This window comes from Rhodopseudomonas pentothenatexigens, from assembly GCF_900218015.1.
GTDB lineage: Bacteria > Pseudomonadota > Alphaproteobacteria > Rhizobiales > Xanthobacteraceae > Rhodopseudomonas > Rhodopseudomonas pentothenatexigens.
Genome location: NZ_UFQQ01000005.1, coordinates 169,248 through 226,918 on the forward strand (window position 1 = coordinate 169,248; position 57,671 = coordinate 226,918).

The 57,671-nt window shown below is 66.5% G+C and carries 45 protein-coding genes (2 of these 45 cut by a window edge); 31 read left to right on the forward strand and 14 right to left on the reverse strand.

The features are described 5' to 3' along the window. The 4 genes in view from DWA33_RS06135 to DWA33_RS06150 are tightly spaced (at most 54 nt apart) and all read left to right on the forward strand, a layout consistent with a single transcriptional unit that may run on beyond the window. Nucleotides 1-37, forward strand: partial view of a class I SAM-dependent methyltransferase gene (locus tag DWA33_RS06135; RefSeq protein ID WP_114357208.1) — the end only. 620 nt of this gene lie to the left of the window's left edge; only the last 37 of its 657 coding nucleotides appear in the window; the start codon falls outside the window, past its left edge; its stop codon occupies nt 35-37. 54 nt (nt 38-91) lie between these two features. Next, complete coding sequence (locus DWA33_RS06140) at nt 92-889, forward strand: UDP-2,3-diacylglucosamine diphosphatase (RefSeq protein WP_114357209.1); 798 nt, start codon at nt 92-94, stop codon at nt 887-889. Next, nucleotides 889-1,944, forward strand: a complete 1,056-nt coding sequence (locus DWA33_RS06145; protein WP_114357210.1) for a glycosyltransferase family 4 protein — start codon at nt 889-891, stop codon at nt 1,942-1,944. The genes DWA33_RS06140 and DWA33_RS06145 overlap by 1 nt, the downstream gene beginning before the upstream one ends. Before the next feature lie 47 nt (nt 1,945-1,991). Then, complete coding sequence (locus tag DWA33_RS06150; RefSeq protein WP_114357211.1) at nt 1,992-2,987, forward strand: threonine ammonia-lyase; 996 nt, start codon at nt 1,992-1,994, stop codon at nt 2,985-2,987. Between the two features lie 35 nt (nt 2,988-3,022). Here the strand turns inward: DWA33_RS06150 and DWA33_RS06155 are convergent, their stop codons facing one another. Further along, a complete protein-coding gene (locus tag DWA33_RS06155; RefSeq protein ID WP_114357287.1) occupies nt 3,023-4,543 on the reverse strand; it encodes a hypothetical protein in 1,521 nt (506 codons plus the stop codon). Nucleotides 4,544-4,618: 75 nt separating this feature from the next. On the opposite strand from DWA33_RS06155, the gene DWA33_RS06160 reads away from it, so the two are divergent. Beyond that, entirely contained in the window at nt 4,619-5,827 is a 1,209-nt protein-coding gene (locus tag DWA33_RS06160) for an MFS transporter (RefSeq protein WP_114357212.1), read from the forward strand. Here the strand turns inward: DWA33_RS06160 and dgcA are convergent. Next, nucleotides 5,797-6,792 carry an N-acetyl-D-Glu racemase DgcA gene (gene dgcA, locus DWA33_RS06165; protein WP_114357213.1) on the reverse strand — a complete coding sequence of 332 codons (996 nt, stop codon included), beginning with the start codon at nt 6,790-6,792 and terminating at the stop codon, nt 5,797-5,799. The genes DWA33_RS06160 and dgcA overlap by 31 nt on opposite strands. A 104-nt stretch (nt 6,793-6,896) precedes the next feature. Between dgcA and DWA33_RS06170 the strand changes: the two genes are divergently transcribed. The 4 genes from DWA33_RS06170 to DWA33_RS06185 all read left to right on the forward strand — a co-directional run bounded on the left by DWA33_RS06170 (nt 6,897) and on the right by DWA33_RS06185 (nt 11,788). After that, entirely contained in the window at nt 6,897-8,048 is a 1,152-nt protein-coding gene (locus DWA33_RS06170; RefSeq protein ID WP_114357214.1) for an ABC transporter permease, read from the forward strand. A gap of 2 nt (nt 8,049-8,050) precedes the next feature. Beyond that, nucleotides 8,051-8,824 (forward strand): ABC transporter ATP-binding protein, encoded by a 774-nt coding sequence (locus tag DWA33_RS06175; RefSeq protein WP_114357215.1) that lies wholly within the window; start codon nt 8,051-8,053, stop codon nt 8,822-8,824. 137 nt (nt 8,825-8,961) lie between these two features. Then, entirely contained in the window at nt 8,962-9,840 is an 879-nt protein-coding gene (locus DWA33_RS06180; protein ID WP_114357216.1) for an MlaD family protein, read from the forward strand. A 256-nt stretch (nt 9,841-10,096) separates the two neighbouring features. Further along, nucleotides 10,097-11,788: an ABC transporter ATP-binding protein gene (locus DWA33_RS06185; protein WP_114357217.1), complete on the forward strand. Its 1,692-nt coding sequence runs from the start codon at nt 10,097-10,099 to the stop codon at nt 11,786-11,788. Nucleotides 11,789-11,887: 99 nt separating this feature from the next. Here DWA33_RS06185 and DWA33_RS06190 read toward each other — a convergent pair whose 3' ends face one another. Together DWA33_RS06190 and DWA33_RS06195 are read right to left on the reverse strand one after the other, a co-directional pair. Further along, nucleotides 11,888-12,688, reverse strand: a complete 801-nt coding sequence (locus DWA33_RS06190; RefSeq protein WP_114357218.1) for an NYN domain-containing protein — start codon at nt 12,686-12,688, stop codon at nt 11,888-11,890. Between the two features lie 161 nt (nt 12,689-12,849). Next, nucleotides 12,850-18,915: an apolipoprotein A-IV repeat region-like domain-containing protein gene (locus DWA33_RS06195; protein ID WP_114357219.1), complete on the reverse strand. Its 6,066-nt coding sequence runs from the start codon at nt 18,913-18,915 to the stop codon at nt 12,850-12,852. A gap of 440 nt (nt 18,916-19,355) precedes the next feature. Here DWA33_RS06195 and DWA33_RS06200 point away from each other — a divergent pair, with 440 nt between their 5' ends. Next, on the forward strand, nt 19,356-19,715 hold the full coding sequence (locus DWA33_RS06200) for an Hpt domain-containing protein (protein WP_114357288.1): 360 nt from the start codon (nt 19,356-19,358) through the stop codon (nt 19,713-19,715). A gap of 96 nt (nt 19,716-19,811) precedes the next feature. Further along, nucleotides 19,812-20,132, forward strand: a complete 321-nt coding sequence (locus DWA33_RS06205) for a 2Fe-2S iron-sulfur cluster-binding protein (protein ID WP_114357220.1) — start codon at nt 19,812-19,814, stop codon at nt 20,130-20,132. A 127-nt stretch (nt 20,133-20,259) separates the two neighbouring features. Here the strand turns inward: DWA33_RS06205 and DWA33_RS06210 are convergent, their stop codons facing one another. Then, nucleotides 20,260-20,715, reverse strand: coding sequence for an acyl-CoA thioesterase (locus DWA33_RS06210; RefSeq protein ID WP_114357221.1), 456 nt, complete (start codon nt 20,713-20,715; stop codon nt 20,260-20,262). A gap of 160 nt (nt 20,716-20,875) precedes the next feature. Here DWA33_RS06210 and DWA33_RS06215 point away from each other — a divergent pair, with 160 nt between their 5' ends. Further along, nucleotides 20,876-21,904, forward strand: coding sequence for an NAD(P)/FAD-dependent oxidoreductase (locus DWA33_RS06215; RefSeq protein ID WP_114357222.1), 1,029 nt, complete (start codon nt 20,876-20,878; stop codon nt 21,902-21,904). A gap of 78 nt (nt 21,905-21,982) precedes the next feature. Here the strand turns inward: DWA33_RS06215 and DWA33_RS06220 are convergent, their stop codons facing one another. Next, a complete protein-coding gene (locus tag DWA33_RS06220) occupies nt 21,983-22,993 on the reverse strand; it encodes an NAD-dependent epimerase/dehydratase family protein (protein WP_114357223.1) in 1,011 nt (336 codons plus the stop codon). Nucleotides 22,994-23,078: 85 nt separating this feature from the next. Beyond that, on the reverse strand, nt 23,079-24,128 hold the full coding sequence (locus DWA33_RS06225) for a glycosyltransferase family 2 protein (RefSeq protein WP_244601206.1): 1,050 nt from the start codon (nt 24,126-24,128) through the stop codon (nt 23,079-23,081). 209 nt (nt 24,129-24,337) lie between these two features. On the opposite strand from DWA33_RS06225, the gene DWA33_RS06230 reads away from it, so the two are divergent. The 3 genes from DWA33_RS06230 to DWA33_RS06240 all read left to right on the forward strand — a co-directional run bounded on the left by DWA33_RS06230 (nt 24,338) and on the right by DWA33_RS06240 (nt 27,675). Then, nucleotides 24,338-25,624, forward strand: a complete 1,287-nt coding sequence (locus tag DWA33_RS06230; protein WP_244601207.1) for a glycosyltransferase family 4 protein — start codon at nt 24,338-24,340, stop codon at nt 25,622-25,624. A gap of 7 nt (nt 25,625-25,631) precedes the next feature. Then, on the forward strand, nt 25,632-26,873 hold the full coding sequence (locus DWA33_RS06235; protein WP_114357226.1) for an O-antigen ligase family protein: 1,242 nt from the start codon (nt 25,632-25,634) through the stop codon (nt 26,871-26,873). A 118-nt stretch (nt 26,874-26,991) separates the two neighbouring features. Next, nucleotides 26,992-27,675, forward strand: a complete 684-nt coding sequence (locus DWA33_RS06240; protein ID WP_114357227.1) for a DUF2147 domain-containing protein — start codon at nt 26,992-26,994, stop codon at nt 27,673-27,675. Between the two features lie 161 nt (nt 27,676-27,836). Here the strand turns inward: DWA33_RS06240 and DWA33_RS06245 are convergent, their stop codons facing one another. Next, the gene (locus DWA33_RS06245) at nt 27,837-29,909 is read right to left on the reverse strand and encodes an SGNH/GDSL hydrolase family protein (protein WP_114357228.1); all 2,073 of its coding nucleotides are present in this window, start codon (nt 29,907-29,909) and stop codon (nt 27,837-27,839) included. Nucleotides 29,910-30,000: 91 nt separating this feature from the next. Continuing rightward, complete coding sequence (locus DWA33_RS06250; RefSeq protein WP_114357229.1) at nt 30,001-31,083, reverse strand: putative bifunctional lysylphosphatidylglycerol flippase/synthetase; 1,083 nt, start codon at nt 31,081-31,083, stop codon at nt 30,001-30,003. Between the two features lie 409 nt (nt 31,084-31,492). Here DWA33_RS06250 and DWA33_RS06255 point away from each other — a divergent pair, with 409 nt between their 5' ends. Next, the gene (locus DWA33_RS06255) at nt 31,493-31,999 is read left to right on the forward strand and encodes a YciE/YciF ferroxidase family protein (RefSeq protein ID WP_114357230.1); all 507 of its coding nucleotides are present in this window, start codon (nt 31,493-31,495) and stop codon (nt 31,997-31,999) included. Between the two features lie 101 nt (nt 32,000-32,100). On the opposite strand, the gene DWA33_RS06260 is transcribed toward DWA33_RS06255, so the two are convergent. Next, nucleotides 32,101-32,541 carry a hypothetical protein gene (locus DWA33_RS06260; protein WP_114357231.1) on the reverse strand — a complete coding sequence of 147 codons (441 nt, stop codon included), beginning with the start codon at nt 32,539-32,541 and terminating at the stop codon, nt 32,101-32,103. A gap of 144 nt (nt 32,542-32,685) precedes the next feature. Here DWA33_RS06260 and DWA33_RS06265 point away from each other — a divergent pair, with 144 nt between their 5' ends. Next, the gene (locus DWA33_RS06265; protein WP_114357232.1) at nt 32,686-33,282 is read left to right on the forward strand and encodes a hypothetical protein; all 597 of its coding nucleotides are present in this window, start codon (nt 32,686-32,688) and stop codon (nt 33,280-33,282) included. A 29-nt stretch (nt 33,283-33,311) separates the two neighbouring features. On the opposite strand, the gene DWA33_RS06270 is transcribed toward DWA33_RS06265, so the two are convergent. Continuing rightward, nucleotides 33,312-33,743, reverse strand: a complete 432-nt coding sequence (locus tag DWA33_RS06270) for a universal stress protein (protein WP_114357233.1) — start codon at nt 33,741-33,743, stop codon at nt 33,312-33,314. Nucleotides 33,744-33,789: 46 nt separating this feature from the next. Further along, nucleotides 33,790-34,320 (reverse strand): SixA phosphatase family protein, encoded by a 531-nt coding sequence (locus DWA33_RS06275; protein ID WP_114357234.1) that lies wholly within the window; start codon nt 34,318-34,320, stop codon nt 33,790-33,792. A 143-nt stretch (nt 34,321-34,463) separates the two neighbouring features. Here DWA33_RS06275 and DWA33_RS06280 point away from each other — a divergent pair, with 143 nt between their 5' ends. The 3 genes from DWA33_RS06280 (at nt 34,464) to DWA33_RS06290 (ending at nt 38,159) form a co-directional block, all read left to right on the forward strand. After that, nucleotides 34,464-35,870, forward strand: a complete 1,407-nt coding sequence (locus DWA33_RS06280; RefSeq protein WP_114357235.1) for an NAD(P)/FAD-dependent oxidoreductase — start codon at nt 34,464-34,466, stop codon at nt 35,868-35,870. A gap of 135 nt (nt 35,871-36,005) precedes the next feature. Beyond that, nucleotides 36,006-36,503, forward strand: a complete 498-nt coding sequence (gene msrB / locus DWA33_RS06285; protein ID WP_114357236.1) for a peptide-methionine (R)-S-oxide reductase MsrB — start codon at nt 36,006-36,008, stop codon at nt 36,501-36,503. A 162-nt stretch (nt 36,504-36,665) separates the two neighbouring features. Beyond that, nucleotides 36,666-38,159, forward strand: coding sequence for a glycosyltransferase family 39 protein (locus DWA33_RS06290; RefSeq protein WP_114357237.1), 1,494 nt, complete (start codon nt 36,666-36,668; stop codon nt 38,157-38,159). Between the two features lie 54 nt (nt 38,160-38,213). On the opposite strand, the gene DWA33_RS06295 is transcribed toward DWA33_RS06290, so the two are convergent. Further along, a complete protein-coding gene (locus DWA33_RS06295) occupies nt 38,214-38,486 on the reverse strand; it encodes a hypothetical protein (protein WP_114357289.1) in 273 nt (90 codons plus the stop codon). Between the two features lie 185 nt (nt 38,487-38,671). Beyond that, nucleotides 38,672-42,916: an ATP-binding protein gene (locus tag DWA33_RS06300; protein WP_114357238.1), complete on the reverse strand. Its 4,245-nt coding sequence runs from the start codon at nt 42,914-42,916 to the stop codon at nt 38,672-38,674. Nucleotides 42,917-43,184: 268 nt separating this feature from the next. Between DWA33_RS06300 and DWA33_RS06305 the strand changes: the two genes are divergently transcribed. The 11 genes from DWA33_RS06305 to DWA33_RS06355 all read left to right on the forward strand — a co-directional run. After that, nucleotides 43,185-45,035: a flagellar hook-basal body complex protein gene (locus DWA33_RS06305; RefSeq protein ID WP_114357239.1), complete on the forward strand. Its 1,851-nt coding sequence runs from the start codon at nt 43,185-43,187 to the stop codon at nt 45,033-45,035. A gap of 40 nt (nt 45,036-45,075) precedes the next feature. Continuing rightward, nucleotides 45,076-46,947: a flagellar hook-associated protein FlgK gene (gene flgK, locus DWA33_RS06310; protein ID WP_114357240.1), complete on the forward strand. Its 1,872-nt coding sequence runs from the start codon at nt 45,076-45,078 to the stop codon at nt 46,945-46,947. Nucleotides 46,948-46,955: 8 nt separating this feature from the next. Next, nucleotides 46,956-48,563, forward strand: coding sequence for a flagellin (locus tag DWA33_RS06315; protein ID WP_114357241.1), 1,608 nt, complete (start codon nt 46,956-46,958; stop codon nt 48,561-48,563). Between the two features lie 306 nt (nt 48,564-48,869). Continuing rightward, nucleotides 48,870-51,548, forward strand: coding sequence for a DUF1522 domain-containing protein (locus DWA33_RS06320; protein WP_114357242.1), 2,679 nt, complete (start codon nt 48,870-48,872; stop codon nt 51,546-51,548). A gap of 152 nt (nt 51,549-51,700) precedes the next feature. After that, nucleotides 51,701-52,633: an FkbM family methyltransferase gene (locus tag DWA33_RS06325; RefSeq protein ID WP_114357243.1), complete on the forward strand. Its 933-nt coding sequence runs from the start codon at nt 51,701-51,703 to the stop codon at nt 52,631-52,633. Between the two features lie 126 nt (nt 52,634-52,759). Next, entirely contained in the window at nt 52,760-53,428 is a 669-nt protein-coding gene (locus DWA33_RS06330) for an SIS domain-containing protein (protein WP_114357290.1), read from the forward strand. A 139-nt stretch (nt 53,429-53,567) separates the two neighbouring features. Next, on the forward strand, nt 53,568-54,506 hold the full coding sequence (locus tag DWA33_RS06335; RefSeq protein WP_114357244.1) for an NAD-dependent epimerase/dehydratase family protein: 939 nt from the start codon (nt 53,568-53,570) through the stop codon (nt 54,504-54,506). Beyond that, nucleotides 54,503-55,540 (forward strand): GDP-mannose 4,6-dehydratase, encoded by a 1,038-nt coding sequence (locus DWA33_RS06340; RefSeq protein ID WP_114357245.1) that lies wholly within the window; start codon nt 54,503-54,505, stop codon nt 55,538-55,540. Before DWA33_RS06335 ends, DWA33_RS06340 begins: the two co-directional genes overlap by 4 nt. Nucleotides 55,541-55,548: 8 nt before the next feature. Beyond that, entirely contained in the window at nt 55,549-56,208 is a 660-nt protein-coding gene (locus DWA33_RS06345; protein WP_114357246.1) for a class I SAM-dependent methyltransferase, read from the forward strand. Continuing rightward, the gene (locus DWA33_RS06350; protein ID WP_114357247.1) at nt 56,205-57,182 is read left to right on the forward strand and encodes a thiamine pyrophosphate-dependent dehydrogenase E1 component subunit alpha; all 978 of its coding nucleotides are present in this window, start codon (nt 56,205-56,207) and stop codon (nt 57,180-57,182) included. The genes DWA33_RS06345 and DWA33_RS06350 overlap by 4 nt, the downstream gene beginning before the upstream one ends. Before the next feature lie 10 nt (nt 57,183-57,192). Continuing rightward, nucleotides 57,193-57,671, forward strand: the beginning of a protein-coding gene (locus tag DWA33_RS06355; RefSeq protein WP_114357248.1) for an alpha-ketoacid dehydrogenase subunit beta. 574 nt of this gene lie beyond the right edge of the window; 479 of the gene's 1,053 nt are visible here — the first part of the coding sequence; it begins with the start codon at nt 57,193-57,195; its stop codon lies off the right edge, out of view.

The window sequence follows — 57,671 nt, forward strand, 5'->3', positions numbered from 1 at the left end:
GTGTTTCGAGCGGACTGGCACGCCGATGGCGGCCTGAAGACCGGACTCGAGACGTTGCCGCTCGCGGGCGGCCTTGGATGGGACACGACCGATGAGCGATGACGGTCCGGAACGGCGCTTTCGCACTCTGTTCATTTCCGACGTCCATCTCGGGGCGAGAGGATCGCAGACCAACCTGCTGCTCGACTTCCTTCGCGTTCACGATGCCGATACCATCTACCTGGTCGGCGACATCGTCGACGGTTGGGCGCTGAAATCGAGCTGGTACTGGCCGCAGTCGCACAACGATTTCGTGCAGAAACTGCTGCGCAAGGTCCGCAAGGGCGCGCGGGTGATCTACGTACCGGGTAACCACGACGAGTTCCTGCGGAATTATTACGGCACGCATTTCGGCGGCATCGAGGTCGTCGAGAACGCGATCCATACCGGTGCCGACGGCCGCCGCTACTTGGTGATCCACGGCGACATTTTCGATCTCGTGGTGCAGAACGCCAAGTGGCTCGCCCATGTCGGCGACAAGGCCTACGACCTCGCGATCCGGCTCAACCGCATCGTCAACGCGTTCCGCCGCTGGTTCGGCGTGCCGTATTGGTCGCTGTCGCAATGGGCCAAGCACAAGGTCAAGAACGCGGTGAACTACATCGGCGCGTTCGAAGAGACGCTGGCGCAGGAGGCCCGCCGCCACGGCACCGATGGGGTGATCTGCGGCCACATCCACACCGCCGCGATCCGCGACTTCCACGGCATCAACTACATGAACTGCGGCGACTGGGTCGAAAGCTGCACGGCGCTCGCCGAGCACGAGGACGGCCGGTTCGAGATCATCACCTGGACCGATCTGCTGAAGCGCAATCTGCCGGTCCCGACGGTCGCGGCGCGGGCCGCCTGATGCGGATCCTGATCGCGACCGACGCTTGGCATCCACAGGTCAACGGCGTGGTGCGGACGCTGACGATGATGGCCGAAGCGGCGAAGTCGCTCGGCGTCGATGTCGTGTTTCTCACGCCCGAGACCTTTCCGACCGTGGCGCTGCCGAGCTATCCGGATCTGCGGATCGCGATCCCGAACCCGATCAAGGTCGCGCAGCTGATCGGCGCGGCGCATGCCGATTGCATCCATATCGCCACCGAAGGCCCGATCGGGCTCGCGGCGCGGCGTTATTGCCGCAAGCGCGGGCTGCGTTTCACCACCAGCTTTCACACGCGTTTTCCGGAATACGTATCGGCGCGGGCGCCGATCCCGGAGTCCTGGGTGTGGTCGCTGCTGCGCCGGTTTCACGGCGCCAGCCATGCCGTGATGGCGGCGACGCCGGCGCTGGCCGACGAGCTGCGCGGCCGCGGCTTCCGCAACGTGGTGCTGTGGCCGCGCGGCGTCGACGGCCATCTGTTTCATCCGCGTGAAGGCGCCGATCTCGGGCTGCCGCGGCCGGTGTTTCTGTCGGTCGGCCGGGTCGCGGTCGAGAAGAACCTCGAGGCGTTCCTGTCGCTCGATCTGCCCGGCACCAAGGTGGTGGTCGGCGACGGCCCGGCGCGCGCGACGCTGGAACGCGACTTCCCGAATGCGGTGTTTCTCGGCGCCAAGCAGGGCGAGGCGCTGGCGCAGGTCTATGCCGCCGCCGACGTGTTCGTGTTCCCCAGCAAGACCGACACCTACGGCCTGGTGCTGCTCGAGGCGCTCGCCAGCGGCGTACCGGTCGCCGCCTACCCGGTGACCGGGCCACGCGATGTGATCGGCGACTCGCCGGCCGGCGTGCTCGACGACGATCTGCGCGCGGCGTGCCTCGGCGCCTTGGAAGTCTCACGCGACGCCTGCCTGGCGTTTGCCGCCGATCACACCTGGGAAGCCTCGGCGCAGGCTTTCATCCACAACGTCCGCAGCGTGTCGATGCTGGATGCGACCCGTGCCGATCCGCAAGGCGTCAAACCGCACCGTCTGGTCGCCTGAGCCGAAAGTCGCATCGCACCTTGTCGACGCGCGCCGCGGCGCGTTAGATGGCCGGCATGACCGACTCCCCTGTGTTGCCCGTTTCCGTCGCCGATATCGATGCGGCCGCCGAGGTGCTCGCGCCGGTCGCGGTGCGCACGCCGCTGCTCAGTTCGCCGGCGCTCGACGCCGCCACCGGCGGCCGGATCTTCCTCAAGCCGGAAGTCCTGCAGCGCACCGGCTCGTTCAAGTTTCGCGGCGCCTACAACAAGCTGGCGTCACTTTCGCCGGAGCTCCGGCGCGCCGGCGTGGTCGGGTTCAGCTCCGGCAACCACGCCCAAGGCGTTGCGGCGGCGGCGCAGCTGCTCGGCGTTCGCGCCACCATTGTGATGCCGTCGGACGCACCGGCTTCGAAGCGGGAGCGCACCGCGGGCTACGGCGCCGAGGTGGTGCTGTACGATCGCGACCGCGAAGACCGCGAGGCGATCGCCCGCGATATCGCCGGGCGCAGCGGCGCGACGCTGGTGCGGCCGTTCGACGATCCGATGGTGATCGCCGGGCAGGGGACGGTCGGCCGCGAGATTGCCGAGGATCTTGCCGCGCTGGGCATTGCGCCGGATCTGGTGGTCGCGCCGGCCTCGGGCGGCGGGCTGGTCGCCGGCACCGCGCTGGCCGTCAAGGCACGGTTTCCGCAGGCGCTGGCGATGTCGGCCGAGCCGGAAGGCTTCGACGATCATGCCCGCTCGCTGGTGGCGGGCCGGCGCGAATCGAATCCGGCCGGCGGCCGCACCATCTGCGATGCGCTGATGATGGCGATCCCGGGCGAGGTCACCTTCGCGATCAACCGGCTGCTGCTCGCCGGCGGCGTCGCGGTGTCCGACGCCGAGGTCGGTCGTGCGGTCGGGTTCGCGTTCCGTGAATTGAAGCTGGTGGTGGAGCCGGGCGGCGCGGTGGCGCTGGCGGCGCTGCTGGCCGGCAAGCTCGAGGTGCGCGGCAAGACCGTGGCGATCGTGCTGTCGGGCGGCAATGTCGATGCCGATCTGTTCGCCCGGCTGATCGCCTGATCGTTTCGCGTCCGGGGGCGCTGCGAGAGCGCCTGTTACGAGAAGAACGCGATCTTCTCGGCCTGGCTCATCCGCCGGATCGGCACCAGCGCGTCGCTGCGGATCGGCGGCGGAGCCGCTACCGCGCCGCTGGCGATCGCCGCGGCGCCGAGCGAAGTCGGTGCAATCTCCTCGGCGACGGCCGCAGTGGCGATCGCCACCGGCGCAGCCGCCGCATGGATGGCGATCGGCTCGGCCATCGCCACCGCGGGCGCGGCTTCACCAATCCCGCCGACCGCGTCGAACACCGGTTCAGGCTCCGGCGCAGCGCCGAACGCTTCGGCGGCGGACGCCGGCGCATCGTCGATCGCCATCGGCTCCGGTGAGACCGCGATCTCTTCGCTCAGCGCCTGTTGCAGCGCTGCGATGTCGGATTCGATTTCCTCGGCAGTGCTCGCCGCCGCCGCCGCGTAGGCGTCGTCCTCGGGCCGATACGGCGCCGAGACGTCGGGCGCCGACATCTCACGGGCGACCAGATCGAGCACCGCATCGTCCTGCGAATCTTCGGCGTCCAGCGCCACCACCTCGTCGAGCAGGTTCTCGGCGTCGCTGTGCCCGGCGATCCGGCCGATGGCCGCCGCTGTCTCGACGTCCTGGTCGTCGACCGCCGGAAGAGCTGCCGCTGCGTCCTCGGCCGATTCGACGAATTCGAGTTCGTCCGCCGCAACGCCGGTCACCGTCGTAAACGCGGCTTCGGCCGGGGCCGACGCGACGGGATCGGCAGCCTGTTGTTCGGCGAACGGCGGAGGCGAGGCGGGTGGCTGTGCAAGAGGCGGCTGTGCGGCAGTGGCCTCCGGGGCCGGCTGCTGCTCCTCGGCGGCCGGGGCCATCATGGTGGTTGCGGGGGGAGCAGCCGTTTCGGTGGTTGGCGTTTCGGTGGTTACCGTTTCAGTGGGCGCCCTATCGGTTGTCGCCGTATCGGTGGGCGCCGTATCGCTGGCCGTCGTACCGGTAGCCGCCGCAGCCGTCGCCGGCGCTTCGGCCGTTGCCCCGGAGATTGCCGCGACGTGCTGTAGCATCCGGTCGAACGCCGTCTCGATCGTCGCGCGATCGATCGCGGCGACCAGACGGTGACCTCCGTCGATCGCTGTGACCTGCTGGTCGAGTAGATCACAGATCCGGGGATCGGCGCCGCATTCCCGCAACGTGGCGGCGACCTCGCTGATCGCCCGGCTGCCGCGATGCGCCGCCGCCAGGGTGGCCGTATCGTCCAGCGCCGCGATCGCCCGGGCGACGTTGGCGCGCGCCTCGCCGATCACTGCGCGCAGCGCCGCCAGCGTTTCCACCGCGGAGTCGGCCTGCGCCTGCCTCTGTGCGGCCAGGGTCTGTTCGATCCGCGCCACCGCGTCGAGCACCATGCGGGTGTCGGCGTTGCGGTTGCGCTTGGCGTATTCGGTGAGAAACCAGCGCCCGCGCGAAGTCTCCATGAAGGCTTCGCGGATCGCGTCATAGTCCGCATCACTCGGCATCGCCGGTCGGGCGGAGATCGGCGAAAGGGCGAATGCTTCGTCGGCCATCATGGACTCGTTGCACAAATCACTGCGCGTCAAGATAACGATCACCACGATCCGCGTCGAATCGCAATTGAATTGATGTCTTTCGAATCACAAATCCCCACCCCATCGTCGGTTGCGACGCGATTCGCGTCTCGGCTGGCCGTGTTCTACGCGACGACCTTCGCGGTGACCGGCACATATCTGCCGTTCTTCACGGTGTGGCTGAAAGCCGTTGGAATCGAGGCTTCCTGGATCGGCGTGATCGTCGCCGCGCCGGCGGTGACGCGTTTCACGCTATTGCCGTTCATCACCATGGCGGCCGAGCGGCGCAATGCGATCCGCGCCGCAATGATCACTACCGCACTGATCACCGCACTCGGATTCACCCTCCTCGGGATCTTACGTGGGCCGTTGCTGATCTTCGTGGTGTTCGTGCTGACCGCCTGCGCCTGGACTCCGATTGTCCCGCTGACCGACGGCTACGCGCTGAAGGCGGTGGCGCGCTACGGGCTGAACTACGGGCCGCTGCGGCTGTGGGGCTCCGCCGCCTTCATCGCGGGCGCGCTGATGGGCGGCGTGCTCGCCGATCTGGTGGCAGCGGAGCATCTGATCTGGCTGATCGCCGCTGCCGCCTGGCTCGGCGCGGTGGCGGGTTTCGGCCTGCGGCCGCTCGATGCGCCGGCCAAACCGTCGACGCAGCCGCGCGGCGCGGCGCTGCTGCGCAATCCGACATTTCTGGCGATCATCATTGCGGCGGCGCTGATCCAGGGCAGCCACGCCGCGTACTACACCTTCGCCTCGATCGTCTGGCAGCAGGCCGGTTTCGCCGGCGCGACGATCGCGGTGCTGTGGGTGCTCGGCGTTCTCGCCGAGATCGTGGTGTTCGCGCTGTCGCCGCGGTTCACCTGGTCGCCGATGTGGTTGATGCTGGGCGGGGCGCTGAGCGCGGTGCTGCGTTGGCTGATCACCGCGCAGGATCCGTCACTGGCGCTGCTCACCGTGGTGCAGTTGCTTCACGGCCTGACCTTCGGCCTCACCCAGGTCGGCACCATGGGGCTGCTGGTGCGTCACGTACCCGGCCATGTGATCGCGCGCGGGCAGGGCTACTACACCGCCGCGGCCGGGCTGGCGATGAGTACCGCCTCGATCGCCTCCGGCGCGGTGTTCGCCCGCTACGGCGTCGCGGTCTACGACATGATGGCGGCGATGGGCTTCGCCGGTGCCGTCGTGCTGCTGCTGATGCGCCGCCGGCTGCTGGCGCCGACGGGCGCCGATCAGCCCCACAGCGCCGGTTCGGGCGGATAGACCGTGCTGCCGTCGTAGCGCAGGCCGTCGTCGCGATCGCGCGCCAGCAGCAGCGGGCCGTCGAGATCGACGAAGCGGGCGAACGGCGTCAGCAGCATCGCCGGCGCCATCGCCAGCGAGGTCGCCACCATGCAGCCGACCATGATCTGCAGGCCGAGCGCCTGCGCGTCCTGCGCCATCGCCAGCGCCTCGGTGAGGCCGCCGGTCTTGTCGAGCTTGATGTTGACCGCATCGTAGCGGCCGCGCAGCGCGGCGAGCGAGGCGCGGTCGTGCACGCTCTCGTCGGCGCACACCGCGATCGGGCGCGTGATGGCGGCCAGCGCTTCATCACGGCCGGCCGGCAGCGGCTGCTCGACCAGCGTCACCCCGGCGCCTGCGCAGGCGCTGAGGTTGCGGGCGAGATTGTCCGGCGTCCAGGACTCGTTGGCGTCGACGATCAGTTCGGCATTCGGCGCGGCGCGGCGGACCGCCGCGATCCGGGCCTCGTCGCCGTCGCCGCCGAGCTTGATCTTGAGCAGCGGCCGCGACGCCGCCCTGGCGGTCGCTTCCGCCATCGCCTCAGGCGTGCCGAGCGAGATGGTGTAGGCGGTGAGGGCGGGGCCCGGCGACGAACTGCCGAGCACCTCCCAGGCGCGCCGTCCGCTCGCCTTGGCTTGAAGATCGACGAACGCACAGTCGAGCGCATTGCGGGCGGCGCCGGGCGGCATCGTGGCCTGTAGAGCGGTGCGGTCCAGGCCGGCGGCGAGCGGAGCGCGCATTGCTTCCAGCGCGGCGAGCGCCCCGTCCGGCGTCTCGCCGTAGCGCGCATAGGGCACGCATTCGCCGCGGCCGACATGGACGCCGGAGCGCAGCTCGGCGGTGACGACGATCGCCTCGGTCTTGGCGCCGCGACTGATGGTGAAGGTGCCGGCGATCGGCCACCGTTCGATGCGGGCCGTAAGGTCGGGCGCTGTCGGGGAGGTCATTTGCAGGCCTTGTCAGCTCAATCCGAGGGTTGCCCGGAGCTGACAAGTATGGCTGGTAAAGCAGTTGTCCCGCAAGGCGACGATCGAAACCGGATTGGCTCAAAATGACACAGCAGATGGCGTTGGAGGGCGGCCCGTCGCTCGAACGGATCGCGCGTGGCGAAGGGCTGGCGCTGTGCGCGTCGGGATCGTGGACGGCACGGTTCGCGCCGGCGCTGGAGCGGCTGGTCAACGAGGCCGAGAAGATCGGCGAGACCAAGCCGAACGTCTTCATCGACGTCTCCGGGATTTCGCGGCTCGACACTTTCGGCGCCTGGCTGATCGAGCGGCTGCGGCGCAATCTCGGCCAGGACGGCGCCGAGGCGCGGATCGCCGGGCTGTCGACGGACTATGCCAGCCTGGTCGACGAAGTCCGGCAGGTCGGTGACGACGGCCCGGCGCCGCGACGCCGCGGCTCGCTGCGTGCGCCGATCGAGCGGCTCGGCCGCACCATGTACGCGTTCGTCGACGACATCGTGGCGCTGATCAGCATGATGGGCGCGGTGCTGGCCGGGCTCGGCCGGATCGTGATCCGGCCGACCTCGTTCCGGCTGACCTCGACGGTGCACCACCTCGAGCAGGTGTGCTGGAACGCGGTGCCGATCATCCTGCTGATCACTTTCCTGATCGGCTGCATCGTGGCGCAGCAGGGCATCTTCCATTTCCGCAAATTCGGCGCCGACGTGTTCGTGGTCGACATGCTCGGCGTCTTGGTGCTGCGCGAGCTCGGCGTGCTGCTGGTGGCGATCATGGTGGCCGGCCGGTCGGGGAGCGCCTATACGGCCGAACTCGGCTCGATGAAGATGCGCGAGGAGATCGACGCGCTGCGCACCATGGGGTTCGATCCGATCGACGTGCTGATCGTACCGCGGCTGATCGCGCTGGTGCTCGCAGTGCCGATCCTCACCTTCCTCGGCGCGATGGCGGCGCTGTACGGCGGCGGCCTGGTCGCCTGGCTGTACGGGGGCGTCGATCCGGAAGCGTTCCTGCTGCGGCTGCGCGACGCGATCTCGATCGACCACTTCACGGTCGGGATGATCAAGGCGCCGGTGATGGCGGCGGTGATCGGCATCGTCGCCTGCGTCGAGGGGCTGGCGGTGCAGGGCAGCGCCGAGTCGCTCGGCCGCCACACCACCGCGTCGGTCGTGAAAAGCATCTTCTTCGTGATCGTGATGGACGGCGTGTTCGCGATCTTCTTTGCGGGAATTGGAATCTGACGATGACGGGAGCGGCCGATCCGATCATCCGGGTGCGCGACGTCACGGTGCAGTTCGGCGCCACCAAGGTGCTGAACGGGCTCGACCTCGACGTCCGCCGCGGCGAGATCCTCGGCTTCGTCGGCCCGTCCGGCGCCGGCAAGTCGGTGCTGACCCGGACCATCATCGGCCTGGTGCCGAAGCTGAGCGGCAGCATCGAGGTGTTCGGCATCGATCTCGACAGGGCCGGCAAGGCGGAACGCCGCGGCGTCGAGCGGCGCTGGGGCATCCTGTTCCAGCAGGGCGCGCTGTTCTCGTCGCTGACGGTGCGGCAGAATATTCAGTTCCCGGTGCGGGAATATCTCAAGCTGTCGCAGCGGCTGCTCGACGAGATCACCATCGCCAAGCTGGTGATGGTCGGGCTGAAGCCCGAAGTGATCGACCGCTACCCGTCGGAACTATCCGGCGGCATGATCAAGCGGGTGGCGCTGGCCCGCGCGCTGGCGCTCGACCCCGAACTGGTGTTCCTCGACGAGCCGACCTCCGGCCTCGACCCGATCGGCGCCGGCGATTTCGACGAGCTGGTGCGGACGCTGCAGCGCACTTTGGGCCTGACGGTTTTCATGGTAACCCACGACCTCGACAGCCTGCACACCGCCTGCGACCGCATCGCGGTGCTGGGTGACGGCAAGGTGATCGCGGCCGGAACCATCGCCGACATGCAGGCCTCGCAGCATCCGTGGCTGCGCTCGTATTTTCACGGCAAGCGCGCCCGCGCAGTGGTCGGTTCGCCATGATCGGGATGCGCCTGAAAATTTCGATCGGCGCACCGCAGGTGCGTCGTTTTGCTTCCGCAATCTGCGCTCAAAGCCGGCCGCATGGCGCAGCGGCCTGTGAACCGGCGGCGCCGCAAGTTGGTTTGGAGTAGAGGCGAATGGAAACGCGTGCGAATTACTTCCTGATCGGGACGTTCACCCTCGCGGTGATCGCCGCGGCGCTCGGGTTCGTGCTGTGGTTTCAGAGCCTGCACTCCACCAAGGCGCGCAGCCCGCTGCGGGTGATCTTCGAAGGCGCGGCGTCGGGCCTGCGCAACGGCGGCAGCGTCAATTTCAACGGCGTCCGGGTCGGCGAGGTGGTGTCGGTCAAGCTCGACAATCCGCGCCGCGTGGTGGCGCTGGCGATGGTCGAGAACACCGCCCCGATCCGCAAGGACACCCAGGTCGGCCTGGAATTCCAGGGCCTGACCGGCGTCGCCGCGATCTCGCTGAAGGGCGGCTCGGAGACTGCGCCCCCGGTGCCGCTCGACGACGACGGCACACCGGTGCTGACCGCCGATCCCGAGCTGCTGCAGGACATTTCCGAGTCGATCAAGGCGACGCTGCGCAACGTCAACCGCCTGGTCTCCGAGAACCAGGAGTCGGTGAAGACTTCGCTGGAGAATCTGCAGACCTTCACCTCGAGCCTGGCGCGCAGCTCCGACAAGATCGACAGCATCATGTCGCGGGTCGACGGCGTGATCGCCAAGACCGACAGCGTGATGCAGGGCATCGACGCGCTGGCCGGCGGCAAGGACGGCGGCGAGCTGTTCCAGGCGGTGAAGTCGTTCCGTGAACTCGCCGACAACCTCGACAAGCGCTCGGCCACGCTGATCCTCGACGGCCGCCGCACGCTGGGCGACATCAGCCGCGCGGTGAACAATTTCGACCGCAACCCGACCCGGGTGCTGTTCGGCCCGAGCAACACAGCGCAGCAGGCCCCGCCGGACGCCGCGCGCGCCGAGCAGCCCCGCCCGCCGCGACGGCGGGCGCAGTAGGGCGCGGCTTCGCGTCGAACAGACGGTTCTCAGCGAGGATTATCGTCATCCAGAGGCGCCCGCGCAGCGAGCGTCGAAGGATGGCCGCCGCACGCTTGGTTGATCGTTTCGCTTGCGCCCGGCCAACCAACGCGATCACACCGGTTTCGCGAATCTGCTTTGAATCGTTTCAACCAATCGGCAGACGGTGGAAATCGCAATCTCTGACGTCTAAGACAGCCCCTCCCTGGACAACGCTCCGACGCGCGAGGGCCGCATGACCAACGACAGTTCTGGTCCCAGCCCTGCCGTGGCGATATTGCGCAGCCATGCGCGAGAGGATTGGCGGTCGCTTTCGGTCGTCGTGGTCGTCGTCCTGATCTCCAGCGCAGCGAGCGTCGCGGCGCCGTATCTGTTTTCCCGGGCGATCGACCAACTGCCGAAGGACAACGCGTCCGGCGAACTGCTGTACGCGCTGTTCTCCTATGCGGCGCTGATCGGGATCGCGTCGGTGTTGAGCCGGGTGGTCCAGTATCTCTCGGTTATCATCTCCGAGAACCTCGGATATTTCGTCTCCACCGAGCTGTTCGCGCGAATCTTGCGGAAGCGCTCCGAATTCTTCATCGAGCACAATCCTGCCGAGATCCAGAATGCGGTCGGCCAGGGACGAGGCGCTCTAACGACCATCGCGAACATCGCTCTGATCGTCTGGCTTCCGAGCGCGACGCAAGTCGGGCTGACGCTGGTCACGCTCGGCTATCTGCTCGATCTGCAGATCGTGCTCGCGGTTGCGGTCTACGGCGCGGTCGTCGTTGTCGTCACACTAGGCTCGACGCGAGGGTCACAGCAACTTCTGGACGCCGCGATGGCCGCCAGCCAGGACAACGCCCGGTTCGCCGGCAACGCGATGAACGCGATGGAAACCCTGCGCCAGCTTGGTGGCTCGACCTGGATGAGCCGGCGCTTCGCCGATCGCGCAGCTGCCGTCAGGGACGGGTGGCGAGCCTACATGCTCAGGCGGTCAGGAACTTCGGCTCTGCTCGGCCTGGGTCTCGCAGCCCAATTCGCGATCAATTTCGCGCTTCTGCTACCGAAATATCAGGCTGGGGCAGTGAGCATCGGGGACATCGTGCTGTTCAACGCTCTCCTGCTGCAGCTCAACACCCCGTTCGAGATGATTGCGCAGACCATGGACAGTTTCGCCCGATCGCGCGCGCAACTGGTGCCGCTGACGCGCTTCTGGAATGCTCCGGAAGAACACGACGATCGGTCGTCGGCCTCCTTCAGCATCTCCGATGGCACGATCATGTTCGAAGAGGTCGGCTACGACTACGGGAATGGGCGAGGCGTATCAGGTATCGGTTTTTCCGCCGGGCGCGGCACCATCACGTTCATCGTCGGCGAGACCGGCGCGGGAAAGTCGACCGTCTTCAAGCTCGCCCTGAAGTCCATTGAGCCGCAGCAAGGCCGGATCACGGTGGACGGCACCGACATCCGGCAGATCGCGCGCGCCGATTGGTTCAAGATGATCGCGGTCGTTCCGCAGGAGGTGATCCTGCTCAACGAGAGTCTGGCGGACAACATCTTGCTCGGCCGGGAGCGGGACGAAGCGCGGTTGCGCGACGTGGCCAGCAAGGCCGCGATCCTTGAGCTGATCGAAGCCCTGCCGGAGGGGTTCGATACGGCGGTGGGCGAACGCGGTCTCAAACTGTCCGGCGGGGAGCGCCAGAGGATTGCGGTCGCGCGCGCTCTGTACGGCGCCCCGGCGATCTTGTTTCTCGACGAAGTCAGCTCAGCCCTGGATGAAGACACCGAACGGGACATCATGGACCACATCCGGGCGATTGCTTGCAACGTCACGGTGCTGGCGATCACCCATCGCCGATCGTTGCTGACGCCGGTGGACACCGTGGTTGAACTCAGCGCGAGCCGGGTGGCCGGTGAGGAGCAGACGGTCGGCAGCCGCTGAACGCGGTCGCCGCGTCATCTCGGTGCAGCGGGTGGCACGATCTATCCGATTGCCGGCACAGATGCCCGCGTCGAGCTGGCGCGCGGTCGCGCCGGCCGGTCAGGACTCGGCGCCGCCCGTGGGCGGGTTCGGTCTTGCGGAGCGCCTCCGCTGGGACGTCGCCTTGGCGGCCGGTGCGCCGGTCGGTTTCAGCCGAATCCGCATCGAGTGGCCGTTCTGCTGCTCCAGCTCGAACGCATTGGTCTTGCGCACCAGGTCGCTCAGCTTGCGGAAGCCGAAGGTCCTGGGGTCGAAGTCGGACGCCAGATTGGACAGGTGCTTGCCGACCTCGCCGAGCGATACCCAGCCGTCTTCGTTTTCCATCTGCTTGATCACCCGTTCGATGATCGGCGTGGCGGCGCTCGGCGGCTGCAGCGGTTTCGCAGCCGACGCGGTGCCCTTGCTGTCGGCCGCTCCGGCGATCAGGTTCTCGGTGTAAACGAAGCGTCGGCACGCCTGCCGGAAACTCTCCGGGGTCTTCTGTTCGCCGAAGCCGAACACGTCGACGCCTTGCTCGCGAATCCGGGAGGCGAGGCGGGTGAAGTCGCTGTCGGACGATACCAGGCAGAAGCCCTCGAAACGGCCGCTGTGGAGCAGGTCCATCGCATCGATCACCAGGGTGATGTCGGACGCGTTCTTCCCAGTGGTGTAGGCGAACTGCTGCTGCGGGATGATGGCGTGCTTCGCCAGGATATCGGCCCAGCCCTTCGACCGCGGGGTGGAGAAGTCGCCGTAGATCCGGCGAACGCTGGCTTCGCCGATCTTCGCGATCTCCTCGAACAGTCCGTCCGCGATCTTGGCGGATGCGTTGTCGGCATCGATCAGAACGGCAAGGCGAGGCGAGCGGGGTTCGGAAGGCATCGTGAGTCCTCGGCCTGATGCGGGGCGGAAATCGAAAAGCGTTTCGACGTGAGATAGCGATGCAGCCGGGCTTCGACAACGCCAAACGAAAAGCGGGAGCCGACGGCCCCCGCTTTGGATCGATTACTTGAGCTGCTGCCCGGGCCGGGCAGAGTGCAGTGTTACCCCAGCCGCCCCGCTGCGTGCGCCAGCAGCGTGTAGACCAGCCCGGTTTCCGAGGCGAGGTGGCCGCGCAGCGCCTGCGGGGCGTTGTCGTCGCGGGCGACCTCGTCGAGCAGGCGCTCGAACTCGGCGATGTAGCGGTCGACGGTCTGCTTGAAGCTGCGGTCGCTGCGATACTTGCGGGCGACCTCGTCGAACGCCTTCTGGCCGGCCGGGGTGTACAGCCGCTTGGTGAAGGACTTCGCCTCACCGCGCTGATAGCGCTCCCACATCTCCAGCGCGAGGTTGCGGTCCATCAGCCGGCCGATGTCGAGCGACAGCGATTCCAGCGGATTGCCGCTCATTGCGGTCTGGGCCTGGGCGGCGCGGCCGCGCGGCGGCTCGCGCTCGGCGCTGGTATCGGCGCGGTTGAGCAGCTCCGACAGCCAGCCGTCGCGGCCCTGGTCGGCGGTGCTCGGCGCGACCGGCGGCGCTTCGGTGCGGCGCGGGCCGACCGGCATGCCGAGGTCGGGCGGCGGCAGCGTCGCGGCGCTGGACTCCCGGCTCCGCGGCGCGGGACGGGCGGCGACGGTTTCGGCGCGTCCGCCGCTGGCGGCAGCGAGCACCGGCTCCTCCTCGCGGGTGACCGCGGTGGCGCGTGACGGCGTCACCACGTCCATGCCGCGACCGTGACGGGCGACGATGCGGTTGAGTTCGGCCAGCGCTTCGATCTGGTCGACGATCACCTTGCGCATCTGCGCAGTGCTCTCGGCGGCCTCCTGCGGGATCTCGAGCACGCCGCGGCGCAGTTCCTCGCGGGTGGATTCGAGCTCGTGGTGCATCTCGGCGGCCATCTGCTTGATGCCCTGGACGATCGAAGTGAACCGATCGGCCGATTGCTTGAACAGCGCGTCGGCTTCCTGGGTGCCCTGCTGATACACCTGGTGCATCGCCTCGACGGTGAGGCGGCGCTCCTGTTCGGCGGCGCTACGCACCGCCTCGAACTGCTGGCTGATGCTGGCGGAGCCGGCACCGGCGGTTTCGGCGACGATCCGCGCGATGTCGCGGGCGCGCTCTTCGGCGGCGGCGAGCGATTCGTCCAGCAGGCCGGTGAACCGGCCGAGCCGCTGGTCGAGATCGGCGGTGCGCAGGTCGATGGTGGTGACCAGCGATTCCAGCGCCTCCTTGCGATCGTTCACCGAGGTCGATGCGGCGCGGTTGCTGTGCTCGAGCAGGTCGGCCGCCTCGGCCAGCGCGTGACCGTGGGCTTCGAACTGCGCCGACAGCGCGCCGAGATCTTCCAGCGCCTTGGCGGTCTTGCCGTGGAAGCCGGTGAGCTGATCTTCCAACGTCTGGGTCGCGGCGCCGCTGCGGGCGTTGACCTCGTTCATGGTGGTGACGAAGTCGGCGACGCGGGTGACCAGCGCGCGCTCCAGTGAGTTGAGGTTCTCGTGGGCGCCGGTCAGCACCTCCTGCAACAGGATGTTGCCTTCGCGCAGCCGCTCGAACAGCGCCACCGTGTCGGTGCGCAGGATCTTGCTGGTCTCCTGCATCTCGGTGACGGCGGTGACCGAGACCTGACGCGACTGTTCGATCGCCGACCGCGACGCCAGGTCGAGGTCCTTGAGCGATTTGTTGATCGCGTTGGTGGCCAGATCGCCGGCGCCGGTGATCGAGCGCGCGACCTCGGTGCCGTTGGTCAGGATCGAGTTCGAGAAGGTCTTGCCGCGGGATTCGATCGCGTTCAGCGCATCGGTGGTGACGCGGTCGATCTCGACGGTGAGCTGGTTGGTCTTGCCGGTGATCGCTTCGACCAGCACGCCGCGCTTGCCGTCGATGATCTGCGACAGCCGCTCGGCCTGCTGCTGGACATAGCCGACGATCTCTTCGCTCTTGGCCGAGATCGTCGAGCCGAAGCTGCCGCTGGCGGCGAACACCGAGCGCTCGACGTCGGCCGAGGTCGACTTGATCTTGGCGCTGACCTCGCTGGACATCGCCACCAGGGTCGACTGCGCCGCCGAGGCGCTGGCCTGGATATGGTCGGTCGTATTGGTGGTGACGGTCGACAGCGTGTGCTCGATCTCGGCGGAGATCGCCTTGATCTGGCTGGCGGCGCTGGCCGAGCTCGTGGTGAGCGTCGATTGCACCTCCCGGGCGCTGTCGAGGATCGTCGAGGCGGTGGCGGCACCGACGCTGGTCAGGGTGCGTTCGACGTCGACCGCCAGCGACTTGACGTGGTTGGCGGCTTCGGTCGAGGCGGCCGCCAGGGCAGACTGTGCTTCGCGGGCGCCTTCCACGATCGACTCCGCGGTGGTGCGGCCGGCGGCGACGAGGGCGCGCTCGACCTCGGCCGCGACCGAGCGGACCTGGCCCGCCGACTCGGAGGAGGTCGACACCAGCGCGCTCTGGACTTCGCGGGCGCTGGCGAGCAGGGCGCCGGCGGTGGCGCTGCCGGCGGCGGTGAGGGTGCGTTCGACGTCGCCCGCCAGCGATTTGACCTGGTTGGCGGCATCGGTCGAGGTCGCGACCAGCGTGCTCTGCGCTTCACGCGCACCCGCCACGATCGCCTCGATGGTGCTGGCGCCGGCCGCCGACAGGCGGCGTTCGATGTCGGCGCTGAGCGTTTCGACCTGTCCGGACACCTCGGACGAGGCGGCGACCAGCGTGGTCTGTGCTTCGCGGGCGCCGGCCACGATGGCGCCGGCGGTCGACGATGCGGTCTCCGACAGCGTGCGCTCGATCTCCGACTTCAGCGACCGGACCTTTTCGGCCGTGTCTTCCGACGCCGCGACCAGGGTCGACTGCGCCGTGCGGGCGCCGGTCAGCACGGCTTCGGCGGTGGCGTTGCCTGCCGCGTACAGCGTGCGCTCGATGTCGGTCGACAGCGAACGGATCTGGCCGGTGACCTCCGAGGAGGCCGACACCAGCGTGGCGTGGGCTTCCCGCGCGCTCGCCAGCACCGAGGCCGAGGTAGTGTCGCCGGCGCCGGTCAGCGTCCGCTCGATATCGCCGGCCAGCGACTTCACCTGATTGGCAACGTCGGTGGAGGTCACGGTCAGGACGTTCTGAGCCTCGCGCGCACTGCCGAGCACCGAAGCGGCGGTTGTACCGCCGGCGTCGGTCAGCGTGCGCTCGATCTCAGCCGACAGCAATTTGATCCGGTCGGTGACGTCGGACGAGGTGCCGATCAGGGTGGTCTGGGCGTCGCGGGCGCTGCCCAGCACCGCGGTCGCGGTGGAGCTGCCGATGGTGGTGAGCGTGCGTTCGATCTCGGAGGCCAGCGATCTCACCTGGCCGGCAACCTCGGTCGAGGTCGCGACCAGGGTCGTCTGGGCATCTCGGGCGCCGGCCAGCACCGTGGCGGCGGTCGCCGTGCCGGCGGCCGACAATGTACGTTCGATGTCGTCGGACAGCGAGCGGAACTGCACAGCAGCCTCGCTGGACACCGACGCCAGCTTGGCCTGGGCCTCGGTGGCGCTCGACACTACGGTGGCGGCGGCGGTGGTGCCGACCGCGGTGAGGGCGCGTTCGATCTCGGCCGAGGTGACCTGCAGCTGGGCGCCGACGTCGTGCGACACCGACAGCATCGAGTCCCGTGCCGACTGGGTGCTGCTGCGGATGGTGTCGGTGGTGTTGACCACCAGGCTGGTGATCGCGCGCTCGGCGTCCGCCACGTTCGACTTGATGCCGACCGAGAGTTCCTCGGCGCGTGCCATCAGCAGATCGCTGGCTTCGCGGCCGCTGCTTTCGAACCGGCCGGCGACCGCCTCGATCCGCGAGCCGAGCAGATCCTCGAACTGCGACACCCGGAGGTCGACGTCGTTGATCACCGCGGTGACGCGGCCCTCGAGACCGTCGTGGATCTCCTGGAAGCGGGCGCTGACGGTGGCGCTGAGATCGGCGGTGCGGCCGTCGATCGTTTCGGTAACCGCACCGATGCGGCGGTCGATCGCGTCGATCGCCTGCGCGGTGCCGTCGGTGAGCGAATGGGTGAGATGGGTCAGGCGCGAATCGATCGCCTCGATCGCCTGCACCGCACCGGTCGACAGCGTGGTGGTCAGGGTGGTGATCCGTTCGTCGATCACTCCGGCCGCGTTGGCGGTGCCGCTCGACAGCGTGGTGCTGAGCTGGACGATCCGGGTATCGATCGCTTCGACCGCATGGGCGGCGCCGGTCGACAGCGCCGAGGCGAGCTTCTCGATCCGGCCGTCGATGTTGCCGGTGACCGCGTCGGTGCGGGTGTCGAGAATGCGTTCCAGCGAATTCAGATGGTTGCCGACGGTGTCGTCGAGCGCCTTCAGACGGTTGTCGATCGCGCCGTCGAGGCTGCCGGTGCGGGTTTCGAACATGGTCTCGAACTGGTGCAGACGATCGTCGAGCCGCGCGGTGATCTCGCCCGAGCTGGTCGCGACCCGCTGGTCGAAGCCGTCGACATAGGTCTTCAGCGTCTCGTTGATGTCCTGGGTGCGCTGGCCCATCCGTTCGACGATCTCGCCGCCGAAGGTCTTCACGGTGCGGTCGAACTCGGAGATGTGGCGAGTGATCAGCGCGCCGAGCGTGCCGCTGTCGCGCGCGAACTTCTCGGCGAGCTCGCTGCCCTGCTGCTTCACCAGATCGTCGAACGCGCTCATCTGGATGGCGAGCGTGTCGTGGGTGGCCTCGGTCTGGCTGACCACCTTGGCGACCAGCGCGTTGACGGTGACGTCGAGCGCTTCGCTGGCCTTGTCGCCGCTGGTCAGGATCTGATCGGCGAGGCGATGGCCGGCGTCGTCGATCTTGGTGACCAGGTCGCCGCTGCGCAGCTCGAGTTCGAGCAGCAGCGAGTCGCCGGAGTTCTTCAGCGAATCCTGCACCTGCTCGGTGCGCTCCGAAATGCCGTCGATGATGGTCGACGACCGCTGTTCGAAATCGGTGGTGATGCGGTCGAGCCGCTCGTTCATCATGTCGTGGACGCGATCGGCCAGTTCGACGAACTCGGCGTGGACGTGGCCGGTCTTGAAATTCAGGCTGGTGGTCAGCCGCTCGCTGGCGTCGAGCACCGCGCGGGTGGTCTCGGAGCTGGCCTCTTCGAGGCGGTCGAGCAGTTCGCCGCCGCGCTCGCCGAGCGCCAGAATCATGTTGTCGCCGGCGTGGCTGAGCGCGCTGGTGATGTGGGCGCCGCGCTCTTCCAGCGCGCTGGTGATGCTCTTGGCGACCTCGTCGACGCGGCTGGCGATCGCGTCCGAGATCAGCGCGATGTCGTGGCGGAGGTCGATCTGCACGCCGGAAATCGCGCTGCGGACCTGCTCGGCCTGGCCGACCAGATTGTCACGCTGATGCGCGATGTCCTGCAGCAGCGCGCGGATTCGCACTTCGTTGTCCGAATAGGCGCGCTCCAGCGCCGACACTTCGTTGGCGACCAGGGCTTCGAGTTCGCTGGCGCGCGCGATCGCGCGCTCGACGCCGTCGCCCATCGCGGCGACCTCGCGGCGGATCGCCTGACCGACCGTCACCACCGAATCGCTGGCGGCGATTTCGGGCTCGGAGAAGCGGATCGCGACCTGCGCCATCGATTGCGCGATCATCCGCAGCTCCTGGCCGCGCCACGCCAGGCTGGCGAGGAAGTAGAACAGCATCACCGGCGCGAAGAACAGCGCGGCGAGGCCGGCCAGCGCCAGCGTTCCGCCGCTGCCCTGGCCGACCAGCGCCTGCAGGGCGGGCAGGAAGCTGATGGTCAGAATGATGCCGCCGAACACCCAGACGCCGGCGAAAATCGTCGCGAGAGTGTAGACGTTGCGGGTGGTGCGGCCCTTCTGAAGCGACTGCAGCAACTGGCCGATGGTTTCGCGGTCGTCGTTGGCGGGGCGACTGGCGAAGCCACGCTCGGCGGCCGGCTCGAAATTCGGCGACGGCGGCGCGATCCGCGGCTCGGCCGTCAGTTCCGGCAGATCGGGCAGGGGCTCGGTGTCCGAAATTGACGCACTTTCCTTCGGCCCTGCGGCCTGATCCTCACCGGCCGGCGGCGCATCGGGGATGTTCAGGGCTTCCTGAATCGCCGACAGCGCGACTTCGGTCGGATCTTTGATCTTCTTGGGATTGTTCGCCATCTTGAATTACGCCCTTGTTACGCATCCGGGGACGTCGGTTCAGTGGAGACCGCAGACAGGCCCCTCGGTGCTCCCCCAGCACGGCGAAGTTGAACCCCATTCCCACCGCGCTTTTGTCCGCCACTTCATCAAACATCCTATTGGCTGGATCGCGCGAAAGGAATGGTTCGGATTAAGACTTTCTTAATCATCGTTAACGGCATCCGGGGCTAAGCCCTTTGGAGAACGGAAAAATCCTACCGGGCCGGGCGGTAACGGTGGCATTTTAGCGACTTAACCGCGGCAACTCGGCGGCATTGTCCCGGAATGGTGCTTTGGCACCGGCAAGGAAGCGTTAACCAGACTTGTGGTTGGCTCCGGAGCCCGGATTGCCGAGATGTGGAAAACCGCGATCCTGTGCCGAGGTGAACGTGCCGCTACAGGTCGACCGGATCGAATGGATGCCATCGCCGCCGCTGGTTCCGGATCTCGAGCCGATCGACGACGCGCACCTCCGGAAGATGACACTGGGCGACGTCGCGCTCGAGCATGAAGTGCTGCTGCTGTTCACCGCCCAGGCCGCCAGCCTGATGGCGTTGCTTGCATCGTGGCCCGCCGATGCCGCCGCGCTCGCCCATACGTTGAAAGGCTCGGCCCGGTCGATCGGCGCGTTTGCCGTGGCGGATGCCGCCGCCGGCCTCGAAGACGCGCTGCGCCGCGGCGAGGATGCGGCGGAACCGCTTGCGGTGCTGGAAGCGGCGGTGGACCACGTCCGCATCGCGATCGACGACCGCGTCAAGCCGTCCCGCCCCCGCTTTTGAAAGGCGCCACGGCTGGCGGAACGTCGGCCGAGACGCTATAGGACTGGCGCGTCAGCCCATAATTCATAAAACGAGCAAAGCGTCCGACGAGCAATCATGGCCAAGATTCACTTCGTTGATCACACCGGTGAAACCCGCACTGTCGAAGTCGAGGAGGGCGCCACGGTGATGGAAGCGGCGATCCGCAACGCCATTCCCGGCGTCGAGGCGGAATGCGGCGGCGCCTGCGCCTGCGCGACCTGCCACGTCTATGTCGACGAAGCCTGGCGCGAGAAGGTCGGCAGCCCGTCGCCGATGGAAGAGGACATGCTCGACTTCGGCTACGACGTGCGCCCGAATTCGCGGCTGTCGTGCCAGATCAAGGTCTCGAGTGAACTCGACGGGCTGGTTGTGACCACGCCCGAGCGCCAAGCCTGAGAGCTCAGGCGTTCTCATCCAGCGAGCGGCCGTTGCACGGAGTATCGTGCAACGCCGCATCTACTGCGGTCGCCATCTCCGGATGACCCTGCCGGCGCGCGTCGCGGCCGGACGAAAGACGCCTCGATCAATCGTGCTCGACGCCGCGGCGCCACCACGGCGCCAGATTGGCAATGATCTGTTCGGTCAGCGGCGCCGGCTTCCGGCTGGTCTCGTCGACCAGCACGGTGACGGCGCGCGCCGAGGCGACGCAGACGCCTTCAGAGAACACCACCTGATCGAAATGCGTCGAGGTGCGCCCCAGTTTGACCAGGCCGAGCCCGAGCTCGATCTTGCCCGGCCAGTGCAGTTCGCTGCGGAAATGAATGTCGAGCCGTACCAGAACCCAGGATAGTCCGGGCGGGATCAGTCCGTGGTTCGGGTCCTTCATCAGCGTGACCCGGCCGGTCTCGAAATAACTGGCGTAAACCGCGTTGTTGACGTGGTTATTTGGATCGAGGTCGGCGAAGCGGACGTTGTCCGCAAGGCGGAACGGGAAATCGGCGAGCTGCGGCAGCGCGTGGTCACGGGATCGTGCGGTCAAGGGCCATTCTCCGGGCTTTTTAGAACCATTGAACGCAAAACTTGCGCTAGAACAAGCTACCAATAGACTTTTATGGCTTTTCTCCCCCGCCGCGCTTGGTTAGACAGGCCGCGACCGGACGGCCCGCGTCCGAACATCTTCAACCGATAAAGAAGCAAAGATGACCGAAACGATCAAAACCGACGTGCTGATTGTTGGCGCCGGTCCGTGCGGACTATTCGCCGTGTTCGAGCTGGGTCTGTTGGACGTCAAAGCGCATCTCGTCGATATTCTCGACAAGGTCGGCGGGCAGTGCGCCGAGCTCTATCCGGAGAAGCCGATCTACGACATTCCCGGTGTGCCGATGATCACCGGTCACGGCCTCACCGAAGCGCTGATGGAGCAGATCAAGCCGTTCAACCCGACCTTCCATCTCAACGAGATGATCGAGACGGTCGAGAAGATCGGCGATCCGGAATTCCGCGTCACCACCAATGCCGGCACCGTGTTCGAGTGCAAGGTGCTGGTCGTCGCCGCGGGTGGCGGCTCGTTCCAGCCGAAGCGCCCGCCGGTGCCGGGGGTCGAAGCCTATGAAGGCAAGTCGGTGCACTATGCGGTGCGCAAGATGGAAGACTTCCGCGGCAAGGACATCCTGATCGTCGGCGGCGGCGATTCGGCGCTCGACTGGACGCTGAACCTCAACCCGATCGCCAAGAGCATGACGCTGGTGCATCGCCGCGACGATTTCCGCGGCGCGCCGCACTCGGTCGAGCAGATGCGCCAGCTGGTCGCCAGCGGCAAGCTCGATCTCAAGATCGGCCAGATCACCGAGCTGCAGGGCGACAATGGTCAGCTCTCGGGCGCGACCGTGAAGCTGAACGACAACACCGTCTCGCAGATCAAGTGCGACACCATGCTGCCGTTCTTCGGCCTGACCATGAAGCTCGGGCCGGTCGCCAATTGGGGCCTGCATCTGGAGAACAACCTGATCCCGGTCGACACCGGCACGTTCGAAACCAACGTTCCCGGCATCTTCGCGATCGGCGACATCAACACCTATCCGGGCAAGCTGAAGCTGATCCTGTCGGGCTTCCACGAAGGCGCGCTGATGGCGCAGAAGGCCGTCAAGTACGTCTATCCGGACAAGCGTGTCGTGTTCCAGTACACGACCTCGTCCACCAATCTACAGAAGAAGCTCGGCGTGAACTGATCGCGCCGCACGCGTATCACCGCGGATTTAGGGAGGCGCGCCGCAGGGGGCGCCTTCTTTCTTTGCGGGGGTGAACTGTTACTTGGGGGCAGTCGCGACAGCGGCGCGCTGATCGTCGAGCACGTCGGCCAGCGTTTGCTCGAACGGGATCTTCGGCTGCCAGTCGAGCACGGACCGGGCCCGGCCGGCATCACCGACGATGACGTCCGAAGCGTCGCTGCGGCCGCGGCTCGGATCGTTCTGCACCTCGATCGGCACGCGCGCCATCGACAGCAACTGCTGCAGCATGTCGCCGATCCTGCGCGGCAGGCCGGACGCGACGTTGAGGATCAGCCCGGCTTCGAGGCTGTCGCTGCGCGCGATCACCTCAACATAGGCGGCAGCGACGTCGCGGACGTCGAGAAAGTCGCGCTGACCGTCGAGGTTGCCGACCTGCATCTGCGGCGGCATGAGCCCGGCTTCGATCCGGGCGATCTGGCGCGCGAACGCCGGGACGACGAACGCCTCGGTCTGGCCGGGCCCGGTGTGATTGAACGGCCGCATCCGGATGCAGCGCAAACCTCTGGCGATCAGTACTCCGAGGGCGAGGTCGGCTGCCGCTTTCGAGGCACCGTATTCGTCGGTCGGGGCCAGCACGGCGTCTTCGGCAGTCGGCCGGATCGGCGGACGGTTCTTGCCATAGGCGAGGCCGGAGCCGATGTGCACGAGCACGCAGTCGGGCGCGGCCTGCAGGATCGCGCGCCCGATATTGCGGGGGCCGTCGAGATGCACCCGCCAGCTCGCCGACGGATCGGCGTTGGCCGCCGACGGTGCGGCCAGCGCCGCAAGGTTGACGACATGGGTCGGCTGAAGTTCGGCGATAATGCCGGAGACCGCAGCGGCGTCGGTGACATCGAGAGCGACCACCTCGCCGAGGACCGGATCGCTCCCGGCATGGAGTGCGGTCGGGATCAGCTTGGCCTCCTCACCGACTCTGCGGCGGATCGCGGCAGCGAGGTGGAGCCCGACGAAGCCGACCGCCCCGGTCATCAGGATGCGCAAGGGCGCCTGCTGTCGGGTGACGCCGGTAATGAAAGCCGTCTCGCTCATGGTCTACTGGACTGATTCCGGTGGTTGAGTGGGCCGAGCTTGGGAGCACGCCGAACGGCGCAGTGATACGCGGGCGCTCGCTGCTTTATCTGTTTCGAAGCTGCCATGCCGCCTTTATGGTTTTCAATGGATCGAGTCTCAATAGCGTCAGGATCATCGGCCATCGCGCGCCGCCGAGCGCTTCGCGATCTTTCAGCAGCAGGTTGAGCAGCGCGGCTCGGGCGAATTTGCGCTCGCCTGCGGTTAGGGTCGCGAACTGCGAGGTGATGGCATCGAGATCGATGGCCGAGGCGGGGATCGACGCCGCAACAGCCGGATCGGCGAACTCCAGCATTCTGAACAGCCTTGAGCTGTCCCGCTCGAACGAGCCGGGCGTGGCGTTGTGCCAATCGGGCGGGGCGGAGAGTGCGGTCGAGGGATCGGGCCGGCCGGCGTGCCGTTCCGCCGCGGCGAGTTTGGCGAGCCGGGCGGAGTAGATCTGCCGCAATTGCCGGGTGCGGGTGACGCTGCCGCCGTGCTCGCGATAGCGGATCAAAAGCTCCGGCAGAATCGCGATTTCGCCGACGTCCGCGAGCCGCAGCCAGAAATCGTAGTCTTCGCCGGCTTCGAACGCGGCGTGATAGCCGCCGACCCGGTGCGCGGCCTCGGCGCGGAACATCACGGTCGGATGGATGAACGGGCTTTTCTTCATCAGTGTCGCCCGCAAATTCTTCGGGCTCGGCCGCATCTCTCGCCCCTTGGGCCGGCCCTGCTCGTCGATGATCGTTGCCCAGCCGCCGAGCAGCACGACACCAGGATGGGCCGCCATGTGGTCGACCTGCCGCGCCAGCCGGTCGGGCAGGGCGACATCGTCGGCGTCGAGCCGGGCGATCAGCGGCGCGCGAGCCGCCGCAAGGCCGCGATTGAGCGCGGCCACCAGCCCATCACGTTGCTGCTGCAGAACGACGATCCGCGGATCGGCAGCGGCGGCCGCCACCAGGATGTCGGGGGTGGCGTCGGTGGAACCGTCGTCGATCACCACCAGTTCGAACGCCGCAAGCGTCTGGTCCCGCACGCTCCGGATCGCTTCGGCGACCCAGCGCTCGCCGTCCCGAACCGGCATGATCACCGAGACTTTCGGCTGTTCCGGCGACACGCCATCCTCATCGCTGTGCCGGCCCTGAGGGGCGGCGGAGGAACTTAGACTGCGCGGACGCCGGCAATGCAAGTGGGGCGGCATTGACGTTGCGGAGCCCGACCCGCTAGACCCGCCTCCCAGCGCTGGCCTGAAGGGCTGGATTTTCACCAACGACGGACAGCACCGTGGATCAGATCGCCGACCGGCACGATCAGCCCTGGCTGTGGATGGACGTCTCGACCAGCGCGCGGGCGCGCTCCGGCCAGATGAACGGTACGCTGCGTGTTGAACAAAGTTACATCCGCGCACTGTCGGCCGAGATGGCGCCTGCGTTGCGGTTCTGTCGCTACGATCCGCTGCGGTGCGACTACGTGGCGGTGGCAACTCCCCCCGACCTCAGCGGCAAGCCGATCGCGGACAAACCGAAGACCAAGTCGAGCGGCGGCATCGCTGCGACGCTGAAACCGATCGGCAAGTCGGTCGAACGCGCCGTCAAGACCGCGGTCCGGGGGGCGACCGCATCGCTGTTGAGGAAGACGAGCCAGGCCGAACCGTTGCCGAAACTGGGCGATGACGATCTCGGCGAGGTCCTGTTTCTCGCCGGTGAAAACTGGTCGCGGGTCGACTTCTCAACCATCGCGCGGATGCGCCGCGAGCGCGGTACCAAGGTCGCGGCGCTGTGCCAGGACTTCATCCCGGTGGTGGCGCCGCAATTCTTCGCCGGTGGCGATTTCGTCGCCAAGTTCGATGCCTATGCGCAGTTCCTGATCAAAGAGGCCGATCTGGTCGTGTCGATTTCGGAGGCGACCAAGCGCGATATTCTAGGTTACGCGCAGCGCCACGGCGGGATGCAAGGTGCGGTCGAGATCGTGCATCTTGGGGCCGATATCGCGACGCCGCAGGCGGTGCGGCGACCTGCGGCGCTGACCGATGCGCAGGCCGCGCGATTCGTGATCAGTGTTTCGACCATTCAGTCGCGCAAGAATTTCGATCTGTTGTATCACCTCTGGCATCGGCTGACCGAACAGAACACTCCAGACCTGCCGACGCTTGTCATCATTGGCCAGCCCGGCTTCGGGAGTTCCGACCTGCTGTGGCAGATCGCCAATGATCCGGTCACCGCGGGTTCGATCGTTCATCTGCCGCGCGCGGGCGACGACGAACTGGCGTGGCTGTATCAGCACTGCCTGTTCACACTCTACCCTTCGTTCTACGAGGGATGGGGATTACCCGTGTCGGAAAGCCTCGCATTCGGGAAGTACTGCCTTGCTTCGAACGCCTCGTCACTTCCTGAGGCTGGCGCCGGCCTGGCGCACCACCTCGATCCGCTCGATTTCGCCGCCTGGCGCGACGCGGTACTTGACCTGATCGTCGCGCCTGATCAACTTGACCGTCACGAAGCTGCGATCCGCGCCGTGTATCGCCCCGTCACCTGGGTTGAATCGGCCAAGCGGCTCGCTGAAGTTCTGCGCGGATTGGCGGTAACTCCGACCACCGCCCGACGGGCCGGATAGAGGTTAAATGGTTTCTGTCGTCACCCGCGCTTCGCCGTCGAAATCGCTGTTCGATCGCAGTCAAGCCTGGCTGTCGGACGTCAAGGCACCCGAACGACTGTTCGTGCTGGTGATGTGCCTGATGTATGCGATGCACAACATCTGGCTGTCGCGGACCATCCTCTGGTTCCTGGTGTTGCCGACGCTGCTGATCACCGCCATGCCTCCGCGCAATCTGCTGCCGATCGTCAAGTCCAGCGTATTCGTCGCGACGGCGGGGTTTCTCGGGGTGATCATCGTCACTTCGCTGCTCGGTGACGGCGTGACGGGGGCGCTGCTCTGGAAGAACATCCGCTACGTCGCCGCGGTCCTGGCGTTCGTCGTCATCGTGGCTCACCTTGTCAGTCGGGACGGCGATTTTCTGCGGCTGTTGTTTCTGTGGCTGGCGCCGGTGGCCGCCTGTGCGGCGATCCGCGACATCGGTGCGTTCAGCCACTGGTCGCTGACCGAGATGCTGTCGGTGCGCTTGCAGGGCACCAAGGGTTTGAGCCTCTACTACAATTCCAACGTCGTCGGCCTGATCTACGCGATGCCGTGCATCGGCGCCGTTGCAATCATGGCGACGCGGCGCCTGCGGCACTGGGAGTTCGCGCTGCTCTTCGTGTCGGCGCTGGTCCTGTTGGCTACGGTGCTGCTCTCCGGCAGTCGCGGCTCGCTGATGGCGGCGCTGGGCGGGATCGGCGTCTCGGTGCTGTTGGCAGCGAATTGGCGGATTGCCGCAGCGGTGGGGGCACTCGTTTCGATCGCCGCACTGGCGGCGCTGCTGACGCCGCTCGCAGGTGAATTGGTGCAGCGGCGGGACAGCCTGCGGTTCGAACTATGGCCGGTGTATCTGCACATGGTCGCGCTGAAGCCCTGGCTGGGCTACGGCTTGGCATTCGACCCGAAAGTCACCCTGCCGAGCGGCACTGAGGTGATGAACGGCCACAACATCTTCATGTGTGCTGCGGTCCGTGGCGGCGTGTTTGCTGCGTTGGCGCTTGCCGGCGTCGTGCTGGCGGCATTGGCCAGCGGCTGGCGGGCGTTTCGTCGCTCGGGCGAGGTGGTGGGGATGGGATTGCTCGCGGCCTGCCTGGCAGCCACCGCTGTCGACTACGAAATCGTTCCGAGTGACCTCGGCTATCTGTACATTCTGTTCTGGTTGCCGGTCGCGATCTGTCTCGGTGTCGCCCTGTCGGCTGCGAGACGAGTTCCGGCATCCCGCGGCTGACGCCGGCTCTCGACATCGCCGCGTCATGAAATCGGTCCTGATCCGCCTCGCTCTGCTCACTGGATTGCCGGATCGATCCGCCATATTGTCGTCTCATCGCGGTGTTTCAGGTGTTGCTATGATCACACATCGACCGACTACACATCGACCGACTACACATCGACCGATCCGATTAGTCGCGCGGGCCGCTGTCGCGGCTTTTGCGCTGTTGCTATCCGCGGCCGCCCCGTCGGTTGCCGCGGAACCCACCGCCGCCGGCCTTTGGCAGCGCACCGAAACCGGCAAGCCCGGCGGCAAGCCGGTGGTCTGGGTGCTGATGCTCGATCGCGGCAACAACATGTACGAAGGCGTCGTCGCCAAGAGCTTTCCGCAGCCAGGGCAACCCAACCTGACGATTTGCGAGGAGTGCGAGGACGACCGCAAGAACCAGCCGATCCTCGGCATCTCGCTGATCCGCGATATGAAGCGGAAAGGCCGTGTCTATGAGGATGGCAATATCCTCGATCCGCGCAACGGCGACGTGTGGAAGGCGATGCTGACGGTCAGCCCCGATGGCCAGACCCTGACGCTGCGCGGCTATCTGATGACGCCCGCGCTCGGCCAGGACGAGGACTGGTTCAGGCTGCCCGACAGCGCGATCTCTCAGCTCGATCCGGAAATCGTCGCCAAGTTCATGCCGGAACAGGCCGCAACCCAGGCGGCGCAGGCCGGCAAGCCGGCCGCGGCGCCGGGAACGGCCGGGAAGGCCAAGGCTCCGCCGGCCCCGGCCCCGAAGGGCGGCGCGATGGCCCCGGCGAAGTGAGACGCACGCGAGCCGGCGTTTGTTTCTGAAGATTGCGACCAACAGCAAAGAGCGCTCTCGGATGAGGGCGCTCTTTTTTGTTGGAACGCTGCGCTTGCTCGGACCCACCGGATCCCGAGTCGATCACTCCAGGCCTGAACTTGATCCCAAGCTGAGCGACTCTATTCGGTGGTCGGCGGAGCCGTGACGGCCGGCGGCGGCAACGGCTGGCTTTCGACGTCGGGGCCACCGGGCTGCAGCGATAGCACCGACTCGACCGCCGGCAATGCTGCGTCGGCCATCGCGGCGTGGCCTTCGGCGGTCGGGTGGATCGCGCCGCCATACACCGCCGACACCACGCCCCAGGTGGCGTCGTGAATGTCTGCCGGCTGGATCGCAGCGGCGAGGCCCTGCGGATAGGTCATCGCCGCGAAGTAGCTGTCGTTGGCGTCGCGAATCCATCGGGCGCGGGGCAAGTAGGCGCGGTAGTTGCTGGCGCCGGCACCGCAGGTCATCGGCGAGCTGCCGGCGGTGACGATGTCCGGGTTGAAGCTGTTGCCGCTCTGCGAGAAACAGGCGCGGTCGAATTCCGGGTCGGTGGCGGCGCGGGCGCAAAAGCCGTGGTCGGCGAACACCCGCTGATGGCCGTCGACGAAGGTCATCCGGTCCGACGACGGATTGCGGCACAACACTCCGTTGGAGCATTGCGCCAGATCCTTCAGCCGCGGGAGGAACTCGTTGTCGACGAAGGAGCTCACCGTGCTGAGCCGGGCCGGATCGGCGTTGAACGAAGGATGGATGTCGAAGCCGGCCGGGCCGCCGGGACAGGGCGCGCCGCGGTTCGCCAGCGCCGGATTGGCGTAGGCGACGTAGACCACCCGCGACAGATCCTCGACCATCGGCTTGAGGGCCTCGCGCAGCCGAGCGAAATCCCGTGGCAAAGTGCGGGCCAGCGCGGTGCGCGATTCCTCGACGGACCCGATCACGCCGGAACGCCGGAACAGCGCCCGCTCTGTGGCGGAATCGACGATGACGTCGGCGACCAGACCCGAGAAGTTGATGTCGTTGGCGCCGATCGACAGCAGCACCAGGTCGAGCGTGCGGTCCGGCTGCCGGCGATGCGCTGCGGTAAGCGCGGCGCGCAACTCGCCGAGCTGGCCGTCGACGCTGCCGGGGCAGGAGGTGCCGGATTTGGTGCGGATGCACTCCCTGGCGCGCTGCGAACCGAACAGTCCATCGGCGATGGTCGCGCCGGTGCAGGCGAGCGGCAGGTAGGTGACCGCGATGTGCGGGTGGCGGACCGCGAGCGCCAGCGCGGTGCGGGTCTGGTAGCTGTACAGCGAGCGGTGGCAGGCGGCGTTGAACCAGGTCGCCGAATAGCGTTGCCAGTTCGCCAGCGTGTCGGGCGCCTCGCAGGCGCGGCCGCCCTTGAAGCCGGCGCGGCTCGGCCGGTAGAACTGGCCGATGCCGCTGCCGAGATAGGATTTGAAGCAGAAGCCTTCGTCCGACAGCGCAATGGCGCGGTCCGGATTGCCTTCGCCTGACCCGATCGAGTCGCCGAGGCCGGCGATGAGGAAATCCCGCACCATGATCTGGGTGGTGACGCGCAGCGGCGCGTCGGCGCCGCTGGTGATGTCGACGGTGGCGACCGTCGGCTTGCCGTAGCGGGCGCGGAAATTGATCGGTTCGGCGCAGTCCTGGGTGGCGTTGCGTGGACCCTCGCCGTCGTCGAACGTCCAGGCGCAGATCGCCCCGACCGGGATCGCGCCGCTCAGCCGTACCGTTACTGGATGCTCGGTGGGGGTCAGGTAGCTTTCCTTGACCCCGTCACGGGTGCAGGGTTCGTTGACCCGGCCGGCGAGATCGATGCACAGCCGGTTGACGACGTTGCGGGCCCAGCCGCGGCCTTCGCTCTGCCGGCCGAGCGTCTGTTCCGACGTCAGCACGGTCAGTCCGGACAATGCCTCGACCTGCTCGCGGAAGTCGCGTTCTTCCCGAAACAGCCGGAACCGGTTGCGCACTTCCCAACTGATCAGCATCGAGCCGTCGGTGACCGGCACCGCCGCCAGCGGCGGGGTGGCTGTCTGCGGCGCGGTCGCGGGGGGCGCTGCGGCCGGTGGCGGCGCGGCGGGGGCGGCCGGTTCGGGGCTCTTCGAGCCACCAAACAGCGAGAATTGAGCGGAAGCGGGCAGCGGCGAGGCGCCGGCCGCGGCGGTCAGCAGCAACAACAACGCCAGGGAGCGGAAACGGGACATGGTACCACGCGGCCATGAGGGATCGCGGCCATTGACGCCGCGGTTGAGGCCAAAATATGAGCCCCGTCGCGACCACGGACGGATATTGGAACTAGAGCTTCGGGGAACGGTGCAGAGCCTGTCCGACGGGAGCCCTGACCGGCGCTGCGGCGGTGGCGGCGTGGTCCTCGCCATTGCAGGCGTTGCGGCGGTCGCGCCACGGCTTGATCACGCTCAGCCAGATCTCGCGCAGGCCCATGATCGAGATCGCGATTCCGAACGGCAACAGGAAGTACAATACGCGATAGATCAGCAGGGTGGCGATGATGTCCTCGCGGGCGAACATCGGCAGCGCCACCAGCATCGCGGCGTCGAACACGCCGAGGCTGCCCGGGGCATGGCTGGCGAAGCCGAGCAGGGTGGCGAGGATGAACACCACCGCCAGCGACACGTAGTCGATATACGGCTCCGAGGGCATCAGCAGGTACATCGCCAGCGCGCAGAAGCCGAGATCGATCACGCCGATCAGCACCTGGACCAGGGTGAGCTTGGCCGACGGCAGCACCACCTTCCAGCCGTTCTGACCGAGCTCGCGGCGCTTCTTGCCGGTGGCCAGCCAGACGAAATAGGCCGCAATGCCGACCAGACAGGCGACGCCGATCAGCCGGTTGATCTGATCGGGCAGCAGGTCCATCGCGCTCGCCGCCGCCGGATGCCAGATCATGCCGATGCCGAGCACGAACAGGTTGCCGAGCCAAAACGTCAGGCCGGAGATGAAGCAGATCTTGGCGACGTCGATCGCGGTGAGGCCGTAGTCCGAATAGATCCGGAACCGGATCGCACCGCCGGTGAACACCGTGGCGCCGAGATTGTGACCGATCACGTAGGACGTGAACGCCGACATCGCGGCGATGCGGTACGGCACGTGCAGCTTGCCGATCGTCCGTAGCGCGAAAAAATCGTAGAACGTCAGGGTGCAGAACGCACCGACCACGCACAGCGCCGCCAGCCCGATCTGGGTGGGGCTCTTGTCGGTCAGCGCGGTCAGAATGACGGTGTGATCGACCCCCTTGAGGGTACGGACCAGCGACGATATCGCGAAGCCGATAATCAAGATGCTGGCGACGATACCGACACGTTTCCAGCCGATATACGTCTTGAAGCCACGCCCCAGCGCGCTCAGCAGTCGATGCATTCGTCCTCCCGGCGGGGCGGCAACGCGACGAACGCCGCCTGCAGCACGACCCTGCTACCGGCGTTCGACTTACTCATCCGCGCAATTCCTTAGGGCATAAATGCCCCGTCGTGCAATCCGCCGTACTGTCGCGTGCGGATCGCGCATCAATGGGACGGTCGGCTGTCAGCGCCCTTGACGTGGCGCAAACGAGCCGTCCGGCGGCTGCATGGCGGCCCCGATCAGGGCTGTGCGTGCTCGCAACGCCCGCTCGATATAGGGCGCAGCTGCGGCCCGCGCCATTGCGGCGTGGCGCCCCCGGGAACTGCGGAACGGGCTTCGGTGCCGCTGGTTAACGTCGCGAAGGCCGGAGCACCGGCGTGCGGCGCAGTCGCCGGGCCCCGCTCCGGGTAACCAGAGAGGAACCGCAATGGGACTTTTCACCAAAGACATCAAGACGATGGACGATCTGTTCGTGCATCAGCTGCAGGATATCTATTATGCCGAGAAGCAGCTCCTGAAAGCGATCCCGAAAATGGCCGACAAGGCCACCGATCCGATGCTGAAACAGGGATTTCTGACCCATCTGGACGAGACCAAGGGTCACGTGAAGCGCCTGGAGCAGGTGTTCGAAATGCACGGCGTGCAGGCCAAGGCGATCGATTGCCCGGCGATCGACGGCATCATCGAAGAAGCCGACGAGACCGCCGGCGAGGTCGAGGACAAGAAGGTGCTCGATGCCGCGCTGATCAACGCTGCGCAGGCGGTCGAGCACTACGAAATCGTGCGCTACGGCAGTCTGGTTTCGTGGGCCAAGCTGCTCGGCCGTAACGACTGTGCGGCTGTGCTGCAGAAGACGCTGGACGAAGAGAAGGCCACCGACAAGAAGCTCAACACGCTGGCCGAGAGCCAGGTCAATCTGCGCGCCGCCGGCTGACCGCTTACGACAGGCGTATGACGCCCCGATGAGGCCAAAGGCCGCGCGGATTTCCGTGCGGCCTTTGCTGTTTGCAGCCGCGAACGCGCCCGATCGGGCGTTCAGACTTTGCGCAAGGCGAAATAAGCGCCGCAAAACGCCATCGCGGCGCCCAGCAACAGCGTGACCAGACCCGCGATCACGCCCGCCGCGCTCGGCGCCGTGGAGGGCGCCGACGCAGCCTGCCCGGCGGCGGCGAGTACCAGCACCAGCACCACGATGAGAAACTGGCGCAGCTTCGGCGGGATCTGTCCGGCTGCGGCATGGTCCATCAGCCGCGCCGTGAAGTAGCCGCCGGCGAAGCCGCCGGTCGCGACCAGCCACCACGCCAGCGCCGCGCTCGCCGGCATCAAGCTGCCGGAGTCGCTGCGCCACAATCCGCTGAGATCGAGCCCGACGTTCTGCCCGAGCATGTGTAGCGCCAAGGCCATCAACAGGCCGGACATCAGGGCGCCGCCCAGGATCAGGTGGCGAGGGTACTGGGTGGATTCGGTCTTGGGCATGGCGGGTCCGTGGAGCACAATTGTAGAAAACCGAGCCTCCGCCGACAAGTTGTCCGATCGGTCGCTGCGGCGCGGGCTGATCGCCGCATTGCATCGCCGCATCGGCTCCGGCAATGACGGCGAACCGGCAGGGGAGGCTTTGCGGTGACGCGACGATCCGATCAACCCGACCACCGCGATCCGGGGCCGGCCTACGCCTACAAGGCCTCGCTGATCGGTGCAGCGCAACAGTTCGAGCTGGGCGAGGATGGTCTGATCTGGCGGATCGGGCCGAAGGCCGGACTTTGGCCGTATGCGACGATCGCCAAGGTGCGGTTGAGCTACCGGCCGGTGTCGATGCAATCGCGGCGCTACCGCGCCGATCTCCAGGACGCCTCCGGCGCCCGGCTGCGGATTCTGTCGACCACCTGGCAGACGGTGGCGCTGATGGCGCCGCAGGACGAAGCCTACCGCACCTTCATGATCGAACTGCATCGCCGGATGCACAAGGCCGGCAGCCGCGCCGAACTAATCGGTGGCCTGCCGCCGGTCGTGCATACCTCCGCGCTGGTGCTGATCGCACTGGTCGCCGTGGCGCTGACCGGGTTGTTGGCGCGCGCGGTGGCGGTCGGATCGTGGTCGGGTGCGCTGTTCCTGGCCGGCTTTGCGCTGCTGTTCGGCTGGCAGATCGGCGGCTTCATCCGCCGCAACCGCCCGCGCCGCTACACTTTCGCCGACGTGCCGAAGGATTTGCTGCCGTAGCCGCAGGCATCGATGCTTCGGCGATGGAGCTAGTCGCTTTCCCGAACGACCAGTACCGAACACGGCGCGTAGCGCACGACGTGGCCGGCGTTGGAGCCGAGGAAGTAGCTGCGCATCGCCGGCCGGTGCGAACTCATCACGATCAGATCGGCACCGATCGCCGCCACCTCTTCGAGGATCTCGTGATAGATGCCGCCCTGGCGCACGTTGGTCGACAGCCGGTGCGGCGGGATGCCGGAATTGCGGGCGATCTCGGCCAGCGCAGTTTCCGCCGACTGCCGCTGCTGATCGTCGAAATCCGCCGGGACGTATTCGGCGAGCATCACCGGGGTGATCGCCAGCACGTGCAGCAGCCGCACCTTGCCGTCATAGCTGTCGGCCAGCTTCGCCGCGGTCGCGATCGCCGGCTGGGCGAGCGCGGGATCGACCAGGTCGATCGGTACGAGGATGGACTTGAACATCGCCGGCTCCTCCTGATCAGCGGAAGGGCGACACCATCGTCCTCCGTCAGCTCGCTTCGCGCAATACTTTCGGGCTGACGAAATGTTGCAGCTTGCCGGTGCCGAACGCGGCGTCGGCCCAATCGGCGATCGGGAAGTCGATCACCACCACCGCCGCGGTCGGCATGCTGCCGGAGAGCTGGCGCCGCTCCGCCTCGTTGCAGGTGCAGGTCAATGCCAGCGCCAGTTCGTGCAGGCCTGGATTGTGGCCGATCAGCATCAGCCGGTTGATGCCGGCGGATACCCCGTGGATCGCCTGGAGTAGTTGCGAAGCGCTCGCGCTGTACAGCTCCGGCAGATACTCGACCTGCGGCTCGCGGTTCGCCGGAAACAGCTCTGACAAAACGTCCCAGGTCTGCCGGGTCCGGGTCGCGGTGGAGATCAGCACCTGATCGGGCACCAGATGTTCCGCGGCGAGCCAGGCGGCGATCTCCGCGGCATCGCTGCGGCCGCGGTCTTCCAGGCGGCGGTCATGGTCCTTGCCGCTCGGCGCGTCCCTTTCGGTTTTGGCGTGTCGCAGCAGGATCAGGCGGCGCATGAAATCTTCCCAGCGGGTGGAGCTTGCGGATTAATCGAGACCGGCCGGCAGGACAAGGTGACAACCGTCCGTGCTGTCCGTATTGAACGCGTATCTCGCAACAACGGGACCCCCGTTTGCGGATGCGCTCTTTAGGAAACGGCATGGATTCGCTCCCGACAAGTGCGACGAATGGACCGGGTTTCGCGACCGAAACCGACGCGGAACCGCACGCGCGGCTGACCTTCGATCTCGATGTCGATCTCTGTGTGATCGGAGCTGGGCTGGCGGGACTGTCGGTGGCGCTGGAGGCGGCGCAGGCCGGCCTCAGCGTCGCGGTGCTGGAGAGCGGGCGGATCGGATGGGGCGGGTCGGGGCATCATCTCGGCACGGTGATGCCGGGCTACGGCGTACCGATCGCGGATCTGATCGCCCGGGTCGGCCTCGAGCACGCCAGTGCGCTGTGGGCGCTGTCGCGCGAAGGCATGGAGATCGTCCGTACCCGTGCCACCGACGAGGCGATGTCGGGCCTCGCGCTGTCGGATGGCGCGCTGGAGGTCTCCAACGTCGATCTCGGCGACCGCCTGGTGGCCCGATTGCAGACGCTCGGCGTCGATTTCGGCTCCGAGGTCGAGGGTTGGCCGATCGACAAGGTCCGCGACGTGCTGCGGACCGACCGTTACTTCCACGGCATCTATTATCCGACCGCCTTCCAGATCGACGCCCGTCTCTACCTGGTCGGCCTGGAGCGGCTGGCGCGGCGGGCGGGGGTCCGGATTTTCGAGGAGACGCCGGCGGTCGGAATCGACTTTTCCGGCATCCGCAAGCGGATCTCGACGCCGAATGCGCGGCTGCGCGCCTCCGACATCGTGCTGGCCGGCAGCGTTCATCTCGGTGCGCCATCGCGGCAGGTGGCGGAGACGCTGCTGCCGGTGTGGCGCGCCGCGGCGCTGACGGCTCCGCTCGGAGATCGCCTCCTCGAGGCGATCGGCTTCGCCGGCTCGATTGCCGACACCGATGGTGTCGATCACTACCGCATCGTCGGCGGCGACCGGTTGCTGTGGGCGAGCGGCGAGACCACGTTCGAGGTTGCGCCGCAGCGTCTGGAAGGCGTGATCCGTCGCCGGATCCGCGCGGTGTTCCCGCAACTCGGCGAGGTCGAGATCGCCCGAAGCTTCACCGCGGCGGTCGGGATGACGGTGCACGGCATGCCGCAGATCGGGGAGTTGCGTCCGGGTCTGTGGGTCGCGAGCGGATTCGGCCGCCAGGGGCTCGCCACCACGGCGATTGCCGGCCGGCTGATCGCCCGCGGCCTCACTCACGCTGACGAACGATGGAAGCTGTTCTCGCCGTTCGATCTGGTGTGGGCCGGCGGCCGGATCGGCCGCATCGTGGGCCAGGGCGTGTACCTTGCAACGCGGGAAAGCGCGCTCGCCGCCGGTGCGCTGGCGCGCTATCGCGAGCGGGCCGCCGCCCGCACCCGGATCAAGGACGAGCGGGCCGAGGCCAAGCGCGCGGCGCGCCGCAGCAGTGCCGCCGCCCGACAGTCGGAGCAGCCTCCGGCCAATTAGGCCCGCACCGCAGACGGTCTGGCTCGCGACAATGTGAGCGCCCGGCGGGTCGGCGGATGTAACCTGACACACGGCGGCTGCGTATCTCGACCAGCGCCGCCTGGGCTTTCACGCAGACCACGCAGGGAAACAATCATGATCGATCGCCGCATCCTGCTCGCTTCCGCCGCTCTTGCCGCCGCTTTCGGCTTCCGCTGGCTGCGGCCGGACGACGCCCGTGCGGCGGAAAAATTCGAGATCGAGAAGACTCCCGAGGAATGGCGCAAACAGCTGACGCCGATGCAGTACCACATCCTCCGCGAGGAAGGTACGGAACGGCCGTTTTCCAGCCGGCTGCTCAAGGAGCACCGCAAGGGGACCTTCGCCTGCGCCGGCTGCGATCTGCCGCTGTTCTCCTCCGAGACAAAATACGACAGCGGTACCGGATGGCCGAGCTTCTGGCAGCCGTTGCCGAATGCCGTCGGCGAGCGGAACGACAGCACGCTCGGGATGACGCGCACAGAAGTGCATTGCCGGCGCTGCGGCGGACATCTCGGGCATGTGTTCGACGACGGACCGAAGCCGACCGGACTGCGCTACTGCATCGACGGCTACGCGCTGACGTTCCAGCCGGCCACACCAAAGCCGAGCTGACGTTCGCTCCTGAGGGGCGATGGGGCACGCCGGCTGAATCGTTTGCCCCGGCGTCTCAACAATCCCCTTGCGGTGCGATCGAGCCGGCCGCTCTGGTTGACAATGCTTCGCCACACCCGCATTTAGCCGCGCGTTCACAATTGGAAATGTTCGGCTAGCTTGATGCAACCTTTGGTGTCGCGGCCAGGGGGCTCTGGCGGCCTGCTGGCAGTTCTCGCAGCGGCGATCGTCCTGCCGGTCCTGCTCGCCGCAGTGGTGTTTCCGACGCCGCTGTACGACACCCGTGAACTGATCGCCTGGGGGCGGCACTTCCCGCTGATCACCCCGGTCCACCCGCCGATGATGGTATGGGCCGGCGGCGCTGTGGACCGCCTGTTCGGCCCCTCGGGTGCCGCGATCGTCGCCGCCAATCAGGTGCTGATGGCGATCGGATTTGCGTACCTCTATGCCGTCCTGCGGCTGCTGGTCGAACGTCCGATGGCGACCTACCTGATCGTCCTCGCCGGCACTTCGTTCTATGCGGTGTTCGCGCCGCTGTCCTGGGCGCTCAACGCCGACATCCTGCAGCTCACCTCGTGGCCGGCGGTGATCTTCCATCTCCTGCGCGCCCGACAGAGCGATCGCTGGCTGCACTGGATCCTGCTCGGCGTGTGGGCTGCGATCGCGGCGCTGACCAAATACAACGCCGCCGTGCTGTTTCTCGCGATCGCCGTCGGCGTCGTCGCTCTGCCTTCGTTCCGGCGGTGCCTGACGCGGCCCGGATTTTACGGGGCTGTGCTGATCGCCACGCTGCTGCTGCTGCCGCACGTCATCACCGCGCTGAAGTTCGGCAGCACCCTGGCGTACGGCGAGCGCCACTTCACCGGGGGCGGTTCGCTCGGTGACAGCGCTCGACGTTTCGGACTGCTGGTGGTCGGCTATCTGCTTCTGCTGCTGCCGGGCGGGGTGATCGTCGCGGTGTCGAGCGCGCGGCACATGATCTCGGTGCGCGTGCCGCGGTTCTCGGAAGCAAGCGACGATCTGAAGTTCATCGTGATCGTCAACGTTTCGATGCTGGTGATTCTGCTCGGCCTGATCGGTGGGCTGGGGCTGGAGTACATCGCGCGCTACGGGGCGCCGTTCTCGCTGCTGGCGGTGCCGGCGCTGGCACCGCTGCTCCGCTGGAACGAGCCGCGACGCGAGAGTTGCGAGCGGCAGACGGCCTGGACCCTGGCCGGACTATACGGCGCGCTCAGCGCTGTGGTGATGATCGCCTATCTCGGTCCCGCCTCGCACAGCGGACTGCAGGAGCCGACCGCCGATGCGGCGCGCCTGATCCTCGACGATTGGCGCGGCCGCTACAGCTGTGGCCCAGGCTATTTTCTCGGCGACCGCCAGACCGTCTATGGCATCGGCATCGCCGCCGGTCCCGATGGCGACTCGACCACCATCCATTTCATTCCGGCAACGCGCTGGTTCGATCAGCGCAAGCTCGACGACCAGGGCGCCGTGCTGGTCTACACGCTGCCGCAGGTGCCGGCGCAATTCGCGGCCGCCTATCCGGGCCGGGCGATGTCGGAGGAAAAGCGCATCGACGTGCCGGTGTTGCGCACCCACAACGGCAAGACCAAAGAATACTATTACCGGTTTGTCGCGCCGAAAGGGTGCGACAGGTGAGGGGTGGCGGGTAGCGGCTGGATTGGCTCGAGCTCGTGAGAAACGGCGTACGGGTCAGCCCGCCAGCGACCGCCATCTTTCTGCGGCGTCGATCGCGGCGGGACGCAGGCCGTCTGCCGGCAGGCCGCGGTGCAGGGCCTTGGCGTATTCGCAGATCGCCATGAAGGTCGAAGACCGGGCCTCGTCGACCTCGCAGGAATGCACATTGCCGGCGCCGTGGATGTAGCTGATCAGTCGCTTCAGTGACGAGACTGCCGAATGCGGCTCCGCCTTTTCGGTCTGTTGCAAACAGGACAGCACCTGCTGGGCGATCTCGATCTCGGTCATGGTGCGCTCTTGGCTACGCTCGCGGACGGACATGCTCGGGCCGGATGACGGTCTCGATGCCATGCGCGATTGTGCTGAGAAATGATCTGGCTCAATGCGATAGCGAAGCACGCGCGACGCCTTGATCACAATGACGCGAACTCTGCAGCTGCCGTGCAATTGCCGGTTCCGCGGCGGAACCGAATTCAGGCCCGTTCAGCCATGGCCTTGCGGAGGGTTTTCGACAGATCCTCCACCGAATACGGCTTGTGCAACAGCTCGAAGCCGTGGTCATCGTCGGCGAGCATGTGCGCGTAGCCCGAATTCAGCACGACCGGCAGTTCCGGCAAACGCTTCTTGATCTCGCGACCCAGCGTCACCCCATCCATCCCCGGCATCGCCACGTCGCTGAGCACAAGATCGAAGCGTCTGGCGTTGTCGCCGAGCAGCGCCAGCGCCTGCTCACCGGACGAAGCCAGCACCGTCTGGTAGCCCAGATCGTGGAGCAATTGGGTGGAGAATTCGCCGACCTCTGCGTTGTCCTCGACCACAAGGATGCAGCCGCGCTGCCGGCCGTCGAGCGCATCCGAGGCGTTGCCGTTCCGGCGCTGAATCGGCTTGTCGCTGAGCGGCAGCCTGAGCGTGATCGTGGTGCCGCGGCCCAAGGCACTGTCGACGTTGATGCTGCCGCCGGATTGCTGGACGAAGCCGTAGACTTGCGACAGGCCGAGGCCGGTGCCGCGACCGATGTCCTTGGTGGTGAAGAACGGCTCGAAGATCCGCTCGATCTGCTCGCGCGGAATACCGCAGCCGGTGTCGGCGATCGACACTTCGACGAAGCCGCGGCGACCCGCGGCTGCTTCCTGCGACGTCGGCGCGGCGCGCGTGACCGAGACGGTGAGGGTGCCGTGGCCGTCCATCGCGTCGCGGGCATTGGCGACCAGATTGACCAGTGCGGCGTCGAACTGATTGGTGTCCGCCTCGACCGGCAGCGGTCGCTCGGCGATGTCCAGATTGAACACGGCGCGTGAGCCGAGTGCGGTCTTCAGCATGTCGGACACATGCTCGATATGCGCCGCGGCGTCGAATACTTCGCGGTTCTGTGCGTGGCGGCGCGCGAAGGTGAGAAGCTGGCCGGTGAGCTTGGCGGCGCGGTCGGCGGTGTCGGAGATCGCGTCGACGTAGCGGCGGATCCGTTCCGGCGGCAGTTCGCGCCGGCGCAGCAGATCCGCCGAGGAGCGGATCACCGTCAGCAGGTTGTTGAAGTCGTGGGCGACGCCGCCGGTGAGCTGGCCGATTGCCTCCATCTTCTGCGCCTGCCGGAACGCCTCTTCGGCCTTGCGGCGTTCGGTGATGTCGACCGCTTCGGGGACGATCGCGATCACCTTGCCCTGCGCATCCTGCACCGGACGCATCTGCAGATCGAACCAGCGCCACCCGCCGGCCGGCAGGTTGATGTGGAGTTCGCGTCGCACGGTTTCGCCGGCCGCGACTGCTGCGATGTCGCCGCGGATCGTTTCCGGCAGTCCGGGGGTTGCGGCGAACCACGGGGTGGCCCACACCGGCTTTCCGACAACCGCGTCAAGTTCTGCATCGATCCCGGCCAGCGCGGTGCGGTTGGCGTCGAGCACCACGCCGTCGACATCGAGCAGGGCCTGGTACGTATAGCTGGCGGCGAAGATGGTGCGGAGCCGCGCCTCCTTTTGCTGAAGTTCGACGGTGCGCTCGGAGACCTGCTCCTCGAGTTGCTCGTTGATGTCGCGCAGCGCCGCTTCCGCCTTCTTCTGCTCGGTGATGTTGCGGAAATACACCGAAATGCTGCTGTCGTTGGCCGGCGTCACCCGCAATTCGAACCAGCGCCTGCTCGACGAATCATAGGTTTCGAAATCGCAGGCGACGCGCTCTGTCATGGCGCGGCGATAGGCCTGCTCGATCTCGGTGCCGAGCAGCATCGGATACACGTCCCAACACACCTTGCCGATCAGTTCGCCCGCGTTGCTTTGGATCAGTCGTTCGGCGGCGGCGTTGACGTAAGTGAAGCGGTAGTCCTGGTCGAGCGCGATGAAGCCGTCGCTGATCGAGGCCAGAATGCCTTCGGCATGCTCGCGGGCCGCCTGTGCCTCCTGGCGCAGCGCGTATTCGGTCCGCAGCGCCTTCCGACGGATCGCCGCGGTGTCGAGATTGGCGCGCACTCTGGTGAGCAGTTCGCGGGCGCTGAACGGCTTGCTGAGATAATCGTCGGCGCCGGCCTCCAGCCCTTCCAGCTTGGCTTCCTCGCCGGCGCGCGCCGACAGAAAGATCACCGGCAGGTCGGCGAGTGCCGGGTCGCCGCGTAGCGCCTTGAGCAGACCGATACCGTCGAGCCGTGGCATCATCACGTCGCTGAGCACCAGATCCGGTCGGCGCTGCTTGACGGCTTCCAGCGCTGCGACACCGTCGCCGACTGCTTCGACCTCGTAGGCGTCGCCGAGCAGCCGGGCGACATAGTCGCGCATGTCGTGGTTGTCGTCGGCCAGAAGAATGAGCGGCCGACCCGTCGCGGGCGCCATGGCGATGCCGAGATCCTGCGCGCCGGACGCCGGCGGCAGATCGGCGTCACCGCCGTCGCCGAGCCAGCCGATCGCCTCGTCGAGATAGGCCTGGGCGCGGACATTGGTCGAGACCTGCAGCGCGCCGTGCCGTGGCCGGTCGGCAGGAAGGTGGGCAGAGCCGAACGGCAGCGTCACCCGGAAAGTCGATCCGCGACCGATCTCGCTGTCGACGCTGATCGTGCCGCTGTGCAGCTTGACCAGTTCCTGCACCAGCGCCAGCCCGATGCCGCTGCCTTCGATCGAACGTCCGCGGGCGCCGTCGACCCGGCGAAAGCGTTCAAACAGATGCGGGATCTCCGCCCGGGGAATGCCGGTGCCGGTGTCGCTGACTTCGATCACCGCATGACGGTCGTCCGGATCGCTGCTCACCCGGACTGCGATCTCGCCTTCGAAGGTGAACTTGAAGGCGTTCGACAGCAGGTTGAGGACGATCTTCTCCCACATGTCCCGGTCGATATGGACCGGCTGCGGCAGCGGTGGCGCATCGATCACCAGGCGAAGGCCGGCGCGGTCGAGCGCGGAGCGGAAGTTCGAGGCGAGTTCGGCCGTGAACGATGGCAGATCGACCGGGGTGAAGTGTGCCGTCACGCGGCCTGCTTCGATCCGCGCGAAATCCAGCAGGGTGTTGACCAGCTTCAAAAGGCGCAGGCCGTTGCGGTGGGCGATGCCGAGCAGCGATCGCTGTTCGTCCGGAATCCCGTCGCGCCCGAGCGCTTCTTCCAGCGGGCTCAGCATCAGGGTCAGCGGGGTGCGGAATTCGTGGCTGACGTTGGAGAAGAATGCGGTCTTGGCGCGGTCGATCTCGGCCAGCGCCTCGGCGCGGCGGCGCTCTTCCTGATAGGCGTCGGCATTGCCGATCGCCGCCGAGATCTGACCGGCGACCAGAGCCAGAAAATCCTGGTAGGCGGTGTCGTACAGCCGGAACGGGTTGAGTCCGGTAATCAGGAATCCGGAGCGGCCGGTATCGCCTCTCGCCGGAATCGGCAGCACCACTGCCTGGGTCGGTGGCTGGCGCCAGCCACCGGTCGGAAACGCCATGCCGAACCGCTCGTGGAGATCCGTCACCATGACCGGCGCATTGCGGCAAAAAGCTTCGGCGATCGGCCACGGCCCGTCGCCGCTGTCGAGCGGAAGCGTCTGCTTCACCGCCGGGTGGTCGGCGTCGATCCCGGACGAGGCGGCAAGCTCGGCGCAGTCGCCGCCGGGGGCGGTGAGATAGATCAGCGCGAACGGCAGGTCGCGGGAATCGGTGGCCAGCGCTGCGGCGCTTTGCGCGCAGGCCTGGGCGACACTGCGGGATTCGGCGGCGCTGGCGGCGAGATCGCGCAGCAGCGATAATTGCCGCTCACTGATGACCCGCTGGGTGTCATCGGTGTTGGCGCAGAAGATGCCGCCGGGAGAGCCGTCGTCGGTCGGAATCGGGCTGTAGGAGAAGGTGTAGTAGGTCTCCTCGGGAAAGCCGTTGCGCTCCATGATCAGGAGCTGGGCCTCGACATAGGTGCCCTCTTGGCCACGGGTCGCCTTGGCGAGCAGGGGAGCGATGTCTTCCCAGATTTCCGACCACACCTGCGAGGTCGGGCGGCCGAGCGCCCAGGGGTGCTTGCCGCCGATGATCGACTTGTAGGGGTCGTTGTAGAGATAAGTCAGTTCGGAGCCCCAGCCGATCCAGATCGGCTGCTGCGACGTCAGCATGATCCGGACAGCGGTTTTCAGCGCCTGAGGCCAGCTGTCCGCCGGACCGATCGGGGTGGAGGCCCAGTCGAACGCACGCATCAGCGACGCAAGTTCGCCGCGGCCGAGAAACAGAGTGTCTTGCCCCGCGGCTTTGCGAAGTCGCTCGTCGGGCGAGTTGTCAGCCAAGGAATCCCCCGATCAAGCCCCCGCTGTCCCGGACCAAAACGTGCAGCGGAGGGTTTGGTTCCCCGGCATTCCGGTAGGGGCGAGTTTGCCGATTGATCTCGGCAATTGTTGCCCGACCCGGCAAAACCGCCCTGGATCGGCATCCGCTCGATGCGGATCAACCATATGACATCGTTAGAATTTTTTCTTTGGCACGCCGCTTGCGAAGCTTGTGCGAATTTCGCTCTCACCAGCCGCCGCGGGGCGGCCGCAACCGGAGAAGTCAGTAATGGGTATTTTCGGCGCTCTCACCACCTCGGTTGCGGGCCTGCGCGCCAATTCCTACGCGCTGGAGAACATCTCCGGAAACATCGCGAACTCGCAGACCACGGCCTTCAAGCGGATCGACACCTCGTTCCTCGACCTGATCCCACGGACGGGCAACAATCAGCAGCTCGCCGGCTCGGTGAACGCCGAATCGCGGCTGACCAATACGCTCACGGGCTCGGTCCAGTCGGCTGCGGTGGGAACCTATATGGCGATCAACGGCGAAGGCTTCTTCGTGGTGCAGAAGCCCGCTTCGTTCACCGACAACAACCCGATCTTCGCCGGCGTCAACAACTACACCCGCCGCGGCGACTTCTCGCTCGACAAGAACGGCTATCTGGTGAACGGAGCCGGCTTTTATCTGCAGGGCGTGCCGATCGATCCGAGCACTGGCAATCCGGCCGGCAGCGTACCGCAGATCCTGAAGTTTCAGAACGACTTCCTGCCGTCGCAAGCGACCACCAAGATCGACTATCGCGCCAACCTCGCCAGCTATCCGCTCACGACCAAGGCCAACAAGTCGGTGGTCGGCTCGGAATTGCTGCGTCCGGCCGATTTCGTGTCCAACCCGCGACCGCTGGGAACACCTGCGGCTCCGTATACCAACACCAGCATTCTCGGCTCGGCGCGGACCAACTTCCAAACTCCGGCGGTGGCAGTGACCGGCGCCACCTTGCTGAAATCCGCCAGCGGCACCGACTCGCTGCAAGCCGGCTTCACCGCGAGCGATACCATCACGGTGAAGACCACGACGGGCGGCGTCACGACCAACAAGACGGTGGCGTTCTACGATTCCAGCGCCGGCGGCAGCGCCGGTTCGGCTCCCGACACCGCCTATGTCGATCTCAACGGCGGCAGCATCTCGACTCTGCTGGCCGCGATCGACGGCCTGACGGGCAACGCCGCACCGAACCTCTCCAACGTCGCCAGCGGCGTCGTCACCATCAACAGTGGCCTCGCCAACGACGTTCAATTGACGTCGTCGAGTTCGACCGCATGGAACGCGCTCGGCTTCACTGGGACGCTCACTGGGCTACGCGGCGGCGGCGGCACTGCCGGCACGGGAGTGGTGATCGGCTCGGACAACCAGACTTTCCTGGACGAGTCGATCGCGGGCGGCGCGCTGACGGCCTATGACGGTAACGGCGCTCCTGTCAGCTTGCAGTTCCGCTGGGCCAAGGTGGCATCGGCGGCAGTCGGCGGCACCGATACCTGGAACCTGTTCTATCAGACCAATCCTAACGCGACCGGATCGGATGTCAGCTGGGTGAACGTCGGCACCAACTTCACCTTCGGCAGCACCGGCCAGATGCAGCCGGTGGTGGGCCAAGTCACGTTGCCGGGCGTCACGGTGAACGGCATCAGTCTCGGCAACCTGACCATGGCAATCGGAACAGGCGGCCTGACCCAGTTCTCCGACAGCAACGGCAACGTCCAGGTCAACCAGTTGAAGCAGGACGGCTATGCCGCCGGACAGTTGGTCAGCGTTTCGGTCAGCAACGAAGGTCGCGTGGTCGGCGCCTATTCCAACGGCAGGAACATCGACCTCGCCGAGGTCAGCGTTGCCACCTTCAACGGCGCCAACTTCCTGAAGCGCATCGACGGCGGCGCGTTCGAGACCACCAACGAGTCCGGTGAGGCGCTGTTCGGCAAAGGCGGCAGCATCTCCGGCGCTTCGCTGGAATCATCCAACACCGACATCGCCGACGAGTTCACCAAGCTGATCGTCACGCAGCAGGCGTACTCGGCCAACACCAAGGTCATCACCACCGCCAACACCATGGTGCAGGACCTGCTCAACGTGATGCGTTGAGCGGCTCCGCGGCGCCGTCCTCGAACCCGGGTAACCAGTCATGAGTCTCGGAGACGCACTTTCGATCGCAATGGCCGGCCTGCGGGTGAACCAGTCGGCGATCTCGCTGGTGTCGTCCAACGTCGCCAACGCCGAGACGCCGGGCTATGTCCGCAAGACGATCAATCAGTCGGTCACCGTCTCCGGCGAGACCGGCACCGGGGTCCAGGTCAACGGCATCAACCGCCAACTCGACGACTATGTGCTGGCGCAGCTCCGGACCGAGATCTCGGGCGCCGCCTACGCGTCGCTTCGATCCGACTTTCTCGGACAGCTTCAGGGGCTGTTCGGCGACCCGAACGCCACCGGCACTCTGGAGAGTTCGTTCAACGCCCTGACCACGGCGATGCAGGCGCTGGCGACCAGCCCCGACAGCACGTCGGCGCGGATCGGGGTGCTGAACGCAGCCCAGGCGCTGGCGGCTGGCCTGAACTCGATGTCGAACGGCATCCAGACGCTGCGCTCCGGCTGCGAGGCTGGGCTGACCGACGCGGTGGGAACGGCGAACAATCTGCTGAAACAGATCGCCACCATCAACACCCAGATTCGCAGCAATCCTCAGGGCGGCACTTCGACCGACGCAGCGACCGCGGCGCTGCTGGACCAGCGCGATCAGGCGATCAACCAGCTCTCGCAGCTGATGGACATCCGCATCGTGACCAATGCCGCCAACCAAGTCTCGGTGTTCACCGGGTCGGGCGTGCAACTCGCCGGCATGGAAGCCGCGACGCTATCGTTCAATGCCCAGGGCACGGTCAACCCCGGAACCACCTGGTCGTCGAACAGCCTGACCAGCGAACTCGGTTCGATCACGGTGAGCTACGCCAGCGGATCGTCGATCGATCTCACCGCGTCGCTGAAGTCCGGCCAGATGGCCGCCTATGTCGAATTGCGGGACCATACGCTGGTCACGGCGCAGACCCAGCTCGACCAGTTCGCCGCAACGCTGTCCAGCTCGCTGTCGGACAAGACCACGGCCGGCACGCCGGTGACGTCCGGCGCGTCGGCCGGCTTCTCGCTCGACCTGTCGGGCATGAAGAACGGCAATACGATCAACATCGCCTATACTGACACCGCCACCGGGCAGAAGCGTTCCGTCACGGTGGTTCGGGTCGACGACCCCGCGCTGCTGCCTCTGCCGCAGACCGCAACCAACGACCCCAACGACTACGTCGTCGGCATCGACTTCTCCGGCCTGTCGGGATCGGTTGTCTCTCAACTCAATTCCGCGCTGTACGGCCGCAACCTGCAGTTCACCGGGACCTATCCGGCGATCGACGTGCTGGACAACGCCGGGTTCTCGACGGTGAACTCGGCGTCCGTCACGACCACGGTGACAGGGCTGGCCGGCGGCAGCGTCGAGGTGCCGCTGTTCAACGACAACGGCTCTGCCTATTCCGGGGCGCTCAACGTCGCCGGCAATCAGATGACCGGCTACGCCCAGCGAATCTCCGTCAATGCCGACCTGGTGAAGGACAATTCCAAGCTGGTGGTCTACTCCACCTCGCCGACGACGGCCGCCGGGGATACCGCGCGTCCGGATTTCATGATCAAGCAGCTGATGAGCGGCCGGTACTACTACTCGGCGAGCACCGGGATTGGTTCCGACTCTGCGCCGTTCAACGGCTCGCTGGAGAGCTATCTGCAGCAGTTCGTCAGCCAGCAGGGCTCCAACGCCGCGGCCGCCAAGCAGTTGTCGGAGGGCCAGAACGTAGTTCTCAACACCCTGCAGCAGAAGCTCTCCACGTCCTCCGGCGTCAACATGGACGAAGAGATGGCGCACCTGTTGTCGTTGCAGAACGCCTACGCGGCGAACGCGCGGGTGATGTCGACTATCAACCAGATGTATCAGTCCCTGATGCAGGCGATCTGAGGCGAGCCATGGCGATCGACGGTGTAAGCGGGCGTACTTCCTATATCGGCTCCACCATTCTCAACCTGCGCAGCCAGCTCGAGACGCTGAGCCAGCAGCTCGCCACCGGCCGGGTCTCGCAGACCTATGCGGGCGACGGCACCGGTCGCAGCCTGGCGATCGGCCTGCGGGCGCAGATGGCGAACATCGCCAGCTACAGCGACACGATGACCAACATCACCACCCGCATCAGCGTGGCGAATCTGTCGCTGCAGCGGATGGCCGAGATCAGCAGCGAGGTGAAGGGCGCGGCGGTGAGTGCCGGCTCGACGCTCGACAACACCGGCCAGACCCCGGGACAAAAGACTGCGTCGCTCGACTTCTTCGACTCCGTCGACATGCTGAACGCGCAGGTCGGCGACCGCTATCTGTTCGGCGGCCGGGTCACCGACACCGCTCCGGTGACTGCCGCCGACCAGATCATGAACGGGAACGGTGCCGCGGTCGCCGGGCTGAAACAGGTGATCAGCGAGCGCCACGACGCCGACGTCGGCACGACCGGTATGGGCCGTACCATCGTCTCTGCCGGCGCGACCGCGACCGCGGTGCAGATCGGCGAGGATTTCGCCGCCAATCCATATGCCTTGCCCGATCCGATCGGGGCGTCTCCGTTCGGGCTGAAGCTCGACGCGATTTCCACCACCATCGCCGGCGCGACTGTGACCCAGCCGACCGAGACGCCGCCGACCACGCCGCCGGCGGCACCGAACCCGGTGGCGATGGGAATCGACCTCAACGGCGTGATCCCGAACGAAGGCGACGCGGTCAAGTTCACCTTCGACCTGCCGGACGGCACCCAGGAGACCATCACGCTGACGGCTTCCTCGAAGACGCCGCTGCCGGACAATTGCTTCGCGATCGATCAAGGCGATCCGACCGCAGTGCCGCCGGTCGCCCCGTCGTCCTCGGTCACCGCGACCAACCTGCAGACGGCCCTGACCGCGGCCGTGAAGAAGCTGGCCAACGGTCCGCTGGCCGCGGCGTCGGCCATCAAAGCCGGCAACGATTTCTTCAACAACACCCCGCCGCTCCGGGTCGCCGGCACCGCGCCGTTCGGCGCCGCCACCGCGCAGGTCGCGGGTACCAAAGACAACACCGTCTTCTGGTACAATGGCGAGCCGGACTCGGCGAGCGATCCGGCGCGCGGCACCGCCGTCGCCAAGATCGACGACGCCATCACGGTGCAATACGGCGCCCGCGCCGACGAACAGGCGCTGCGCAAGCAGTTGCAGACCGTGGCGGTGTTCGCAGCGGTCACGACCTCGGCGACCGATCCCTACAGCTCCGGCAAGATCGCGGGGTTGAACCAGCGGGTCGCCGCCAATCTCGCGGTGGTGCCGGGCGAGCAGTCGATCCAGAACATGCAGGCCGAACTGGCCGGCGCCCAGGCCTCGATCAAGGCCACCAGCAATCGGCAGGTCCAGAGCAAGGCGCTGGCGCAGACCATGCTGAGTTCGATCGAAGGCATCAACAACGACGAGGTCGCGACCAAAATCCTGGCGCTGCAGACAGCGCTGCAGGCGTCGTATCAGACGACGTCGAAACTCTATCAGCTCAGCCTCGTCAAGTTTCTCTAGTTAATTATCTCTGAACGAGGGGCCGCTGCTCCGGCGGCCGCTCGGCGTGTTATTTCGCGCCGCTGAGCTGTCGCAGCTGCAGCCAAGTCATCCTAAACGCTCACAGATCCAGACAAACCACGTAGTCTTGCGAGGCTTCGGGTCGCGTCCCGACGCTCGTCTCATCTTGCACAAACCAGTGATTTTACGGGCGTTTCCTTCCGTCAAACCCGGTTCTCTGCCTTTACGCAATTTTAGAGTCTCGCCGGCAAGGTTCCGCGGCCGATCAAGAAGATCGCGTTTGCACACCAGGAAGGTAGCATCAAAATGTCCGGTATCGTTCTATCCAACGCCGTTCGCCAGAATCTTTCGTCGCTCCAGGCCACGGCTGATTTGCTCGCCACCACCCAAAGCCGCCTCTCGTCCGGCAAGAAGGTGAACACGGCGCTCGACAATCCGACCAACTTCTTCACCGCCGCTTCGCTCGACAGCCGCGCCAGCGACATCAACAACCTGCTCGACGGCATCGGCAACGGCGTGCAGATCCTGCAGGCCGCCAACACCGGCATCACCTCGCTGAACAAGCTGGTCGACAGCGCCAAGTCGATCGCCAACCAGGCTCTGCAGACCACCTCCGGCTATTCGACCAAGTCGAACGTGTCGGCGACCATCTCCGGCGCCACCGCTGACGACCTGCGCGGCACCCAGAGCTTCAGCAACGCGGTTGCGACTTCGAACGTGATCTTCGACGGTACCGCCGGCGGCACCACCGCGGCGTCCTCGACCGACACGCTCGGCGGCGCGATCGTCAGCATCGCGTCCGATCCCAGCACTCCCGTTGTGGTCGCGGCTGCCGTCGACAACTCGGCGGCGGGCAGCGCGCTCACGGTCGGCACCGCCGGTGCGACCGCGGCCGGCACCAACCTGATCAGCGAACTGACCAACGGTGCGACCTCGACGGCGACCGGTCCGGCTGCGGGTGACTCGATCACCGTCAACGGCAAGACCATCACCTTCACCACCGCCGGCGCCGCCAGCAAGGACAGCGAAGGCAACTACACGATCGGTATCGACCAGACCGTCAACTCGCTGCTCGACACCATCGACACGATCAACGGCAACACCGGCTTGACCTCGACCGTGACTGCCGGTGCGATCACCTTGCACACCGGCACCAACAGCCCGCTGACGATCGGTGACAACTCCGGCGGTACCGTGCTTACCAAGCTCGGGCTGACCGCGCAGACCATCAACACCACCGCGGCGGCGACCTCGACCCAGCAGATCTCGTCCACGACGCAGCTGTTCAACACCAACGGTGGCCTGACCAGCACGTCGATCTCGGACGGAACCCAGCTGACGGTGAACGGCAAGACCATCACCTTCAAGACCGCCGACGCGCCGCAGGGCAACAACATCGCGTCCGGCACCGGCGTGCTCGGCCGCATCGGCACCGACGGCAACGGCAACTCGACGATCTATCTCGGCAACCAGACCAACTTCACCAACGCCACGGTGGGTGATCTGTTGACCGCGATCGACCTGGCGAACGGCGTCAAGTCGGCGTCGATCTCCAACGGCGTCGCCACCATCAGCACCAACTCGGGTCAGACGGCGTCCACCTCCACCGCCGGCGTCACCACCATCCGCAGCTCGACCGGCGCTGACCTGAACGTCACCGGCTTCACCGATCTGTTCAAGAACCTCGGCCTGACCACCGCTTCCGGTACCGGCCCGCTGACGCTGACCAAGCAGCGCACCACCAGCGCTTCGACGCTGGGCACGCTGATCCAGGACGGCTCGACGCTCAACGTGAACGGCAAGACCATCACGTTCACGAACGCCGGCACCCCGGCCGCCTCGGCGAGCCGTACCGGCATCAGCGGCAACGTCGAGACCGACGGCTCGGGCAACTCGACCGTGTACCTGCAGAAGGGCACCCTCGACGACGTGCTGAAGGCGATCGACCTCGCCACCGGCGTGCGGACTGCGACCCTCGGCGCCTCCGGTGCGGTGATCTCGACCGCGCAGGGCACCGCCAACTCGACGATCTCCAGCGGCTCGCTGAAGATCTCGACCGGCCTCGCCTCCGATCTCAGCATCAGCGGTGGTTCCGGCAACGCTCTGTCGGCGCTCGGCCTCACCGGCGCGAGCGGCACCTCGGACTCGTTCACCGCGGCCCGCGGCACCGCCGCCGGCAGCCTGAACGGCAAGACGCTGACCTTCACGTCGTTCAACGGCGGCGCGGGCGTCAACGTCACCCTGGGTGACGGCACCAACGGCACCGTCAAGTCGCTGGCCCAGCTCAACACCGCGCTGGCCGCCAACAACATGACCGCGTCGATCGACAACGCCACCGGCAAGCTGACGATCGCTGCGTCGAACGACTACGCGTCCCACACCCTGGGCGGCGCGGACGGCGGCGTGATCGGCGGCTCTCTGGCCACGACCCTGACCTTCTCGGTGCCGACCGCACCGGTGGCGGACGTCAATGCCCAGAACACCCGCGCCGGTCTGGTCAAGCAGTTCAACGACGTGCTCGAGCAGATCAAGACCACGGCGCAGGATGCCTCCTTCAACGGTGTCAACCTGCTGAACGGCGACACCCTGAAGCTGGTGTTCAACGAAACCGGCAAGTCGACGATCTCGATCCAGGGCGTCACCTTCAACCCGACCGGCCTCGGCCTGTCGACCCTGGCCTCGGGCACCGACTTCATCGACAACAAGGCCACCAATGCGGTCCTGGACAAGCTGAGCACGGCGTCGACCTCGCTCCGCTCGCAGGCCTCCGCGTTCGGTTCGAACCTGTCGATCGTGCAGGCCCGTCAGGAGTTCTCCAAGAACCTGATCGCGGTGCTGCAGACCGGCTCGTCCAACCTGACGCTGGCCGACACCAACGAGGAAGCGGCGAACAGCCAGGCGCTGACCACCCGCCAGTCGATCGCGGTGTCTGCGCTGTCGCTGGCCAACCAGTCGCAGCAGAGCGTGCTGCAGCTCCTCCGCTAATCGCAGCGTAGCTGATCGAACGACTGAAGGCGGCGGGGGCGACCCCGCCGTCTTTTTTTCTGCCCGGCTGCGACCGGCCCGAGGTTCGTGTTGCGGGCAGGGATGCAGTAAGGTGCAGGTGATTCGGGTTGTTCCAGAAACGGCGCCGTTGCATGACCGACATCGCCCCGACGGCAGATACAAACGCCGCGCCTCCGGACGCGCCGGCGCCGCATGCGCCGGGTCCCGACCGTATCCTCGCCGACATCATCGCCGCGCTGCCCGAACTGGCGCGGCATCACGCCCCGGGGGGAGCCGCCTACACCGCGCTGTCCTCGGCGGCGCGCAGCGCCGTGGTGGCGCTGTTCGCGCGCGGCGGCCGCGACGTGACGTTCGGCCCGTTCGGGCCGATCAGCTTTCCCTATCACCGGATGGGCGCGGTGGACTCGCTCGACCTGTTCGGGCTCGATGAACTGATCCTGTTTTCGTTCTACTGGCAGAACCGCGGCCGCTACCGCCGCGTCGCCGACATCGGCGGCAATATCGGCCTGCACAGCCTGGTGATGGCGCGCTGCGGCTTTGCGGTCGAAACCTACGAACCGGACCCCGAGCACGTCGCGCTGTTTCAGGCCAACATGCGTGCCAACGGCATCACCACGGTCCACGTCAACGAGGCGGCGGTCTCGGCGCGAGCCGGCGAGGCGGAATTCCTGCGGCTGCGCGGCAACACCACCGGCAGCCACATCGCCGGCGCCAAGCTCGATCCCTACGGCGAGATCGATCGCTTCAAGGTTCGGCTCGCCGCCTTTGACGACATTGCCGCAACGGCGGACTTCGCCAAGATCGACGCCGAAGGCCACGAGGCGGTGATCATCACCTCGCTGCCGCGCGAACGCTGGGCGACGATCGACGTCATGCTCGAGATCGGCAGCGACGCCAACGCTTCGGCGATCTTCGACTATGCGCGCGACGCCGGCGTGCGTCTGTTCACCCAGAAGACCGGCTGGCGCCGGGCGGAGACGCTGGCCGACCTGCCGACCTCCTACAAGCAGGGCAGCGCGTTCCTCACCGCCAAGGATGCGATGCCCGGGCTGCCGCCGTCATAATGATCCGCGCTTGCCAGGTAGTATTCCGAGGCGACTCGGGTCGCGCGGCGATGGCCGGCCATGATTTACACATTGCTAACGAATCACGCGCAACCGTGATGGCTCGGAATGCCGAGGACGCCGCCGATGACGCAGTCGCGTAACAGCACCGCCCCCGTTCCCGACGACGTCCCTGAGGATGTCGCCGCGACGCCGCTGCTGTCGAAACGACAGATGCTCGGCTATTACGATCACCTTCGGGCGACGCTCGCTGCCGCACAGGCCTCCGATTGCGAAGGCCGGCCGTTCGCGCAGGAAGTCGCCGCCTCGCTGGTGATCGCCTGGGCCCGCGAGGTCCATGCCGAAGGCCGCAAGCTGATGTTCATCGGCAATGGCGGCAGCGCCGCGATCGCCAGCCATATGGCCACCGACTATTCCAAGAACGGCGGCATGCGCGCGCTCTGCCTCAACGATGGCGCGATGCTGACCTGTCTCGGCAACGACTACGGCTACGAGCAGGTGTTCGCCAAGCAGATCGAGCTGTTCGCGCAGGACGGCGATCTGCTGATCGCGATCTCCTCGTCCGGGCGTTCGCCGAACATCCTCAACGCGGTGGCTGCGGCCCGTGTCCGCGGCTGCCGGGTGATCACCCTGAGCGGATTTTCGGCGGACAATCCGCTGCGCCGCGAGGGCGACATCAATTTCTACCTCGCCTCCGATCAATACGGTTTCGTCGAGCTCGGCCATCTGACGATCTGCCATGCCATCCTCGATTTCGCCTGCGGCCAGCGCGTGCCGCTGCCGGCGGCCGGCTGACCGGACCAAACGAGACCGATCCGGGCGGCCCTATCAGGGCGTGCGGAAATGCGTTTATCTCTTGCATTCAGGGCTGAAGTGATTCGTCGGCGCTGCGAAGCGTCGCGCCGGGGACGGGCTGATCAGTGGGAATGACGCGATGAAGATCCTGGTGACCGGCGCCTGCGGCTACGTCGGGACCACGCTGGTGCCGAAGCTGCTGGCGCGCGGCGACGACGTGGTGGCGTTCGACATCATGTGGTTCGGCAACGATCTGCCGCCGCATCCGAAGCTGACGGTGGTTCGCGGCGACGTTCGCGATACGGGCTCGATCGATCTCTCCGGGATCGACGCGATCGTGCATCTCGCTTCGGTCGCCAACGATCCGTGCGGCGACCTCGACCCCAAGCTGACCTGGGAGATCAGCGCGCTCGCCACCATGCAGCTCGCCGACCGCGCCGCGCGCGCCGGGATCCAGCGCTTCGTCTACGCCTCGTCCGGCAGCGTCTACGGCATCAAGGACGAAGAGCAGGTCACCGAGGACCTGACGCTGGAGCCGATCTCCGAATACAACAAGACCAAGATGGTGGCCGAGCGGGTGATGCTCAGCTACGCAGGCGACATGGCGGTGCAGATCGTCCGCCCGGCGACGGTGTGCGGGCCGTCGCCGCGGATGCGGCTCGACGTCTCGGTCAACATGCTGACCATGCAGGCGCTGACCAATGGCGAGATCACCGTGTTCGGCGGCAATCAGGTCCGCCCCAACATCCATATCGACGACATCACCGATCTTTACCTGATGCTGCTCGACCGGCCCGAACTGCGCGGCATCTACAATGCCGGGTTCGAAAACATCTCGATCCTGGACATCGCCAAAATGGTCGACGCCCAGGTGCCGACCAAGATCACCGTCACCGCCTCGAACGATCCGCGCTCGTACCGGATCAATTCCGACAAGCTGCTGGCGACCGGCTTCAAACCGAAGAAGACGGTGAACGACGCGATCCGCGAGATCATCGTCAAATTCCAGCGCGGCGAATTGAAGAACGAGGATCGTCACTACAATCTGCGCTGGATGCAGCGGAGCCTGCAGGCGTGACCGGCATCGTTCCCGCGTCTGCGCCGTGTGCGATGGCCCGCGCGGGCTTCGACAAATATCTGGTGGTCGGCTCGAACTCGTTCACCGGTGCGTCGATGGTCGGCTATCTGCTCGACCAGGGCGCCGAGGTCGTCGGCATCAGCCGCTCCGACGAGCCGCACCCGGCATTCCTGCCGTATCGCTGGAAGAAGGCCGATCGTTTCCGGTTTCACAAGCTCGACCTCAACCACGATCTCGATGCGATCATGCAGCTGGTGACCGCCGAGCGGTTTCCCTGCATCATCAATTTCGCAGCTCAGAGCATGGTCGGTGAGAGCTGGGCCAACCCGGACCATTGGTTCATGACCAATGTGGTGTCCACGGTGCGGCTGCACGAGCGCTTGCGCGCTTGCGATTTCCTCGAGCGCTACGTTCACGTCACCACGCCGGAAGTGTACGGCAACGCCACCGGCACCCTCACCGAGGATGCGGTGTTCGATCCCTCGACGCCCTATGCGGTGTCGCGCGCGGCCGGCGACATGAGCCTGCGCTCGTATTTCCGTGCCTACGGCTTTCCCGTGCTGTTCACCCGCGCCGCCAACGTCTATGGGCCGGGGCAGCGGCTGTACCGGATCGTGCCGCGCACCATCCTGTTCATCAAGCTCGGCCGCAAGCTGCAACTGCACGGCGGCGGCACATCGGAGCGCTCGTTCATCCACGCAGCCGACGTCGCCGACGCCACGCGGCGGATCGCCTGCAACGGCAGGCTCGGCGACAGCTATCACATCTCCACCGACCGCATCGTCACCATCCGCGCGCTGGTCGAGATGATCTGCACGATGATGGGGGCACGGTTCGAGGACCAGGTCGAGATCGTCGGCGAGCGGCTCGGCAAGGACGCCGCCTACAAGCTCGACAGCAGCAAGCTCCGCAACGAGCTCGGCTGGAGCGATCAGATCACGCTGGAGCAGGGTATCGAACAAACGATCGCCTGGATCGATCGCTGGTTCGAGGAACTGAAGAGCCAGCCGTTCGACTACGCGCACAAGCCTTGAGGATCGCGATGGGTCAGGAAATCGATCTGCTCGTCAATTATCCGCGCACCAAGCGCAACGTCGACGAGCGCGGCCAGACCAAGTCCGAAGAGGATCGCGCGATCGCGCGCAAATTCGGCAAGGAGTTCTTCGACGGCGACCGCCGCCACGGCTACGGCGGCTTCAATTACATGCCGCGGTTCTGGCAGCCGGTGATCCCGACCTTCCAGCAGCATTTCGGGCTCGACGCCTCGTCCTCGGTGCTCGACGTCGGCTGCGCCAAGGGCTTCATGCTGCACGACATGGCCGAGCTGATCCCCGGCATCACCGTGAAGGGTGTCGACGTGTCGGACTACGCCATCGCGCATGCGATCGACGACATGAAGCCGCATCTTTCCGTCGCCAGTGCGACGAAGCTGCCGTTCCCGGACAAATCGTTCGACGTGGTGATCTCGATCAACACCGTGCATAACCTCGTCCGTGACGACTGCGCGACCGCGCTGCGCGAGATCGAGCGGGTGGCGCGCAAAGGCGCGTTCATCACCGTCGACGCCTATCGTGACGACGAGGAGAAGCGGCGGATGATGGCGTGGAATCTGACCGCGCAGACCATCATGCATGTCGACGAGTGGAAGGCGTTCTTCGCGCAAGTCGGCTACACCGGCGACTACTACTGGTTCATCCCATGAATCCCGAGACGTCGCGCCGCCTGCTGTTCGACATGCTGCGGATCCGCAGCGTGGAGGAGACCATCGCGGCACGTTACGGCGAGCAGAAGATGCGCTGCCCGACGCATCTGTCGGTCGGGCAGGAGGCGGTCGCCGCGGCCGCTGGTGCGGTGCTGAGGCCGACCGATCTCGCGGTGAGCGGCCATCGCGCTCACGCGCATTATCTCGCCAAAGGCGGATCGCTGAAGGCGATGATCGCCGAGATCTACGGCAAGGTCACCGGCTGTGCCCGCGGCAAGGGCGGCTCGATGCATCTGATCGACGAGAGCGTCGGCTTCATGGGCTCGACCGCGATCGTCGGCGGCACGGTGCCGGTCGGCGTCGGGCTGTCCTATCCGATGAAGCTGAACAGCACCGATCAGATTTCCTGTGTGTTCCTCGGCGACGCGGTGCCGGAGACCGGCGTGTTCTTCGAGTCGGTGAACTTCGCGGTGGTGAAACAACTGCCCGTGCTGTTCCTCTGCGAGAACAACGGCTACTCGGTGTATTCGCCGCTGAGGGTGCGGCAGCCGCCCGGCCGCAAGCTGCACGAGCTGGTCGCCGGCTTCGGCCTCGAGACGCATCACGGCGACGGCAATGATGCCCGTGCGGTGGTTGCGGCGCTGAGCGAAGGCGTGGCGGCAATCCGCGCCGGCGAGGGGCCGCGGTTCTACGAGTTCGAGACCTATCGCTGGCGCGAGCATTGCGGGCCGAACTACGACAACGACATCGGCTATCGCTCGGCGGCTGAATACGAGGCGTGGAAGCTGCGCGATCCGGTGCCGGCGCTGCAGCGCGCGCTGATCACCGAAGCCATCGTGACCGAGGCCGATGTCGCCGACATGCAGGCGGAAATCGATGCCGAGATCGAGGAGGCGTTCGCCTTCGCCGAAAGCTCGCCGTTCCCGCCGCCCGAAGACGCCTTCACCGACGTCTATGCGTCGACCGCAGGCTGAGGAGGGCGGAATGGCAACGAGCTTCGCCGCCGCGATCCGGGATGGGCTCGCCACCGCGCTTACGGCCGATCCGAACGTGATCTGCTTCGGGCTCGGCACCGACGACCCCAAGGGCGTGTTCGGCACCACGCTCGATCTGCACAAAGAGTTCGGCTCGCACCGCGTATTCGACATGCCGACCTCGGAAGCGGCGATGACCGGCTTTGCGATCGGCGCGGCGCTCAACGGGATGCGGCCGGTGCTGACGCATCAGCGGCTCGACTTTGCGCTGCTGTCGCTCGATCAGCTGGTCAACAACGCCGCGAAATGGCGTTTCATGTTCGGCGGCAAGCGCGGCGTGCCGATCACCATCCGGATGATCATCGGCCGCGGCTGGGGGCAGGGCCCGACGCATTCGCAGAGCCTGCAATCCTGGTTCGCGCATATTCCCGGCTTGAAAGTGGTGATGCCGACCACCGCGGAGGACGCCAAGACGCTGCTGCTCGGATC

Bases quoted from the DNA above. Each gene is read 5' to 3' on its own strand.
- DWA33_RS06155 (WP_114357287.1), bottom strand. From the start codon at position 4,543: ATGGCCGACGAAGCATTCGCCCTTTCGCCGATCTCCGCCCGACCGGCG.
- DWA33_RS06290 (WP_114357237.1), top strand. From the start codon at position 36,666: ATGCAACCTTTGGTGTCGCGGCCAGGGGGCTCTGGCGGCCTGCTGGCA.
- DWA33_RS06330 (WP_114357290.1), top strand. From the start codon at position 52,760: ATGACGCAGTCGCGTAACAGCACCGCCCCCGTTCCCGACGACGTCCCT.
- dgcA (WP_114357213.1), bottom strand. From the start codon at position 6,792: ATGACCTCCCCGACAGCGCCCGACCTTACGGCCCGCATCGAACGGTGG.
- DWA33_RS06170 (WP_114357214.1), top strand. From the start codon at position 6,897: ATGACACAGCAGATGGCGTTGGAGGGCGGCCCGTCGCTCGAACGGATC.
- DWA33_RS06190 (WP_114357218.1), bottom strand. From the start codon at position 12,688: ATGCCTTCCGAACCCCGCTCGCCTCGCCTTGCCGTTCTGATCGATGCC.
- DWA33_RS06220 (WP_114357223.1), bottom strand. From the start codon at position 22,993: ATGAGCGAGACGGCTTTCATTACCGGCGTCACCCGACAGCAGGCGCCC.
- DWA33_RS06320 (WP_114357242.1), top strand. From the start codon at position 48,870: ATGTCCGGTATCGTTCTATCCAACGCCGTTCGCCAGAATCTTTCGTCG.
- DWA33_RS06275 (WP_114357234.1), bottom strand. From the start codon at position 34,320: ATGCGCCGCCTGATCCTGCTGCGACACGCCAAAACCGAAAGGGACGCG.
- DWA33_RS06270 (WP_114357233.1), bottom strand. From the start codon at position 33,743: ATGTTCAAGTCCATCCTCGTACCGATCGACCTGGTCGATCCCGCGCTC.
- DWA33_RS06215 (WP_114357222.1), top strand. From the start codon at position 20,876: ATGACCGAAACGATCAAAACCGACGTGCTGATTGTTGGCGCCGGTCCG.
- DWA33_RS06180 (WP_114357216.1), top strand. From the start codon at position 8,962: ATGGAAACGCGTGCGAATTACTTCCTGATCGGGACGTTCACCCTCGCG.
- DWA33_RS06240 (WP_114357227.1), top strand. From the start codon at position 26,992: ATGATCACACATCGACCGACTACACATCGACCGACTACACATCGACCG.
- DWA33_RS06260 (WP_114357231.1), bottom strand. From the start codon at position 32,541: ATGCCCAAGACCGAATCCACCCAGTACCCTCGCCACCTGATCCTGGGC.
- DWA33_RS06280 (WP_114357235.1), top strand. From the start codon at position 34,464: ATGGATTCGCTCCCGACAAGTGCGACGAATGGACCGGGTTTCGCGACC.
- DWA33_RS06185 (WP_114357217.1), top strand. From the start codon at position 10,097: ATGACCAACGACAGTTCTGGTCCCAGCCCTGCCGTGGCGATATTGCGC.
- DWA33_RS06350 (WP_114357247.1), top strand. From the start codon at position 56,205: ATGAATCCCGAGACGTCGCGCCGCCTGCTGTTCGACATGCTGCGGATC.
- flgK (WP_114357240.1), top strand. From the start codon at position 45,076: ATGAGTCTCGGAGACGCACTTTCGATCGCAATGGCCGGCCTGCGGGTG.
- DWA33_RS06345 (WP_114357246.1), top strand. From the start codon at position 55,549: ATGGGTCAGGAAATCGATCTGCTCGTCAATTATCCGCGCACCAAGCGC.
- DWA33_RS06150 (WP_114357211.1), top strand. From the start codon at position 1,992: ATGGCCGGCATGACCGACTCCCCTGTGTTGCCCGTTTCCGTCGCCGAT.
- DWA33_RS06315 (WP_114357241.1), top strand. From the start codon at position 46,956: ATGGCGATCGACGGTGTAAGCGGGCGTACTTCCTATATCGGCTCCACC.
- DWA33_RS06250 (WP_114357229.1), bottom strand. From the start codon at position 31,083: ATGCATCGACTGCTGAGCGCGCTGGGGCGTGGCTTCAAGACGTATATC.
- DWA33_RS06195 (WP_114357219.1), bottom strand. From the start codon at position 18,915: ATGGCGAACAATCCCAAGAAGATCAAAGATCCGACCGAAGTCGCGCTG.
- DWA33_RS06245 (WP_114357228.1), bottom strand. From the start codon at position 29,909: ATGTCCCGTTTCCGCTCCCTGGCGTTGTTGTTGCTGCTGACCGCCGCG.
- DWA33_RS06305 (WP_114357239.1), top strand. From the start codon at position 43,185: ATGGGTATTTTCGGCGCTCTCACCACCTCGGTTGCGGGCCTGCGCGCC.
- msrB (WP_114357236.1), top strand. From the start codon at position 36,006: ATGATCGATCGCCGCATCCTGCTCGCTTCCGCCGCTCTTGCCGCCGCT.
- DWA33_RS06200 (WP_114357288.1), top strand. From the start codon at position 19,356: ATGCCATCGCCGCCGCTGGTTCCGGATCTCGAGCCGATCGACGACGCG.
- DWA33_RS06205 (WP_114357220.1), top strand. From the start codon at position 19,812: ATGGCCAAGATTCACTTCGTTGATCACACCGGTGAAACCCGCACTGTC.
- DWA33_RS06295 (WP_114357289.1), bottom strand. From the start codon at position 38,486: ATGACCGAGATCGAGATCGCCCAGCAGGTGCTGTCCTGTTTGCAACAG.
- DWA33_RS06175 (WP_114357215.1), top strand. From the start codon at position 8,051: ATGACGGGAGCGGCCGATCCGATCATCCGGGTGCGCGACGTCACGGTG.
- DWA33_RS06235 (WP_114357226.1), top strand. From the start codon at position 25,632: ATGGTTTCTGTCGTCACCCGCGCTTCGCCGTCGAAATCGCTGTTCGAT.
- DWA33_RS06230 (WP_244601207.1), top strand. From the start codon at position 24,338: ATGGACGTCTCGACCAGCGCGCGGGCGCGCTCCGGCCAGATGAACGGT.
- DWA33_RS06145 (WP_114357210.1), top strand. From the start codon at position 889: ATGCGGATCCTGATCGCGACCGACGCTTGGCATCCACAGGTCAACGGC.
- DWA33_RS06255 (WP_114357230.1), top strand. From the start codon at position 31,493: ATGGGACTTTTCACCAAAGACATCAAGACGATGGACGATCTGTTCGTG.
- DWA33_RS06325 (WP_114357243.1), top strand. From the start codon at position 51,701: ATGACCGACATCGCCCCGACGGCAGATACAAACGCCGCGCCTCCGGAC.
- DWA33_RS06140 (WP_114357209.1), top strand. From the start codon at position 92: ATGAGCGATGACGGTCCGGAACGGCGCTTTCGCACTCTGTTCATTTCC.
- DWA33_RS06160 (WP_114357212.1), top strand. From the start codon at position 4,619: ATGTCTTTCGAATCACAAATCCCCACCCCATCGTCGGTTGCGACGCGA.
- DWA33_RS06335 (WP_114357244.1), top strand. From the start codon at position 53,568: ATGAAGATCCTGGTGACCGGCGCCTGCGGCTACGTCGGGACCACGCTG.